The sequence below is a fragment of the Chryseobacterium pyrolae genome (assembly GCF_025153485.1).
GTDB classification, from domain to species: domain Bacteria; phylum Bacteroidota; class Bacteroidia; order Flavobacteriales; family Weeksellaceae; genus Chryseobacterium; species Chryseobacterium antibioticum.
This window is the reverse complement of the sequence record NZ_JANZQH010000005.1, coordinates 173015-230685: the sequence shown is the minus strand read 5'-3', so window position 1 is coordinate 230685 and position 57671 is coordinate 173015. Positions and strand designations below refer to the sequence as shown.

Below are 57671 nucleotides of genomic sequence, written 5' to 3'. Positions count from 1 at the left end.
AGCTCCCAATGGTAAAATGGACCGTCTTGATATTCTTCCCAAGATCAAAAACAGCGAAATGTTTGTAGATGACGTAAAGTATGCCATGAAAAAGATCAAAGGAAAATGGAAACCAGCCATGAAAGACAATACTCCGGTAGATTCCAAAATGATTGTCAAGGTTAATTTCAGTACCCATGGATATGATGAAGATTAGAATACTGTTTTTATTACTGGCAATATTTTCTTCTCAGATCATCTATGCGCAAATGACTGTTTTAGAGGATTATCCTAAAGATCAATACTTTTATGAAGGAGGAGCCGTTGATTTTTATAAAGAAATGCATGAATATCTTATTAATAATAAGCTTAAAGAATGTGGTGAAAAAGAAATTTATCAGCCAAGAATTATTATTACTAAAGAGGCAGGAGTTAAACTGGTAAAGGATAATGATACAGCGAATATTGCAAAGAATAAATGTGCTTATAATCTGTCAAAAGAAGTGATTAAAAATCTTAAGCACTGGAACCCTGCAGAAGTCAAAGGCAATAAGATGGGGGCGGTCACGGAATTTGTGTTTTATCCAAAAGACCTTATGAGCAACTATAAACAAGGCTATAATGCAGATGCTTTCATTCAGTCTGCACAATATCCTGATGGATTAAAAAAATTCAAGTCTGATTTTCACGACAACTTTATGTCGCTTTTCGCAGATTATCATATCAATGGGGAAATTAATTTAGAAATTTATGTAAGCGGAGAAGGGCATATTACCAACCCAAGAATTTATCCGGAAGTGGACAATAAAAATTTTAACATCAGTTTTTTAAGAACACTCTCAAGATTGAAAAAAACCTGGAAACCAGCTTTTTACTCAAATATTCCGATTAAACAGAAGCTTGTATTCCCTATGAAATTTTCAGTAGAATTCGGTGAAAGATAGCCCTGCCATTCTGTCACAATATTTTGTATCTTTGCAGACTAATCTGTTTAGGGGTAAAAATTCATGAATTGAACTTTTGGATCTTGAATCCTGAACATCAAATTGATTACAGTGCAGGAAAAATATATAGACGAAACAAAACAGGGAGAAGCTTTTGCCATCGCTGAAAAGCCCGAGAATTCTAAAAAACTTTTTTTAGAAAGCTATGGCTGTCAGATGAACTTCTCTGATTCTGAAATTGTTGCATCTATTCTTAATGAGCAGGGGTACAATACCACGCTGAAAGTAGAAGAAGCAGACCTTATTCTTTTAAATACCTGTTCTATCCGTGAAAAAGCGGAGCAGACCGTAAGAATGCGTCTTGCCCAGTTCAAAAATCTGAAGAAAGAAAAACCAAACATGACGGTTGGCGTTTTGGGATGCATGGCTGAACGTTTAAAAACCAAATTCCTGGAAGAAGAACAGTTGGTAGATCTAGTGGTAGGTCCCGATGCTTACAGGGATCTTCCTAATCTTTTGAAGGAAACGGAAGACGGAAGAGATGCCATCAATGTGATCCTTTCAAAAGAAGAAACCTATGCAGATATTAATCCGGTTCGTTTAGGCGGAAACGGCGTTACAGCCTTTGTAACCATTACGAGAGGCTGCGATAATATGTGTACATTCTGTGTGGTTCCGTTCACCAGAGGACGGGAAAGAAGCCGTGATCCGCATTCCATCATTCAGGAATGTAAAAACCTTTTAGATAACGGGTACAAAGAAATTACCCTTTTAGGTCAAAATGTAGACTCTTACTTATGGTATGGAGGAGGTCCTAAAAAAGATTTTGCCAAAGCATCCGAAATGCAGAAAGCAACAGCTGTTGATTTTTCTCAATTGCTTGATTTAGTGGCTAAAGCAGTTCCTGAAATGAGAGTGAGATTCTCCACTTCCAACCCTCAGGATATGAGTCTGGATGTATTCAGAATGATTGCGAAGCACGACAATATCTGCAATTATGTTCACCTTCCTGTACAGAGCGGAAGCAACAATATGCTTCTGGCAATGAACAGACAGCATACCCGTGAAGAATATTTAGATTTAATTAAAAAAGCAAAGGAAATTGTTCCTGATATTGCTTTTTCCCAGGATATGATTATCGGTTTCTGTAATGAAACAGAAGAAGATCATCAGGATACCCTGAGTCTGATGAAAGAAGTGGAATACGACTACGGTTATATGTTCGCTTATTCAGAAAGACCGGGAACACCGGCACATAAAAAAATGGAGGATAACATCCCTTTTGAAGTGAAACAGAGACGTTTGAATGAAGTGATTGAACTTCAGCGCGAACTGTCCAGAAAAAGGATGGAGACTTATGTAGGAAGAACGCATCAGATTCTGATCGAAGGAACTTCCAGAAAGAACAAAGACCAGTGGAAAGGAAGAAACTCACAGAATGCGGTTTGTGTATTCGATGTGTTGGAAGGCCAGAAAATTGGTGACATTGTGAACGTATTTGTCTATGACAATACACAGGGCACACTTTTAGGGAGAACAGCCGAATAATTGAAGATCTTGATCAAAGCGGTTTATCTTTTTACGTTATTTTCTTGTATTCTGATGTCATGTCAGACAGAAAAAAGCATGAGTAAATATCCCGCAACAGTAGGAGACATAGAATTTGATGAAAAGCTGGATGATCCAGCGTTTAAAAAATGTAATCCTGAAAAACTGTTTACCCTTCAGTATTACCAGGGATCAAAAGAGTTTGACTATAAAGGCGAGAAAATAGCCATTATAGAAAAACTGGAAAAAGAAAAAATATCTTCCGAAAGTAAAACGAACGGGTATATTACCGTAAGATTTTTAGTAAATTGTGAAGGAAAAACAGGATGGTTCAGAGTTCAGCAAATGAATGCAGATCTCAGGGAAACAATTATAAATAAAGAATTAGGAGAAAGGTTGCTGCGGTTTACAAAATCGCTGGACGGCTGGATCCCCAAAGAGATAAAAGGTTTTAAAATAGGCTATTATCAGTATTTAACCTATAAAATTGAGAATGGAAAAGTTTCAGAGGTATTACCTTAGCTTTTTGCTGCTTATCGTTTATACCAATACTATTGCACAGGTCAACTGTAATGCAGTAGAGGGTGAGAACTGCAAAAAAGCCTGTGAGTTATACAACTGGGCTTCAGACAGACAGGGCAGCCGGGAATCTCAGGAAGCTTTTGATAAAGCCATCGGATTGTGTCCCGATTTCTCCAATTCCTATATGGAAAAAGCCGTTCCATATCTTAAAAACGGAGATTTTGTAACCTGGAAGATTCTCATCGACAAAGCTGTTGCTGTAGATCCTAAAATGAATTTAGGGTACAGAGGCTGGTGCAAATTCCAGTTTCTGCGTGATTACAGTGGAGCTATTCAGGATTTAGAAGCATTAAAACAATATTATCCCGATGATCTTGGGAGATCCTTAAACGGAGATTATAACCTGGAGGTGGTGAGAGCAATGTCTTACAGTGCCTTGGGGCAAAAAGAAAAAGCTGCAGGGATCATTGAAAAACTTCTGGCATCAAAAGGGTATTTCAAAGGAATGTACGATCACTACCAGCTGGGAGTGACCTATTTTGAGCTTGGCAGATATGACAAAGCTTTAGAGAATTTTGAAAAACAGAGCAAGGAAAACAACTTTGCAGAAAATATATATTTTAAAAGTAAAGTTTCTAAGATCAGAAACAAAGATTATTTAGATTTAAAAAAGGGAGCATTAGCGGCCTATGATGAAGGAAAGACCATGAAGGATGTCTACACTCATCACTTTAACAAAGTCTACAGAAAACAGATCGAGGAACTGTAGATTATTATTAAATCAATAATCAAAAATTTACTTATGAGCAACGAGTTACAAAATATAAAAAACCGCTTTGGCATCATTGGAAACTTTCCTGTCCTGAACAGGGCTTTGGAAAAGGCAATCCAGGTGGCGCCCACAGATATTTCCGTTCTGGTCATTGGGGAAAGTGGAGTAGGGAAAGAATTTATCCCGAAAATCATTCATTCAGAATCAAAAAGAAAACATCAGCCTTATATCGTGGTCAACTGCGGAGCGATTCCGGAGGGAACCATAGACTCTGAATTATTCGGACACGAGAAAGGCGCATTTACAGGAGCTACCGCTACCAGAAAAGGATACTTTGAAGTAGCAGACGGTGGAACCATCTTCCTTGATGAGGTTGGAGAACTTCCTTTACAGACGCAGGTCCGGCTTTTAAGAGTGCTGGAAAGTGGCGAATTTATGAAAGTAGGTTCCTCACAGGTTCAGAAAACCAATGTAAGAATTGTAGCCGCAACCAACGTCAATATGATGAAGGCTATTCATGATGGAAGATTCCGTGAAGATTTATTTTACCGATTAAATACGGTTCAGATTGATATGCCTCCTTTAAGAGAAAGAAAAGGAGATATTCACTTGCTGTTCAGGAAGTTTTCCATAGATTTTGCGGAGAAATACAGAATGCCGGAATTGGAACTGGAGCCAAGCGCTGTTCACTATATTGAAAACTATGCCTTTCCGGGAAATATTCGTCAGTTAAGAAATCTGGTAGAGCAGATGACTGTAGTGGAAAGAAACCGCGAAATAACAGTCGAGAAACTCGCTGAATATATTCCGATGGAAACCCACCTTCCGATGGTGGTCAACAATCAGAATACTCAGAAACAGAATGATTTTGGAAGCGAAAGAGAAATTATGTATAAAATTCTCTTTGACATGAGAAGTGATATTAATGACTTAAAATCACTAACTTCAGAACTGATCAAGAACAAGGGAACGGCCGATTTGAGCAACCAGGAGAAAAATCTGATCAACAGGATCTATTCTGCGGAACAGGCTCAGCCGGTAGCCCAGAATTCACTGCTGTATTTCGAGGATAAATCTCCGGTAGCCCAAAATGCACCGACGATTATGTCAAATGCTGATGACAGCTACGAAGATATTGAAGATATAGAAATAGAAGAAAACAGACCAGAATCTCTGTCGCTTCAGAACAATGAAAAAGATTTGATTATCAAAGCATTAGATAAGCATAAAGGACGCAGGAACAGAGCTGCAGACGAGCTTGGAATATCACAAAGAACTTTATACAGAAAAATAAAACAATATAACTTAGAAGACTAATAACGGGAATGAAAAATTTAGAAGTGCTTAATGTAAAAGAATATGATTTTAATATTGGGAAATACCTATCCCAGGGAACTGAACTGTTCAAAAAAGATATCGGTGGGTTCATTGTAGCCACTCTGCTTCTTTTTGTGATAAGCTTTATCCCTTTTTGTGGTATTCTTGGACTGGGGAACTTCTATAAGATCTGCAAAAAAGTAGATGAAGGTCAGCAGGTTTCGGCAGGAGATATTTTCGACTTTACAGATTTCGTAGTGTATCTGAAATTGTTTCTGCTTATTTTAGCAATATGTATCGTTGTCATGATTCCGATACAGCTTACGTTAGTTCCGTTTCTGCTTGCTGCTGACGTTGAAGGCGGGCAGGTATCTGATACCGGCGCAGCCTTACTGGCGGGTGGAATGGGATTGTGGATAATGCTGATCATGATCGTTTTCATGATTCTTTCTATATCTATGTATTTTGTACAGCCTTTGATCTCGCTGTACAGAATAACAAGCGTAAGAGAAGCGTACAGGCTTTCGTGGAAAATTGCCAGAAAAAACTTTTTTATGATCTTTTTATTCTCAATTGTAGTAGGCATCATATCCCAGCTTGGAATGATCGTATGCGGAATAGGAATCCTGTTTACAATACCTTTGGGAATTTGCATGAAATATGCTGCTTATAAAGATGTATTAGAGTCGTTAAATAAAAAAACGGTATGAGTAAATTAAAAATAATAGTTGGGTTTGTAATGCTTTCGCTGTTTCATCAGTGTTACTCTTTTACAGGATCTTCCTTGACGGATGAGAAGACCGTTCAGATCAATGAATTTCCAAATAATGCAGCACTGGTCAATCCAACTCTTTCCCAACAGTTTTCTACGGATATCCAAAACAGATTTCTGCAGAGAACAACCTTAAAAGGAACAAAATCAAATCCTGATATTTTGATAGAAGGTGAAATCTCCGACTACGGCTATTCACCAACTACGATCAGCTCCAATACAACTACAAACCCTTCGGGTGGAGTAGTACAGCAGGCACAGAGTAAGCTGACGATTTCCGTAAAAGTACATTATGAAAACAAAGTACATCCGGATTCCAGTTTTGACAGAACCTATACGGATGAAGCGGTTTTTAACAGTAACCTGACCCAAAGTGAGATCGAAGCTTCCCAGGTGAAGCTTGTGACAGACAGAATTATTAACAAGATATTTAACGATATTGTAGCCAATTGGTAAGATGAATCCCAGAGTTTTAGAATTATTAAAGAACCCCCAAAATATTCAGTCAGAAGATCTTGGTCTTTTGAAAGAAGAAATCCATACTTTTCCTTATGTTCAGAACATCAGGGCACTTCACTTGTTTGGGGTACACCTTTATGATAAAGAAAACTATCAGAAAGAACTTTCTACAACGGCGGCTTATACCACCGACAAAAAGCTTCTTTATCAGCTGATCAACGGGAAGATTCAGCGAGAACCAAAGCCCGAAATGATAGAAGACAAAAAAGCTTCTAAAACGGCTGAAAAAGAGGTGAAATATTCCTACAAAGACAAAGCTTTCCCGATCAAAAGAGACCAGCCTTCCGAAAAGGTGCAGGACAAATATGAAGCGGTGGCAAGCATAATGCCGCCAGTTCAGGAAATCAAGCACATCCATGTCAACGGAGAAAGAAACAGGATCCTCTTTGAAGGAGAAGAAAACTTCCTTGAAGAAACCCATTCTGAAATAATAGATCTTGAATCTACACTGGAATCAGGGGTAATCGTGACTCAAAAAACGGAACCTGCCACAGAAGATCTTCACGAAGAAACTGTACAGGCAGCAGAAACAGAAAAAAGCGAAGAACAGGAAGAGTTAGAAGTTGGAGCAGAATTTACTCCGGAATTAATTGTTGACGAGAATACAATTGAAAGCCAGACAGAAGAACAGGAAATCGATAAAGATGAAGATGTAAGTTTCCATGAAGTAGAAGAAATCATCATCCCTGAAACAGAAGCGACTGAAGCTACAGAGCAGGATAAAACGGCTGAAGAAATAATTGCTGTTGAAGCAGAACAGGATTCCATAATCGTTGCAGAAGACGAAAATGCAGGCGAGCCGGATGCTGAAATAAGTTTCCACGGAATGGATGAATTCCTGCCGGATGTTAAAATCCAGGGAAATAGTGATGATGAAGCCGTAGCTCCTGAAGTTTCTAAACCGAGTGTTAATAAGCATGAGGAAGAAATGAGACGCCTGATCGAAGAAGTCGAGAAGAAAATGAAAGAAGCTCAGTCAGCTCCCCAGGTTGAAAATGAGGAGCCTGAAATTGTTGACCACGAGATCAGTTTTGCAGAGACTCAGAATTTCCATTTCTGGTCCACTGAAAAAGAGGAAAATAAAGCCGAAGAATCTGCGCCAGAGCCAATAGAAGATAGTATAGTTCAGCCAGAGCCACAGGAAGAGCCTGTAGAGATAAATGAAATAGAACAGCCAAAGGAAATCGTCCCACAAGAAGTTTCTGCCTGGAAACCCATGAGTCTGGACGCAAATCTACCGGATTCTATGATCAGTAAAGAACAGACAGTTCCGGCGGCTAAGATTGAAGTTCCGAAACAGGAAGAAATTAAAGCTGTGGAAGATGTACGTGAGGAAATGGCTGTGCAAGCCGTTGAAGAGCCTCAAAAAGATCTTGAAACCACTTCAGAAGACAATATACTGCCTGTGGAAGAAACGTCAGAAATTGCAGAAGAAAAAGAGGAAGAGGTTAAAAGCTCTGAAAATGGGATCGAAGCAAAAATACCGAAAGAAGAAGTACCAGTCATGAATGTATCTTTCTTCGGGACAGATATTTCAAGTCTATCGGTAGAAAGAGCTGAAAAAGAAAAAAAGAAAGACGAGCCCGTTCAGGAAGTTAAAGCTCAAAATAATACAAAAACAACGGATAACAGTAACGTTCCGGGATTTATCAATACATGGCAGAGTTGGCTTAAAATAGACCGACCTGTAGAGGAAGAAGTCATTGCTGAGAAAAAAGTAAAAGAAGCACCAATCCCGCCGATTCAGGAGAAAGTGATTGAAGCTTTCATTGAGAATAGTCCTAAAATCAGTCAGTTAAGAGATGAGAGCACCTATGTTGTCAGAGAAAAAAATGATGATATTTCCCATTTAATGACGGAAACACTTGCCAATCTCTACTTCGAACAGAAATTATATACTAAAGCTATTAAAGCATTTGAAATTCTAATCAAGAAAACCCCTGAGAAAAAGGAATATTTCCAATCCAAAATTCAGGAAATAAAAGACTTCAGAAGCAAAAACTAAATAGAATAAAAGATAGTAGAAAGGCTGAACACAGAAGTGTTCAGCCTTTAATTTTTTATATATTGTCAGGGGTATTTTTGCTGCCTCGTAGTTTTCGCCAGGCTTTTCGGCCATAAACAATGACCAGAATAATCAGAATCACCGCCAATGCTGCCGCAATAACCGGTGCAGCCATGGCCAGTATAGTCATAATGCCTGCTCCTGCCGTTTCAGTTGTACCTACCACAGAATTTCCTAAACCTCCCGTGGTAGCAGTAGAGGCCGCCCTGATTCCCGCAAAGCCGGAGCTGATCGTGGCTGCCGTTCCCCCGCCCGCAATTAAGGCAAGCGCCCACTGCGGAAAAGTTCCCAGATCTGCAAACTGACTGGCAAATAAAACAGAACCCGCCACCGTAGCCAAAGGTACCGAGATCGTATCCAGCAGATGATCCACAAAAGGAATATAATACGTTAAAATTTCAGCGACAGTGGCAATGCCCGTTGTAATAAGCGCTGGAAGCCCGGCAAGCCAGTCAAAGTGCTCATTCATCGGGATCCAGTGACAATAAGAAGCCAGGCTTACCGCAAACATGGGCAGAAAAACTCTGAAGCCTGTCGCTGCAGCCAAACCGATGCCGATAAAGGCACTCAGTACATAAGAGAAATAGGGAATATGGTCCAACATTTTAATTTTCAGATTTATTGTTTCCTCTAAAATTACAAAAACTATGCAAGATTTGATGAAAATTTATGATCTGTAAAATCATAAAAGATTTATTTCCCTCAGATTTCTCTGATTACACAGATATTTGTTCTGCATGAAATAAAAAAGATGAGCTGTAAAGAAGATATTAAAGTCAAAAGAAATAATTTCACAAAGAATTAAAGATTCTTCTCTGTAAAAATCTGTGCAATCAGTGGAAATAAAGTTTCACCATTTCATTGGTAAACTGTTAAACTGTTGCATTATTAAGCCTTCTTCTGCATCTGGCAGAGCTTGATAAACTGCTCTTCCACCTCCTGAAACTTAGCCGGTATTTCAGAAGAAACCCAGAACATCATGGCTAATGTTTTTTCTCCGAAAGCTTCTTTGTACAAATTCTTGTTCAGTCGGTAACACTCCCTTAGAAGTCTTTTCACCCTGTTTCTGTGGACAGCCTTTTTGAAATATCTTTTAGAAACGGAAACACCAAACTTGTGATTTTCAACCGGAAAATTAGGTTTGTCTTTCAGAATGATGATTCTTAGATTTTCGCAGCTCCTCCATTTACCTTTATCAAAAAGTAAGGCGATCTCAGTATTTTTCTTGAGTTTTTCTTCTCTGGAGTATTTGAAGTTTTGCATTAATCTTGTTTCACTAAATAATTAATCACTTCAGCTGCTGCATACAATCCGAAAATTGCAGGAATATAGCTTACCGTGCCGTAGAAAGACCTTTTGTAATTAGCTCCATCAGTCAGTTTCAGGCTTTCCTCCTGTTGAAGTTCATTGGAGAAAACACATCTGAAGCCTTTGTTGATATTTTCTTTTTTAAGTCTTTTTCTGATTTGTCTGGCCAGGAAACAGTTTTGCGTTTTGCTGATGTCTCGTACCATTACCTTACTGGGATCTGTTTTTCCACCGGCTCCCATAGAGCTGATGAGTTTTATTTTCTTTCTTTTGGCTGCTTTAATTAGAAATAGTTTTGGAGTAATGCTGTCGATGCAGTCCAAAATATAATTAAACTTATCCGACTCAAGAACTTCCTCCATTCTTTCCGGATTAAGGAATTCATTGATCTTAGTCAGATTAAGTTCGGGGTTGATGTCCAGAAGTCTTTCTGCAACCACTTCCACCTTGTGCTTTCCTACCGTAGAATGCAGGGCTGGAAGCTGTCTGTTAATATTCGTGATATCCACCGTGTCACCGTCTACAATTGTCATGTTTCCCACACCCGATCTGGCTAGAAATTCTGCGGCAAAAGAACCTACTCCTCCCAAACCTATCACCAGGACATTTGCCTTATTAAGCTTTTCTAATCCCTCTTCTTTGATCAGGAGTTCCGTTCTCTCCAGCCAGTACTTATCCATTCTTTATCGTGTCTAAATTTTCTAAAATGTGTTCATTCAGTTTTTCCAAAGAAATACCCTTTAACTCCGAAACTTTTGAATATAATTCTTCAATATTAAAACATTCATTATCAGTTTCTAAAAAGATTTTATCAAGGGGTGTATTCCTTACAATATCCTGCAAAGATAAATGATACAAAACAGCTTTTCCAAAACTCAAATAAAAATTATTTTTCAGGAGGTCTTCAGCAATGCGTTGCTTTTTGTTAAAACCATGAATGATAACCGCCTGTTCAGCTTTCTTTGTTAAAGAAATAACCTCATAAAATTTTCTGACACAATGAATGATTAAAGGTTTTCTGATCTCATTGGAAATAAGAATTTGTCTCAAAAAAACTTGCTCCTGGATCTTTTGCGGGGTGAGTACCATGGAATCCAAGCCACATTCTCCAATGGCCACACAGTTTTCCGAAATGTTTGATTCCAGCCAGCTGAACTGTTCTTCCATAGAATCTACAGCGATATCTTTGGGGTGTATACCTATAGAATAAGCTGATTCCGGTGGAACCGTCCCGAAGTCTATATTGTAGATCCCGTCCCGAGTATTCTTCTTATGATGGTGAAAATCAAAAAAATCCATTCACAAAAGTACGATTATCTAGAAAATTAATTTAAAATTATTAAACGAACGTTTACAATTGTGTTAAAAATTTCTTAACTTTACTCAAAGTACACTTCATGAGAAAAAAATTTACAGAAAAACAAATCCATATACTGGATATTGCTGAGGAGCTTATTGCCAAAAAAGGGTATGAAGGAACCTCGGTAAGAGATATCTGTTCCAAAGCCAACATCAATGTGGCGATGATTTCCTATTACTTTGGTTCCAAAGAAAAAATGATGTCTTATCTTTATCAGTACAGAGTGCTGAAAACAAGAGAGAATTTTTCAGAATTTGCGGATACCATAAAGGATGGTAAACCTGAAATGCAGCTGAGAGAGATCATCAAATACATTGTTTCCCAATTGTTCAAATACAACTATTTCCACGGGTTTGTTACCCAGGAGCTCAGGCATACCGAAAACTTAAAAGATGAGCTGCTTGATTTCTACCAGCTGTTTGTTAAGAAACTGGACGATGTGATCAAAAAGGGGGTGGCTTCGGGAGTATTTACTTTCACACCGAAACCTGAAGATATCCTTACCATGATTATAGGGTCCACATTATTCGTCATCAGGAATAAAAACTTTTATGAGCTGTATGTGCCGAGTAAAAACGAAGAAGCTTACACCAAAGAAGCGGAGAAAAAAGTGAGAATGAATCTTTTAGTCAGTGTTTTTGCTATTTTGGGATACGCTGCAGACTAAATTTACGTTAAATATTCATAAAAAAAAATCTATTGACAAAAAAGTTATATTTTTGCAAATTAGTAAATCGGCCGTATAATCCGAAAACTGTTGAATTTTTTATATGAAAAAATATATTTTAGGTCTTTTTGCTGTGGCAGTTGTTTCCTCATGCGTAAGCCAGCAGGAAAGAGCAATGAAGAGTGCTGACAAGAATTTTATCTTAAAGGCAGCGAATGATAATTTTACCAAAAAGAAGTGGAAAAATGCATTGGCTCTATATGACAGGCTTACTAACCTTGTAGCAGGAACAGATGATTTCCCAAACGTAGGTTTTAATACTGCTTATGCTAACTATTATGACAAAAGTTATAAACTGGCAGGACATCAGTTTAAAAACTTTGCGGTGAACTTTCCTAAGGATCCAAGAGCAGAAGAAGCGGCTTATATGTCGGCATTATGTTACTATGAAGGTTCTATGGACTATAATTTAGACCAGTCTACCACAGAAACTGCGATTAATGAGCTTCAGGACTTCCTGACCAATTATCCAAACTCTGAAAGATCTAAAAATATCGGTCAGCTTGTTGACGAGCTATCTTATAAACTGGAATTTAAAGCATACGAAAATGCCAGACAGTATTTCAAGATGGGTGAGTACAAAGCCGCTAACGTTGCTTTTGAAAACGTATTGGAAGATTTTCCAAGTACCAAACTCCGTCCGAAAATTTATGATTTTATCATGAAGTCCCGTTACGAATTGGCTGTAAAGTCAATTTATGACCTTAAAGACGAGCGTATAGAAAGTGCTCTTGCTTATACCAAACTGGTAGAAAAAGAACTTCCGAATACAGAATATGCAAAAACAGCAGCAGATCTGAAAGGAAAACTGGAAAAAGAAAAGCAAGACTTTGTGGTTGTTAAAAAACAAACAGAAGCAAGAATTGCAGCTTTAACGGCAAAACAGAAAAAAGAGGCAGAAAGACTGGCTGAAAAAAATAAAACGGAGCAGCAAATCAACGATCAGATCAGCAATGAAAAGAAAGCAATGCAGATCCAGAGGGATAGTGCGGCACTTAATACCCCTCCACCAGCTGCCACTTTCAAAATCCAAAGATAATTCGTAAATTTGCCGTCTTATTAATAAAATAATTTTCTCAAAATGAGTGTAAAAGATACAAAAGCAGAAGTAAATACTATTACTTACGATAAAGACAAGATTGAAGATAAAGTAGGTTCAATCTATGAAGCTATTGTTATCATGGGAAAGAGAGCAGAGCAGATCAATGCGGAGATCCGTACGGAACTTCACAATAAATTGGACGAATTTGCTGTGCACAATTCTACATTGGAAGAGGTTTTCGAAAACAGAGAGCAGATAGAAATCTCTAAACATTACGAAAAACTTCCTAAGCCTACTTCTATTGCTATCGAAGAATGGCTGAATGAAGATATCTATTTCAGAAAGACAGAAGACAGAAAATAATTATTTTTGTTTTTAATCATATGAAGGTCATAAGGGGATTTAATTCTTTTATGACCTTTGTCTGTTTATATCCGGCTTTGTGCTAAAAAATAAGTAATTTAGTATTTCAAAAAATTAAAACTAAATGAGTGTTTCCGGTAAAAAGATACTTATCGCTGTTTCTGGCGGAATTGCGGCCTATAAAATTCATTTCCTCATCAGGGATTTTGTGAAAAAAGGAGCCGAAATTCAGGTGATTATGACTCCAGATGCAGAACAGTTTGTAACAAAACTAAGTCTTTCAACCCTTTCAAAAAAACCTGTCTACTCAGATTTTTACAGTGATAACGGTACCTGGAACAGCCATGTAGAGATGGCTCTGTGGGCAGACGTAATGATCGTAGCTCCATGCACAGCCAATACATTAGCTAAAATGATTCATGGCATGTGTGATAATCTTGTCATTGCTACCTATATGTCTGCTAAATGCCCTGTATTTATTGCCCCGGCAATGGATCTGGATATGTATGCACATCCTTCCACCAAACAAAACCTTGAAATGGCGGAAGATTACGGACACTTTATCATCCCCGCTGAAATAGGAGAATTGGCCAGTGGATTGGTAGGACAGGGAAGAATGGCAGAACCTGAGACTATCGTTAAAACTGTTGAGAATTTCTTTACTTCCGGCAGCCACATCAAAAGCCTGGAAGGGAAAACGGTTCTGATCACAGCCGGACCTACCTATGAAGCCCTTGATCCCGTTAGGTTTATCGGGAATCATTCCTCTGGTAAAATGGGCTTTTCCCTTGCTGAAGAAGCGTCGATGAGAGGCGCCAGAGTTATTTTAATCTCCGGACCCAGCGCTCAGACCACCGATGATAAAAATATAGAACTTCATAAAGTAACTTCTGCCAGAGAAATGCTGAATAAAGTTTTTGAATTCTATGACCATATCGATATCGGTATTGCCAGTGCCGCAGTAGCAGATTATGCCCCAAAAGAGGTGGCTAAAGAAAAAATTAAGAAGAATGACGAAAATTTAACCATCGAATTGGTTAAAAATCCCGATATTCTCAAAACAATGGGCGAAAAGAAAACCCATCAGTTTCTTGTAGGTTTTGCCCTGGAAACTCAGAATGAAGAAGAAAATGCCAAAGGAAAACTGGAAAAGAAAAACCTTGATATGATTGTCCTAAACTCCCTCCGCGACGAAGGAGCGGGCTTTAAAAACGATACCAATAAAATCAAAATATTCACCAAAACAGAAAAAAAGGAATTTGACCTTAAATCCAAAGATAAAGTGGCCGTAGATATTCTGGATTTTGTTGAGGCTCAACTTTTAAAATAATTTTAATAAATTTCCGTTCTCAATTTTTAATAGATAATGAAAAAAATCATAAGCCTATTCTTGCTGCTATTTATATATAATCTGAGTTTTTCCCAGGAACTGCTTGCAACGGTACAGATCAACTCCCAGCAGCTGGGAGGAAGTAACCAGCAAGCCTACAAAGCCCTGGAAAAAAGCCTTAGAGACTTTATCAATAATACCAGCTGGACCGGAAAAAAACTCCAGAATTTCGAAAAGATCAAATGTAATTTCGCGGTCGTTATTGCAGAAAAAGATGGAAACAGATACAAAGGAAGCATTGTAATTCAGGCTGTACGTCCCGTTTACAATACCAACTACGAATCACCACTCATCAACCTTCAGGACCAAAGGTTTGCCTTTGAATATATTGAAAATGAAAATCTTGTATTTAACGAAAGACAGTTTTCAGGAAAAAACCTGATCGATGTCGTAAGTTTTTACGTGTACGTGATTTTAGGCTATGACGCAGACAGCTTCCAGTCTATGGGAGGCGCACAGTGGTTCTCCAAAGCTCAGCAGATAGCTCAGAATTCGCAGAACAGGAACTATGAAGGGTGGAATATCATCAATGAACCCCGAAGCCGTACGATACTGATCAATGAGATCATCAATCCGAACTGGAGCCAATTGCGTTCTACAATGTATACCTACCACAGAGCAGGCCTGGATAATTTATTCAATCAGGATCAAACTGCCGCAAAAAAAGTGATTTTTGATGCCCTTATGCAGTTGAAAATGTACGAAAACTCCTTTCAGCAGTCTTATTACTTCAATCTGTTTCTTGACAATAAAAGTGATGAGATCTTCAATGTTTTCAATTCCGGAAACAATGGAGGACTTATTATGAATGACCTGAAGCAGCTGATGATGACCCTGACGCCCAAATATTCAGAGAACAAATGGAGCAAGTGGAAATAAAATCCGCCAGTTTTAGCCATTGAATACCGAATACTAAATTCTATATTTGCATTACTTAAAGTAATCAGCTATTATCCATGCTTTCGAGAATTTACATTAAAAACTTTGCCCTGATTGATACTCTTGAAGTATCATTGAATAACGGTCTGCAGGTAATTACCGGCGAGACCGGAGCTGGGAAATCTATTATTTTAGGTGCCTTAAGGCTTATTCTTGGTGAAAGAGCAGAAGTAAAATCTATTGCCAAATCGGAAGAGAAAAGTATTGTAGAAACTGAATTCGACCTAAATAACCAGTTCAAAAAATTCTTTATTGAAAATGATCTGGATTATGAACACCAGACCATCATCAGACGGGAAATCCTTCCTTCAGGAAAATCCAGAGCGTTCATCAATGATGTACCTGTAACCCTTGATGTCCTTAAAGAATTGACATCTCAACTTATTGATATTCATTCCCAGTTTGAAACCTCAAACCTTTTTACCTCAGAATATCAGTTTAAAATTATAGATGGACTTTCTGAAAATAAAAAGACGATTGAAGACTATCAGAATGAATTTTCAGACTTTCAGAGCTTAAAAATACAGCTTAAAAAACTTCAGACTCAGCTTTCCGAAAACAGAAAAGAAAGTGACTACAAAGAATTTCTGCTGAACGAACTCGAGGAGCTTAAATTGGATGATGTAGATTATGAAGACCTTCAGAATCAGTTGTCTGTTCAGGAGAATGCCGAAATGATCTCTGAAAATATTGTACAGATCCTGTCCAGATTTCACCAGGAGGAAGTGGGGATTCTGTCTTTCTTTAACGAAGCCAAACATAAACTGTCACGAATTGCCGAAGTTTCAAACAGTTTCTCAGAACTTGACGAAAGATTGGAAACCTCTTTTGTGGAACTGAAAGATATTATTTCCGAACTTGAAAATGAGTCCGAAAGAATAGAGATCAACCCAGCTAATCTGGCGATCCTTGTCGAGCTTAATAATAAAATCAACGCCCTCTTTTTAAAGCATAATATTTCTGATATCAATGAGTTGAGAGAACTCAGAGATCAGCTCGCAGGTGAACAGAAAGGAGCTTCAGAACTGGAAGATCATATTGCTGAGATCCAGGAAAATATCTCCAAAAAAGAGAAAACACTTCAGGCTCTTGCCGAAAAACTTTCGAAAAACAGAAAAAAATCTGTACCTGTTTTCATTAAAAAAGCAGAAACTCTTCTTAAAAAATTAGGACTTGAAAAATCCAGAGTGGATATTGAACTTCAGGATACACCAGAGTTTAATGCATTTGGAAAAGAAAATATACAGTTGCTCTTTCAGGCCAACTCAGGCTTTCCTTTAAAGCCGATCCAGACCGCTATCTCCGGGGGTGAAAGATCCCGAGTAATGCTTGCGGTGAAAAAGATCATTGCCGAAAGTGATGAGCTTCCAACACTTATCCTGGATGAAATTGATACCGGAGTTTCCGGAAAAGTAGCCGAAGAAATCGGAAACCTGATGAGAGAAATGTCTGCGGATATGCAGCTCATCGTTATTTCGCACCTGGCCCAAGTTGCTGCCAAAGGAAATGACAATTACAAAGTCGTAAAACGTGATATCTCCGGCAAAACACAATCTACCATCATTCCTCTGAACGAAGAAGAAAAACTAAACGAGATCGCTCAGCTCCTTTCCGGAAGCAAAATTACCGAGGCCGCACTGGCACAGGCGAAAGAATTAATTGGCTAAAAAGCTGTAACATATTTTACATTATATTTACTAATATAAAAAACTAAAATATGTTTCTAAAGTTCCTCAGACTGGAAATCAAAAGCTTTTTCCGTGGTACCTCTGTAGGCGTGAATCTGGCCATGAAGATCCTTCGTTTTATAGGAATCCTTTATTTTATGGCCTGCCTGGCTGGAGGTGCTTTTGCTGCATTCTTCTACGTGCGGGACGAAATGCATCAGGATCCTTTAAAAGCGATTTCAAAACTTTTAGTTGTTGCCTGGGCGGTAGACCTGATTTTAAAGTATATCTGGCAGGAAATGTCAACCCAAAACATTAAGCCATTCCTGACCCTGAATATTCCCAAGAATACGCTGGTCAATTATATGCTCGTGAAAACCTTTCTTTCCGCATTGAGCTGGCTGAATTCCCTATTCTTTATCACCTTTTCCGTCATTGCAATGTTCAACGGATATAGTGTTTTCGGCATTCTGGCTTGGTTTATCGGGGTTTCTTTTTTGTTTTACCTGAATAATTTCATCAATATTCTCTTCAATGATAAAGAAATTGTCGCCATTATTGTAGGCTGTCTCTTTGCAGCGGTTGCTGGTCTCGGTTATTACCATATCGTACCTGTACTTTCTTACTCAGAGAGTTTTATATACAGCTTCTACCAAAATCCTTACTTTATTCTTATTCCAATGGTGTTGTTTTTTGGTTTATGGATCATATGTTTTAAATATGTCCGTAAAGAATTCTATCTCGATCAGGGTCTGGAAGCTAAAAAACAGTTCGGAAGAACAGAAAATATTGCATTCTTAAACAAGTATGGAGTCATTGGAACATTCATCAACAATGATATTAAAATGCTGAGACGGAATAAAGTAACCAAAGGAATTCTGATCGGAAGTTTTTTATTTCTTTTTTACGGAATGCTGATGTATACTTCTGTGATCTATAAAACACCTGCCATGATGATGTTTATGGGGCTGTTTGTAACGGGAGGGTTTCAGTTTCTTTTCGGGCAGCGGGTTCCTGCTTTCGACAGTTCGTACTATCCGTTGATGATGACCTTGAATGTACCTTACAAAGAATATCTCAAAGCAAAATGGTGGCTGATCAATATCGTGACAGCCGCTTCAATGATTATTGCGCTGTTTTATGCGTATTTTGGATGGGAACTCTATATCACATTTTTTGCAGCAGGACTTTATAATATGGGCGTGAATTCCCAGCTTACTCTTTGGTCCGGAGCTTTTAACAAAACCCAGATTGATCTTAATTCAAAAGAGAAAAGGATAGGGCAAAAAAACAGTTTTAACCTGAAGTCGATGCTCCTTCTGATTCCGAAAATGCTGCTTCCGATGGGTGTTTTTGCTGTGTCAAAATACTTCTTTGGAATGACAGCGGGGGTCGTAAGCATAGCTATTTTAGGGCTCGTGGGATTTTTATTCAGAGAAAAAATATTCGATATCATTGTCAAACAATATAAACGCGAAAAGTACAGTACACTGGAAGCATTTAAAAACAAAGACTAAACTATGATTACTATCAATAACTTATCCAAGACCTATGGAACGGCTACAGTTCTTAATATAGAGCATCTCGAAATTCCTAATGGGGAAACATTTGGGCTGGTAGGAAATAATGGAGCGGGAAAAACGACGCTTTTTAGCCTTATGCTGGATCTGATTCAGCCTACGACAGGCTTTGTAAGCATCGAGGATATCAAAGTCAATGAATCTGAAGCCTGGAAAAATAAAGTCTCTGCTTTTGTGGATGATACTTTCCTGATCGGATACCTTACTCCTGAAGAATATTTTTACTTCATTGGGGAGCTAAGAGGCCAGAATAAAGCTTCCATAGATGAATTTTTAAAACCGTTTCATGATTTTTTTAACGGAGAGATCCTGAATTCAGGAAAATACGTCCGTGATCTGTCCAAAGGAAACCAGAAAAAAGTAGGAATTATAGGAGCAGTTATCGGAAATCCGGAGATTGTGATCCTTGATGAACCTTTTGCCAACCTGGACCCTTCTACCCAGATCAAGCTTAAAAACCTGATCAAAGAACTTTCAAAGCAGGACGGAGTTACTTTTCTGATTTCAAGCCACGACCTTTCGCATACAACCGAAGTCTGTAACAGGATTGTTGTGGTCAACAAAGGACAGCTTGTAAAAGACATCAAGACCAATCCGGAAACATTGCAGGATCTGGAGCAGTATTTTGCAGATCAGGTTTCTGCCTCTTCAGTAATTTAATTTAGATAAAAAATAATGAGTATAGAATCACAAAACGTCACGGACTATCCTAACAGCAATACTATTTTTATGGTGTGGAATCTGAATGACAGCCCACAGCTAAAAGATGTTTTCCGGCAGCTTTGTGCTTTGATTCTCAACCTTAATAATTCGGTCTTCAACAGGTTTCCGGACAGCAGGGCAAGCTGTGTCATGGGAATAGGTTGTGAAGGCTGGAAAAAATTAGAACTTCCAACTCCGTTCCCTAAAGAATTGGTCAATTTTGAGGAAATTAGAGGATTAAAGCACACCGCTGTTTCCACACCCGGCGATCTTCATTTTCACCTGAGAGCCGATAATAAAAGCCTTATTTTTGATATGGCGATAGAAATTTCAAAACTTTTGAATCCCGTTGCCGAAAGTATTCTTGAAATCCACGGATTTAAATACTGGGATGCCCGGTCAATTCTCGGTTTTGTAGATGGTACAGAAAACCCGCATGGGGAAGACCGCGATTACTTTGCGAAAATTGGAGAAGAAGATTTACAGTATAAAGGCGGAAGTTACTTATTCGTCCAGAAATATCTTCATAATATGGATGCCTGGAAAAGCCTTTCAACAGAAGAACAGGAAAAAGTGATCGGACGATCAAAAGAAAATGACATTGAAATGTCGGATACCGTAAAACCATCCAATTCCCATATCGCTTTAGCCAATATTGAAGGTGAAAACGGAGAAGAGCTTAAGATTGTAAGGGACAATATGCCTTTTGGAAGCCCATCGTCCAATGAATTCGGAACTTACTTTATTGCATATTCAAGTACATTCAGTACCACGAAGAAGATGCTGACGAATATGTTCGTTGGCGATCCGGTTGGGAATTACGATAGAATTTTAGATTTCAGCACAGCGGTGACCGGAACATTGTTTTTTGTTCCTACGAGGAATATGCTGGATGAATTTTCAGGATAATAAAAAGGCCGGAAATATATATCCCGGCCTTTCCATCAATTATTTTAAATAGGATCTTCCTCTATCGGAGTAGCACACATATCAATATGTACTATGCACATTCCCTGGCAGGGGTTATCTGTACGGGCTCTGCAGCATGCATAATAGCCGTTGTAGGGGATAAGATACGAGTAGCTAGTAGGGCATTGCGGAATAACTACGCCCCCGAATACTTCTTTCAGATTGGCTCTGTTGAATTTTTTCAGATTTTTCATTGGAAAATAGTTGAGTTAGAGTTTCATTTTACATCGGGTCTCCAGAACACATTCCTTCCGGGATAAAGCAGAATGTTCCTTTGCACGGATTTCCTAGAGGAGGCATGGTCAGGCAGCATGCATGATAACCGTTAAATTCCACATGAACAAGATTATTTGGGCAGGTGTGTCCTCCCATTACTTCTCTTAAATGGTCTCTGTTTAATTTTTTTAGATTTTTCATAGATTAGTTTTTGTATATCACTAATATAGGAAAAAATAAAATTGTAAAATATGTTTTGATAAAAAATTGTATGTCAGTATTTTACTAAAAATGAAAACCCCAGAATTGCTGAGGTTTTTAATGTTTTTATCTGAAAAAAAATGGAAGGAAGTTTGAAGGAGAAAATTATTTTGAGGCCTCTAAAATTAGCGGCGAATAGTAACTTCCAGCCTCCATCTTCGACCTTCCAGTCTATTATTTAAGGCTTCCCACCATATCTTCCGGCTTTACCCATTCGTCAAACTGTTCAGCGGTTAAAAAGCCAAGATTCACGGCTTCTTCTTTCAATGTTGTTCCGTTTTTGTGGGCTGTTTTTGCAATTTTTGCTGCATTTTCGTAGCCGATGTGGGTATTCAAAGCAGTAACAAGCATTAATGATTTGTCTACCAGTTCTTTAATTCTCTCGTGGTCCGGTTCAATGCCTTCCGCACAATGATCATTGAATGAAATACAGGCGTCAGCAATCAGTTGTGCAGACTGCAGAAAGTTGTAGGCCATAACCGGCTTGAAAACATTAAGCTCATAATTACCTTGCGTTCCTGCGAATGATATGGTGGTATCGTTTCCAAGAACCTGAGCGCAAACCATGGTCATTGCCTCGTTCTGCGTAGGGTTTACTTTCCCCGGCATAATAGAAGATCCCGGCTCGTTCTCCGGAATATGAATTTCACCGATTCCCGAACGCGGTCCGGAAGCCAGCAATCTGATATCCTGAGCTATTTTGAATAAAGAAACAGCCAGTTGTTTTAAAGCTCCATGAGATTCTACAATGGCATCATGAGCTGCCAAAGCTTCAAATTTATTTTCTGCGGTAACGAAAGGATGATTTGTAAATTTGGCGATATACTCAGCTACTTTTACATCATAACCATTCGGTGTATTCAGTCCCGTACCTACAGCCGTTCCTCCCAAAGCAAGCTCAGAAAGGTGTGGCAGGGTATTTTTTAAAGCTTTCAATCCATATTCAAGCTGAGCTTTATATCCGGAAAACTCCTGCCCAAGCGTAAGGGGAGTAGCATCCATAAGGTGGGTTCTCCCGATCTTTACAATATCTTTAAAAGCTTCCGCTTTGGCAGCAATGGTATTCTTTAATTTTTCAACCGCGGGAATCGTTACTTCAACCACTTTTTTATAAGCAGCAATGTGCATGGCCGTTGGATACGTGTCATTGGAAGACTGGGATTTATTCACATCATCATTCGGATGAATTTCAGATTTCTCACCCAAAATTCCGCCATTGTTAACATGAGCCCTGTTTGAAACCACTTCATTGATATTCATATTGGATTGTGTTCCCGAGCCCGTCTGCCAGATCACCAAAGGAAACTGATCGTTGAGTTTTCCTTCCAGGATCTCCTCACATACCTTAGCAATCATATCTCTTTTTTCTGCAGGAAGAACTCCCAAATCTGTATTGGTGTAAGCCGCTGCTTTCTTTAAATAAGCAAAAGCTTCAATGATTTCGTGGGGCATAGAACCCTCCGGTCCGATCTTGAAATTATTTCTTGAACGCTCAGTCTGTGCTCCCCAAAACTTATCTGCAGGTACCTGAACCTCTCCCATAGTATCCTTTTCGATTCTGTAATTCATATTATTTATTTGATTTTTCTTTTATTAAAATCACATCTTTTATATCATCCATATTCATTAACACATCATAGCTTATAAAACATATTGGGCCAACTGATTTTAAACTTAGTCTCATGTTGTTTTGTGAGACATCGGAGAGTGTTATGGCTCCTTTAGAAAAGATGCAATTTTCGTAACGTTGTGAAGAAAATTTAGCTTCTTTAATATGGATAACAAATTCATTTTTTTCATTGGTTGTTATATCGGATTTTAGAATTGTAAATCTCTCATTTTGAAAATTAATGAATGAAAAAGTAAAAGAATTGGGTGTTTTTTCCAAAATCTCAAACTTAATAGGATGTCCTTCAGCTTTCCCAGCCCAGATTCCTGAAAGCGGGATTATACTTTCCTGTTTTTCCTGAGCAAAACTGCTATTGTACATAATAAAACAGAAAACTAGGATCAAAATATTTTTCATTGAATTTGGATATGTAATTTTTAAAACCTTTTACTATTAAAATAACTTTCTATAAAGTTAATTATAAATGAAAACCCGTGCAATTTATAATCATTATAAATATCAATATGGATGACTGATTTTACTCATGCTTTTTTGAGGATGCCGTATTTTTGCACAAACAAAAATTGAATGGATTTTAGATATCAGGATCCGTATCCGATCCAGAAAGATGATACGGTGTATAAAAAATTGACATCAGACTATGTAAAGGTTGAAAAATTAGGAGACAGGGAAATTTTAACCATTGATCCAAAGGGATTGGAGCTTTTGGCTGAAGAAGCTATGGCTGATGTTTCTTTCATGCTTCGTTCTTCACACCTGGCAAGTCTTAAAAAAATCATCGATGATCCGGAAGCTACAGATAATGACAGATTCGTAGCGTATAACCTGTTGCAGAATGCCGCCGTTGCCGTTGAGGGAGCACTTCCTTCATGTCAGGATACAGGGACGGCCATTGTAATGGGTAAAAAAGGAGAAAGTGTTTACACCGGAGTGGATGATGGAGAATACCTGAGTAAAGGAATTTACAATACGTACCAGAAAAGAAACCTTAGATATTCACAGGTAGTTCCTTTGACCATGTTTGAAGAGAAGAATTCAGGATCAAACCTTCCGGCACAGATCGATATCTATGCTAAAAAAGGAGATTACTACGAGTTTTTGTTTTTAACGAAAGGAGGAGGATCTGCTAACAAAACATTCCTGTATCAAAAGACCAAATCGTTACTGAACGAAAAGTCTCTTGAAGCATTTGTTAAAGAAAGAATCTCAGATCTTGGAACCGCTGCATGCCCTCCATATCACCTGGCGCTTGTCATTGGAGGAACTTCTGCAGAAGCGAATCTGGCTGCTGTGAAAAAAGCATCTGCAAAATACTATGACAATCTTCCTACTGAAGGAAATGAAGGGGGACAGGCTTTCAGAGATCTTGAATGGGAGGCTAAAGTTCAGAAAATCTGCCAGGAAAGTGCTATTGGAGCTCAGTTTGGAGGAAAATATCTTACCCATGATGTAAGAGTGATCAGACTTCCGCGTCACGCTGCTTCTTGTCCCGTAGGAATGGGAGTTTCATGTTCTGCAGACAGAAATATTAAAGGAAAAATCACCAAAGACGGTATTTTCCTAGAGCAGCTGGAAGAAAATCCGAAAAGATTTTTACCGGATACCCCTCCACACTTAGAAGAAGCTGTTGAAATCAATTTGAATAAGCCGATGCCTGAAATATTGGCTGAGCTATCAAAATATCCGATCAAAACAAGATTAAAATTAAACGGAACATTGATCGTTGCAAGAGATATTGCTCATGCAAAAATCAAAGAAATCCTGGATAGCGGACAACCGATGCCTGAATATTTCAAAAATCATCCCATTTATTACGCTGGACCTGCAAAAACTCCGGAAGGAATGGCTTCAGGAAGCTTCGGACCTACAACTGCCGGAAGAATGGACGTCTATGTTGACGAATTCCAGAGCCATGGCGGAAGTATGATTATGCTTGCAAAAGGTAACAGAACTAAAGAAGTAACAGATGCATGCAGTAAATACGGAGGATTCTATCTGGGATCCATTGGGGGGCCTGCGGCTATCCTTGCCAAAGACAATATTGTATCCGTAGATATCGTAGATTTCCCTGAACTGGGGATGGAAGCGGTAAGAAAGATCGAAGTAAAAGACTTTCCGGCCTTCATCATTACGGATGATAAAGGCAACGATTTCTTTGCAAATCTAGCCCACTAATTAGTTTAAAATTAAAATAAATTAGAAAATAGGACTTGTATCTTTTGTGTACAACGCAAAAAAGTCCTATTTTTGCCTAAAATCTTTAAGAGAATGATAACGATTTTATCAGCATTTTGGCCGTTCTACCAGTTTCTTTGGACTGTATTCTTTATAATCATGTTCTTAGTAGGGTTCTGGTGTATCTTCATGTTCTTCGGTTTGGTAATCCCAATGTGGTTAACTGAAGGTCTGAAAGAGTATTTCGGAAAAGTAAAACCTTTCGACCCTGAGGACATCAGAAGAAAACAGGTTAATGAGCAGGAAGGTGTAGAAGTAATCTACAGCAATCCTAAAGGAAACGGACCGTTCCTACACGATCACGGACATCATCATTAATTTGATTGTCATTGCTTTTTCACCTTAATTCTGAAAAAGTAATATCAAAGCAAAACAACATATATAAACCGCTTAATTTTTTTAAGCGGTTTTTTTATTATCCATTTCTTAGCTTTTCAGGGGAGATTCCGAATTTTTTCTTGAATGCCCGTGTAAAATTCTGTACATATTCATAGCCGCATTCAATGGCAATTTCTTTGATCATAATCCCTTTGTCAATAATCATTTTCTTCGCTTTCAGCATTCTCAGCTCCGAAATATAATCAGCTACAGTCATCTGGTACTGTGCCTTAAACTCTTTCCTGATCTTATTCTGATTAATGCCGGTAAGCTTTCCTATGTCTTCCGCACGGATATTTTTATGATAATTTTCATCAATAAATTTTTTAATAATAAAAGAAGTTCCCGGCTCTGCCTGTGTTGTATTCTTTTCATTAAACTGTTCAAAGATCAGGATCAGAAGCTTAATGATCTTGGCCTCCACAAACAATCTCTGCATCATCCCTTTTTTTGAATAACTGATAAGCTCATTTAAGATCATATGCATTTCCACGGTCATGTAGGGTGGCGTTTTCTGATGAAGAAATATATAATTGTTCGTCATCATGTTCTCCAGAATATCTGCATTTTCTGTGCTCGATTCCGGATTGATGAGGTTAAAAATATACTGGTAATTGATCTGGATTTGGAAATATTTTATCGTTTCCTGGTTTTCTGTCCAGAGTTCTGTGGTACTTTCCTGAGAAGAGTAATGAAGAATGTATTGATTTTTCCTGAACAGAAAACTGGTCTCACGGTCATTCGCCTCCAGTTTAATATTGGGGCTTAGCAGAAAAAGAAGACTGAAACTCTCCTTGCTTTCAATCATATGTAATCTTGAAAACTTTTCGGGCTGTTGCTCTTCCTGCATGACGATCTTGATATTTTCGGAACTGAACAGTAATTCGCTACTGGAGAGATTCTTCATACGAAATGATTTTATGGGTAGAGTACAATTTGAGACAAAAGCCTTACATAGGATAACAAAAAGTTTGGAAATGATAACTCAGGGTTAAGAATGAAAGGTAATTTTGCGCAAAATTAAATTAAATTTAGAATAATTAAAAATAATATTAGATATGTTTCAAAATTTACATTTTGCGATCCGAAAAATAGGAGCCGGTTTAGCATTGCTTACCATCGCAGGAAGTTATCTATACTCCCAGCAATGGGAGGATGTAGGAGGTGCACAGGGAGTTTCGGCAGCGGGTAGCAGTTATAATAATGTAGTAGTAGATCAAACCGGAAATTATTATCTTTCTTATTCCGAAGATGTTACCAAAGTCAAAAAGAATGGAACTCCACCCGGCTGTACCAATACAGATCCGGGAAGCAACGCAGGAGATACGGGGTGTGTTACTTTTACTTACCAGGGACAGAAGGTAATCTATTCTACGGTAAGAGGAGGTGATGGCAATATCTGGTTACAGCAGAACCTTGGAAGCTCTCAGGTAGCGTCTGCAATGGGTGACGCTGAATCATACGGAGACCTTTTCCAATGGGGAAGATGGGACGATGGTCATCAGCTGAGAAATTCGGCTACAGCAGCGCCTACATCACCCAACACACCGGATGGGTTGGCTGGATCCAATGCCTTTATCATCGGGTCGCCTTCTTGGTGGGGCGTTTTTGCAGCTATTGATAAATGGACAGCTTCCAATGCTGCCAACGTATCAAACAATGCAGGAGCAGATCCGTGCATGGCAGTAGGAGCAGGATGGAAGATGCCTTCTCAGGCAGAGTGGGCAGTCATTGTGGATTCAGAAAATATTGCCAATCCGGGAACAGGATACAATAGTCATTTAAAACTGCCGGCATCAGGGTATAGAAGCTCTTCAAACGGAGCGCTTACTTTTGTAGGGCAAAGAGGGTATTTCTGGAGCTCAGATACTTCAAATTCAGGAGGAAAATACTTATATATAGGTTCTACCATGGCCAATCCTTCTTCAGGAGCAATGCGAGGACAGGGGTCGGCAGTACGATGTATTAAGACAGGTCCTGCGTTAGGAACATCAGATATCATCCGAAAGACTGAAACGATAGGATTTTATCCGAATCCTACGAATGGAATCTTAAATATTAAAGCAGATTCATTGATTGAGAATGTGAATGTTATCAATATGGCAGGACAGAGACTGAACAATATCCAGTTTTCCAACAACCAGATCAATCTGAACGGACTTCCGAATGGAATTTATATTGTAGAATTAAAGGTAAAGAACGGACAGGTTTTTTCTAAGAAAATTATTAAAAACTAGATCCTCATACGTTTGATTGATCAGCAAGAGGCTTTTTTAGGAAAATCCTTTGTTGTGAAAGCCCGGAATTAATTTGTTTTAAACATAGTTCATTACAATTATTTTTATCGTAAAGGCTCATGAAATTTTTCATGAGCCTTTTTTCAGAGCTTTTTTTTCACCGGGAAATAAAGTAAAAAAATGAAAATTAATACTATATTCGATAAAAATAAAGAAATGAAAAAGTTTTATTCTCTTGTTTATCTGCTCATTGCGGTGTTCGCTTTTGGACAGATCAACTATATAATTGCTCCAAATCCATTCAATGAAACGGATGCAATTACCCTCACCGTTCCCGGAGATCAGATCGATGAATCTGCCTGGGGTGTTTCCAATAATTCCATTTACATTTGGTCATGGTCTTTTGATACCAATTATCAAAACAGCCAGGATTGTCCTACCAACGGAAGCTGGAACAATTCCAATGAACTGAATAAGCTCAGTTATAATTCCGGGACCGATACCTATTCTTTAACCATAACTCCTACTGCTTTTTTCGGAAGAACAGGAATAGGCAGGTTCGGGTTTCTGTTAAAAGATAAAACAGGCTCCCATCAAACCTCACCGGATATTTTTGTCAATGTTGGTATTTTAAACTTAAGCTTAACCAATCCTGTAGCCAATAGCCTGACCACGGTTCCGGCAGGAAACTCTATAAATATTACGGCAACAACCAACGTTAATGCCACATTTCAGTTAAAGGCAAACGGAACAGTGGTGAATTCTACCTCTACTCCTTCACAGTCTTATAATTACAGTTATACGGTAACTCAGGACGCCAACATGGAGCTGATTGCAACAGACACTAATTCAAACTCAAAAAATGCTGCTTTCATCCTACAGACTCCCAGAACAGTAATTTCGGAAGCAATTCCCAACTGGATCAGACAGGGAATTAATTACCTTCCTACAGATCAGACAAAAGTGGGTCTCGCCCTGTATGCCCCTCATAAAAATTTTGTCCATGTCATCGGAAGCTTCAATAACTGGGCAGTGAATGACACGTATTTAATGAAAAGGGACACCACAAATCCGGATCTTTACTGGATCGAATTAAATGGTCTGACTCCACAACAATTATATACTTTCCAGTACAGAACCAATGATCTGAAAAAAGTAGCAGACCCTTATTCGCCACAGATTTTATCTTCCTATGATGATCAGTGGATCTCAAGTTCTACCTATCCGAACCTGCCAACGTTTCCTGCAGGACAGGACTTCGAAGTTTCAGTATTTAAAACCGGACAGGCTCCTTATAACTGGCAGATGACCAATTTTCAAAGACCAGCTAAAGAAAACCTGGTGGTGTATGAATTATTACTGAGGGATTTTACGCAGGAAAAAAACTGGCAGTCACTGATCAACAAGATCTCTTATTTAAAAAATTTGAATATCAATGCCATCGAGCTGCTTCCCATTATGGAATTTGAAGGAAACCTTTCGTGGGGCTACAATACTTCTTTCCATTACGCATTAGACAAAGCTTACGGAACTCCTGAAAAATTCAAAGAATTTGTCGATCTGTGTCATCAGAACGGGATTGCTGTTATTTTAGACATTGCCTTTAACCATGCAACGGGACGTTCTCCTCTGGCGAGACTCTGGAATATTGATGCCGATGGTGACGGTTATGGTGAAATAGCGGCTAATAATCCTTATTTCAACCAGGTTCCCAAGCATTCCTATAATGTGTTTAATGATTTCAACCATACAAGTCCTTCAACTCAATATTACGTTGAAAGAAGCCTTCAGCAATGGCTGACTGAATATCATATCGATGGATTCCGTTGGGATCTTACTAAAGGATTTACCCAAAACTGCTCTGAAAATGATGAAGTCTGTACCAATGCTTACCAGCAGGACAGGGTAGACATTATGAAACAGTATGCTGACAAACAATGGGCTATCGATCCGAACTCCTATATGATTTTCGAACATTTGGGAACAGATGCAGAAGAACAGCAGTGGGCGAACTACAGAATAGCGGAAGGAAAAGGAGTAATGCTGTGGAATAAGCAGACCGATCCATATAATCAGAATACGATGGGCTATAAGGATAACAGCAATTATGACAGAATGAACCACAGTCTTCACGGGTTTACCAATATGAGCGCAGTGGGATACGGGGAAAGTCATGATGAAGAAAGATTAATGTTTAAGAACCTTGCCTATGGAGCTGTTAACGGAAGTTACAATGTGACCAATTTGAACACTGCCTTAGAAAGAATGAAAACATTCGGGGCTACATTTTTTACCATTCCCGGACCGAAAATGATCTGGCAGTTTGGAGAATTAGGCTACGAATTCAGTATCAACCGTTGTGCAAACGGAACGATCAGCAGCGGATGCAGAACCGATGAAAAACCTGTTGCCTTTACATTAGGCTATGATACCAATGCAAACAGAAAAGCGGTATATGATACCTGGGCTAAAATTATCAATATCAGAAATAGCCATCAGGTTTTCAAATCTAAAACATACACGATAGAATCCAACAACCTTACCAATGATCCTGAAGGACTGATCACAAGGATTTATGTGTATGATAATGCAATAAGTGGAATGAAAAACGTTGTGGTGCTGGCTAATTATACCACTTCCGCACAAAATGTTGTTCCCTATTTCCCTTATGCAGGGCAATGGCAGAACCTGATGGATAATACGATCTCGAATTTTGCTTCTACCACAGCTCCTATTATGCTACAGCCCGGAGAGTTCAGAATTTTTGGAAATTATGCAGGTGCCTTATCAACATCTGATGTGAATGCAGCTAATAAACTATCACTTCAGATTGCAGATAATCCGGTAAAGAATGGATTGGTAAAATTGATCTATCATAAAGCAAAGAATGGGGAAATCGCCATCTTTGATATGGACGGTAAAAAACTGGATTCATTTAAGTTAAATCAGGAAAACGGAACCTATGAATTGAAAGTAGGATATCCGCCAGGCACTTATCTGGTTCATCTACGTTCCGAAACAGGCACGGCAATTCAGAAGATGATGATTAAATAAATTGAAAAAAGAGGGATGATGAAAAGACATTATCCCTCTTTTTTATGTATAGTACAGAATATATAAATCTACTTTTTGTTAATTAAAAATATTAGTCTACTTTTGCAGCAGATTATCGAGAAAGGTGGAGGGATTTGGCCCTATGAAACCTTAGCAACCTGCACGTCTCTAAAAAGTGTAAAGGTGCTAATTCCAGCCCGTTGTGGGGAAGATGAACAAAGTCAATATTCTGGCAGCAATTCCATTTCTTGAAGTCTTTTATATCTGCGGATGAGCTCCGTGGAAGCATGTTATTATTAATTTACAAGAACAAAAGATGAAAAAATTAAGCCTGTCTGTTATACTCTTGGGATCTGTTTTGGTCAATGCGCAGGAACAGGAAAAAGGAACTCAGATTGAGGATGTAGTGATCGTAGGAAACCGGAATGCCAAAAGAACAAAACTGGAAACCCCGGTTCCGGTAGATATTATCAACATAGAAAAGCTGCAGAGATCTGCTCCGCAGACTACGGTTCAGGATCTTCTGAATTATGTGATCCCGTCATTTAATACAGTGAGGCAGTCCGCTTCTGACGGGACGGAACATATTGATCCCGTAACCTTAAGAGGAATGGGTCCTGATCAGGTTCTGGTCCTGATCAACGGAAAAAGAAGACACACCACTTCATTGGTCAATTATCAGAATACGGTCGGAAACGGATCTGTCGGAACAGACCTGAGTACAATCCCAGTAATTGCTATTGACAGGATAGAAGTTCTGAGAGATGGTGCAGCAGCACAATATGGTTCAGATGCCATTGCAGGAGTTGTGAATATTATTCTTAAAAAAGATATCGGAGCATCGGCATCGGCATCTTACGGAATTAGCGGCCGCAATGATGGAGAAACGTATCAGGCCGGAATCAACTACGGATCCTCTTTGGGAAAAAAAGACAGCTATGTCAATCTTTCCCTACAGTTGAGCCATAGAGGAAAAACCACGAGAACCCAAAATCATGACCTTGATATTTTCGGGGATAATTTTGCTTATGAATTTGCCGATGATCCTGACGCGGCCAGAGCAGCCGATGATCAAAAGATAAGAGAACTGGGACTCACCCGTGATGATTTTAATTTTCAGATCGGAGATGCTCAAATCAGACAGGCCCAACTGTTTTTTAATTCCGAATATCCTTTGAGTGAAAACTTCAGGCTGTATTCCTTCGGTGGTTTCAGCATGAAAGAAGGAAAAGGTTTTGGTTTCAGAAGGCTGCCAAGTGAAACATCCAATGTAGTTTCCTCCATTTATCCCAACGGATTTCAGGCTTCTCTGGGATCCCAGGTTTATGATTTTTCCTATGCTTTAGGAGCTAAATACAATGTCAATAACTGGCTGATTGATTTAAGCAATACTTTTGGAAGTAATACATTCAATTACAATGTAAACAATACCAATAATGCTTCTTTGGGGGCGAAATCTCCGACAAGTTTTTACGCAGGAGCACACAGTTTCCTTCAGAATACGGTCAATCTTGACGTTTCTAAAAATATCAATCAGTTCAATGTAGCATTTGGAGGAGAGTTCCGTTTTGAACAGTATGAGATCAAGCCCGGAGATGAAGCTTCTTACACCCGTTATGATATCAACGGAAATCCGGCTGGCCCAGACTCTAAGGTTGACGGAAACGGAGGTTCACAGTCATTTATCGGTTTTTCACCGGATAATGCTTTGAAAAAAGCCAGGCATTCAGCGGCAGTATATGCAGATGTTTCTTATGATCTTGCTAAAAAATTAAATATAGATCTGGCTGGGAGATTTGAAAACTATTCAGACTTTGGAAATACCCTGAACGGAAAACTGGCCGTGAGATATGAATTTGTAAAAAACTATGCTATACGGGCGGCTGTCGGAACAGGTTTCAGGGCTCCCTCCCTTCAGCAGCAGTATTTTAATAATTCCTATGCGGATATTTCCACTTCAGGATCGGGAATTGTGACAAAAGGAATTTTTAGGAATGACAGTGATGCCGCCAGAGCGCTGGGATTTGATAAATTAAAGCAGGAAACATCAGTAAATGCAAGTGCCGGATTTGCTCTAAAGCCTGCCAACAGGCTGCTTGTTACTATTGATGGCTATTGGATCAGAGTGAAAGACAGAATTGTGATCACTAGCAATATTACAGATCCAAGACTGGCTGAGTATAATGTAGAAAGCGGAAGGTTTTTTGCCAATGCAATTGATACCGAAACAAAAGGTGTTGATGTGGTGGTTACCTATGACTGGAAATTGGGTGCTGGAAATTTAAATATCAATCTGGCAGGAAATTATACAGAAACAAAGATCAAAGATTTTCATTTTCCTGAAAAATTAGTACCTGCCCAAAATGAATTCTTCGGGCCGGACCAGATCAATATCATCGAAACCCTGTCTCCAAAAACAAAAGCTTCCCTGGGACTGAATTATGCCATTGGAAAATTCAATTTCATGGCAAGAAATACGTATTTTGGTCAGGTCATAAGAGATGGGTATCCTTTTGGGAAAGTTCAGAGTTTTACCCCTAAAGTAGTAACGGATGTGAGCGTAGGATACGATATCACAAAAAGTATTAATCTGACGGTGGGCGCCAATAACGTATTTGATGTCTTTCCGGATCTTCAGATTTATGAAAATTCATATTATGGAGTATTTAAGTATGCTCCGGTTCAGATGGGAACACTGGGGAGCTATTTCTTTGGAAGACTTAATTTTAATTTTTAACTGCGAAATGAGTACTGCTACACACCAGATCGGCTGGAAAACCGCCGCTGCTATTGTCGTTTCCAATATGATCGGGACGGGGATATTCACCACTTTAGGCTTCCAGCTTTCTGATATTACGAATACCTACAGCATTTTTCTGTTGTGGATCATCGGTGGGATTCTCGCTTTGTTTGGAGCATTTTGTTATGCTGAGCTGGGATCTTATTTTAAAGGAAATGGGGGAGATTATATTTATCTCAAAGAAACCTATCATCCTGTTTTTGGCTATCTGGTCAGCTGGATCTCTCTGATTATTGGTTTTTCTGCGCCTGTTGCTCTGGCTGCGTTGGCTATGTCAAAATACCTTTCAGCATTTAATTACACCTTTGGAAACGGCTTTGCCATTGGATTTATTTTTTTGGTGGCAGCGGCCTTGTCATTCAGTCTTAAAACTTCGAGCAGATTCCATAATTTTTTCACCTTTATTAAAATCGCTTTTATCATTGTTTTGGTCATTCTTGGTGTAGTAATGCCTGGATCTGAGGCAGGGAACAGTCTGGAATTCGGAAGCAGCTGGCAAGACGAAATTATGCTCCCGGCATTTGCAACATCTCTGGTTTTTGTTACCTATTCCTATACCGGATGGAATTCTGCATCCTATATCGCAGGAGAAATAAAAGATGTTCAGAAGAACCTTCCCAGAGCTTTAATTGTGGGAACTGTTTTTGTAACGGTAAGTTATCTTCTGGTCAATTATATCATGCTTAAACATGCCCCCATAAGTCAGATGGCGGGAAAAGAAGATGTGATGGGAGAGGCTGCGGGTAACATGTTGGGCATCGGTTTTGGGAAAATCGTCAATATTTTCATTGCACTGCAGCTGATTGCAACCATTAGCGGATATCTGTGGGTAGGTTCAAGACTGACACAGGCTTTTGCGAAAGAAAATCATTTGTGGAGATCGCTCGCGGTCAATAATAAAAAAGGAATTCCGGTAAGAGCCATCTTTGTACACGCTGTGATTGCTTCGGTGATTATTCTGACAGGAAGCTTCAAAGAAATATTTGTCTATACCGCCTTTATCCTTCAGCTGTTTGCCAGTCTTTCCATTTCTACCGTTTTCTTTTTGAAAAAAGACCAGCGAAAGATATTTAAATCCAATGTATTCTACCTATTTCCGACTGTTTTTCTGCTTTTCAGTGTTTATATCCTCTATTTTACACTTATTCATAATCCTAAAGAGAGCATTATAGGGCTGGGAATTGTAGCCTTTGGACTGATTTTATATGTCATTGATAAAAAGTTTTTTACCAAACCTGCAGAATAATCATTCAGTGGAAAATCATCAATATTCATTAAAGCAATCATTCTGATTTTAAGTAAAATCCCAGGGTTGAAACGTACCTGATGATCTTCAAAATATCATAAACCTTAATGATTCAAAAAATTATGATGATTTGATCACGTAAACGAATTTTAATTTGAATTAATAATTCTTATCTTTGCACTCTCAAAAATTGCAGAATGTCTAAATCATTAATTCCAAAGCTAGAAGCGATTAAACAAAGATATAATGAGGTCGCAGACCTTATTATACAGCCTGATATCATTTCAGATCAAAAAAAATATTCTTCATTAAATAAAGAATACAGTGATTTGGGTAAGATTGTAAGAGTTTACGATCAGTATAAAGGCGCGCTAGACAATATCGCAGAATCTGAAGAAATCATTGCTGATGGTTCAGACAGAGATTTGGTAGATATGGCTAAGGAGGAAAAAGTAGAAGCCCAGGCTAAGCTTCCAGGTTTGGAAGAAGAGCTTAAAGTTTTATTGATTCCTAAAGATCCAACTGATGACAAAAACGTAATTGTAGAACTTCGTGCCGGAACAGGAGGTGATGAAGCTGCAATTTTTGTAGAAGATGTCTACAGGGCTTATGCCATGTATTTTAAAACCAAAGGATGGAAACACGAAATCACAGATTCTAGTGAGGCATCTAAAGGATATAAAGAATTAATTATCAGAATTGAAGGGGACGGCGTATATGGAATCATGAAATTTGAATCCGGCGTTCACCGCGTACAGCGTGTTCCTGAAACGGAATCGCAAGGCAGAGTGCATACTTCTGCAATTACTGTTGCTGTTTTACCGGAAGCTGAAGAAATAGATTTTGAATTAAATCCTGCAGATATTGAGATGCAAACTTCTCGTTCTGGAGGTGCTGGAGGGCAAAACGTAAACAAGGTTGAAACGAAAGTACAACTAACGCATAAACCTTCAGGAATGGTTGTAATTTGTCAACAAGCACGTTCCCAGTTGGCCAATAGAGAACTAGCGATGGAAATGCTTCGTACTAAATTATATGATATTGAAGTTCAAAAATCTGTTGGTGATATTGCAGCACAACGTAAATCAATGGTTTCTACCGGAGACCGTTCTGCAAAGATTAAAACCTACAACTATCCACAGGGAAGGGTGACAGATCACAGGATCAACAAATCGATGTATAATCTGGATGCCTACATGAACGGAGATATTTCTGAAATGATAGACGCCGTGATCATGGCGGAGAATGCAGAGAAGATGAAGGGAGAAGAAGAAAATTATTAAAATAAATATAAATCAGGCTCTTGAATTTCAGGAGCTTTTTTTTGCTGTACCATTCAGCAGATTGAAAATAAAACTATACTATGAAAGGACCTGTGAGAATTTTATTTCTGCTGCTGCTGTTCTCTATTCAGAGCTTATCCGCACAAACTAAGGCATTGAACCCGGAACAAGTATTCGGAATGTATTTTGATGCTTTTGTAAAACAGGATGAGAATACGCTTCATAAACTTAATGCCTATCTTAGCCCATTCCTTGGAGCCGAAAATACCTACACAATAGATCTCAAAAGATCGAATAATGAGGAAGTTAATAACCTTACGAATGTCTTCCTTACCAATCTTTCAAAAGAGACTGCTGCTGTTTGTAAGACAGAAGCAGGAGCATATTTCGATGCACTTTTGAGTAATTTAAAAAAGACACGATACGTAGTAAAAGAGATAAAGGAAGTAAAGAATGAATATGCTGACAACAGCCTTGTGACAGAGCTTAATGTAGATCTGCATTTCTCTGTTCCAGCTAAAATTCCAGAGTTGAAACTTGAGGATGCGAAGACAATGAAGGCAGAAGAGCTGAAGAATTATTTAAAAAATAAAACAGAGGCTTTTACAAAATCAGAGAAAAAAGTTACTGTAAAACAGGTTTTTAAGCTTTATCAGATTAAAAAAGAAGGAAGGACCTATTACTGGAATGGAGGGCCACAGGAATTGGTGTGGAAACTGAATGAATTATATTTTAAAAACTTAAATCACTAGAAAGCCAAAATAAAATAGACATATGAAGAAGTTAAAGATCATTGTATTGCTGATGCTGGCGGTACTCAGTCAAAATCTGATAGCTCAAACTGAAGTGAAAAAGCCTTCTGAAGTGTTTGAAATGTACTTCGGAACTTTCGTTAAAAATGACGATGCCGTACTGGCTAAGCTGAACGATTATTTGAAGCCTACCGTGGAAGGAGAGAATGCTTATCAGGTAGATTTTAAAGTAGTTTCTCAGGATATGATGAAAGAAAGTACAGACAATTTTTTATCTGCTTTTTCCAAAACCACGGCAGATGCCTGCAGAAAAGAAGCTGAACAGTACTTTAGTGCCATGATGGAGAATTTTAAAAATGGAAAACTTACCGTTAAAGATGTGAAGGTTGTCCAGAACGAATATATAGAAGATCAGAAAATTGCTGAGATCAATTATTCAGTAAGTTTTAAAGTTCCTTCAAAATTTTCAGATATTCCTTCAGGAGATATTAAAAATGTAAAACCCGAAGACCTTAAGAAATACCTGGTTCAGAGTGTACAGGACTTTAAAAATGCTGATAAGACAGTAGTAACGGAGCAGAAATTTAAATTGTATCAGCTTAATGAAGGTGGGAAAATATATTACTGGAATGGGAGTCCTGATGAAATCGTTTCGGGATTGACTGATTTTTACTTTGAAAGTTTCGGATCCAAATAACATCCCTGAAAAATATATTATTCATGAAAAGCTCTGGTTTCAGGGCTTTTTTTATTTCACATACTTTACGTATTTTTGAGAAAACCCTTGATTATGAATTTAAAACCTATCTTATTAACCGCTGGAGTCCTGTTTTCAGCAACTTTTTATTCTCAAAAAATGAATTATCCTAAAGCAGTAAAAGGAAGTCAGACAGATACTTATTTTGGTACTGCTGTTTCTGACCCGTTCAGAGAACTTGAAAATGATTCTGAAGCTACAAAGAAATGGGTAGATGATGAAGTAGCTTATAGCCAGAATTATCTTTCAAAAATACCCTTCAGAAATAAAATCAAGGACCAATTGAGAGACATCTGGAATTACGAAAAAATTTCAGCACCTTCCAAAGAGGGAGATTATACTTACTATTCTAAAAATGATGGCCTTCAGGCACAGTCTGCCATATACAGAACAAACAATAAGACCAAGGCAACAGAAATATTTTTAGACCCGAATAAATTTTCAGATAAAGGAACTACGTCGCTTTCCAATTTATCATTCAACAAAAAAGGAAACCTTGCCGCATATTCTATTTCCGAAGGCGGAAGTGACTGGAATAAGATCATTATCATCGATGCAATCACCAAAAAGCAGATCGACGAAACGCTGGTGGATGTAAAGTTCAGCGGAATTTCATGGCAGGGTGATGAAGGATTCTACTATTCAAGCTACGATAAGCCGAAAGAGGGAACCGTGCTTTCCGGAATGACCGATAAACATAAAGTGTATTTCCACAAGTTAGGAACAAAGCAATCTGAAGATAAACTCATCTTCGGAGGTGATAAAACGCCCAGAAGATATCTTGGTGCTGGAGTTTCCGAAGACCAGAGATTCCTGATCATTTCTGCAGCCAATGCAACGAATGGAAATGAATTGTATATCAAGGATTTAAAAAAAGGAGGTGATTTTGTACAGATCAACAAAGGATTTGATGTTAATGCCAGTATTGTAGATACCCAAGGCGACGATCTGTTTATCTTCACCGATAAAGATGCTCCCAATATGCGTCTGGTAAAAACAAGCATTGCCAATCCTTCCCCGGAAACCTGGAAAGATGTTATCCCGCAGACGGAAAATGTTTTGGGGATATCTACAGGAGGCGGATATTTCTTTGCTACTTATATGGTTGATGCTATTGATCAGGTAAAACAGTTTGATAAGACTGGAAAACTGGTCAGAGAAATTACCCTTCCGGGAAAAGGAAATATTGGAGGTTTTGGAGGTAAGGAAGAGGAAAAAGAACTTTATTTCACTTTCAGCAACTATATTACACCCGGAACTACCTATAAATTTAATGCAGATTCAGGGAAATCCGAAGTGTATCAGAAGCCTAAAGTGAAGTTTAATCCTGAGGATTATGTTTCCGAGCAGGTATTCTATACTTCAAAAGACGGGACCAAGATTCCTATGATGATCAATTATAAAAAAGGAACAAAACTTGACGGTAAAAACCCAACAATCCTGTATTCCTACGGAGGATTCAACATCAGCCTTCAGCCCTCATTCTCAGTCGTGAACGCAATATGGATGGAAAACGGAGGAATCTACGCAGTACCAAATATCCGTGGTGGAGGTGAATATGGAAAAAAATGGCACGATGCAGGCACGAAAACACAAAAGAAAAATGTTTTTGAAGACTTCATTGCAGCAGGAGAATATCTGCAAAGCAAAGGCTATACTTCCAAAGACTATATGGCGTTATCCGGAAGATCAAACGGAGGGCTTCTTGTAGGTGCTACGATGACCATGCGCCCTGATCTTGCCAAAGTGGCTTTCCCGGGTGTTGGAGTTCTGGATATGCTGAGATACAATAAGTTCACGGCGGGAGCAGGTTGGTCCTACGACTACGGAACGGCAGAAGACAGTAAAGAGATGTTTGAATACCTTAAATCTTATTCTCCGGTACATAATGTGAAAAAAGGAACATGCTATCCTTCCACAATGATCATTACCAGCGATCATGATGACAGGGTGGTTCCTGCACATTCTTTCAAATTTGGGGCAGAACTTCAGGAAAAACAAGGGTGCAAGAATCCTATTTTGCTAAGAATTGAGAAAAATGCTGGCCACGGAGCAGGAAGAGCAACGGATCAGGTGATCAGCGAAAATGCGGATCTTATATCATTTGCTTTATATGAGATGGGAATTAATAAATAGCTTATTAATGTAAGAAAATAAAAAAAATGGCTGATTTCATTGAAATTAGCCATTTTTTTTGATGGTACTATGCATTAAATTATTACTTTTGTTCTGGATATTTAAAATTTATTAATTCTATTCATGTAGATCATTATGAAAAAAAGAATTTTACTAGTTTGTGCTTTGACGGCGGGTGTTGCCAGTTTCAACGCACAGAGATGGGAGCCTGCTTCGCAGAGAACATCCCAGATTAGAAAAGAGGTAGATGTAAAATACTCTTACAGAGTAGATCTTGCTTCACTTAGAAGTATTTTAAAAGATGCTGTAGAAACAGGGAAAGGCGCAAAAGCTGTTATTGTTTCTCTTCCAACAGCAGAAGGAAAAATTGAAAAGTTTGCAGTATACAGTAATCCAGTAATGGAAAAGTCTATGGCAGACCAATATCAGTTAGGTTCATACGTAGGTGTAGGGGTTGAAGATCCTTCCAAATATGTAAGATTCAGTACGTCACCTACAGAAATGCAGTCGATGATCATCAAGGACGGAGTATTCCAGTTCATTGAGCCAATCACTACAGACAAGCAGACTTACGGAGTGTTCTATAAAACAAAGAGAACAAACAGCGAGCAGGGATTCGAATGTGGTACAAACGAAACCAACATCAAAGATATCCAGCTTTTAAGAGAGAACGGTAAAAAAAAACTTTCTAATGTAGGAATCACGAATAGGCCTGCAAGTACAAAGTATAGAACTTATAGATTGGCAATGTCTACTACAAGTGAATATACTGCTTATTTCGGAGGGGTTGCCGGAGCTGTTACGCAGATAAACAATACAATGACCAGAGTCAATGGAGTTTTCGAAAAAGACTTTGGTATTAAGTTACTTCTTCAGAATTATCCGAATATTATTTATACGAATGCTGCTACTGATCCTTATTCAGATTCAGATGCCGGAGTAGATGATGCATTATGGAATGGAGAGCTTATGAATGTTCTTCACAATAACGTTGGGGAAGCTAATTTTGACATTGGACACTTATTTGGTGCCACTGGAGGAGGAGGTAATGCCGGATGTATCGGATGTATCTGTAGTGATGATATGACATTAGATCAAGGTTCACCAGTTGCTTACAAAGGCTCTGGATTTACTTCTCCAGCTAATGGAGTTCCATCAGGAGATTCATTTGATATCGATTATGTAGCTCACGAATTAGGACACCAGTTAGGTGGAAACCATACTTTCTCAAATAACACCGAAGGTTCTGGCGTGAATGTAGAGCCAGGAGGAGGTACAACAATTATGGGATATGCAGGAATTACATATGACAATGTACAGATGAGTTCCGATGCTTACTTCCATTATGCTTCAGTAAATCAGATTCTTAATAATCTTGATGCTAAAACAACGTGTGGTGTTTCTCAAACGATTACAACAAATACCGCTCCTGTTATTTCTCCTCTTACAGCATACAGTATTCCTAAAGGAACTGCCTATTATTTAGAGGCTACAGCAACAGATACTGATCCTGTTAAATACTCATGGGAACAGTATGACAGCGTAGACGAAGATGCTACTATTTCAGGAGACAGCGGATGGGGATATAATTCTCAGGGTGCTGTAGCAAGATCATTCTTTGGAACAGCTAGTGGAAGAAGATATTTCCCAAGCTTACCTTTGGTAATGAGCGGAAAACTTACTAATAAAGCAACTTGGGAATCGGTTTCTTACGTTCCAAGACAATTGCATTATGCCGTTACCGTAAGAGATGAGAATGCACAGAGACCTATGCTTTCTTCTTCAGAAACAACAGTTACTGTAGGAAATGACGGACCATTTAAATTTGATGGTCTTACAGCTTCTTCAGTTTTATATAATAATGCTTCAAACACTATTAAGTGGGCTGTAGCTAATACAACAGCTGCTCCTTATAATGTTGCGAATGTAAAAATTGAGTATACTACAGATCTTGTAAACGGAGCAACGTGGACTGAATTGGTAGCCTCTACTCCTAATACAGGAAGCTATACAGTACAGATGCCGGGAAGTTTAACCGGTGCTGTTAAATTGAGAGTATCTGCTATCAATAATGTATTCTATGCAGTATCACCTGCAGTAACTATCGGAGCTGCGCCTACTTCTACTACAGCTGCACCTACAGGATTATCTACTACATCTGCAGATGTTCTTAAGAATTCAGCGATCGTATCTTGGAACAGTGTACCGGGAGCGGCTACTTACTCTGTAAATTACAGAAAATTAGGAGTTTCAACATGGACAAATGCATCAAGCACAACGAATTCATTATTATTGAGCACTCTTGAAGACGAAGCAACTTATGAAGTACAAGTAGCAGCTGTTGTCAACAGCGTACCTGGAAGCTTCTCTTCAAACTATGTTTTCAAAACAAAACCATTGGCAACAGGAGTAAATTACTGTATCTTAAATACAGGATATAATTCTGTAGGAAACATTGCAAGAGTACAACTTTCTAACATTAATCATATTGATACTACCATTAGATCATACAAAGATTTAAGTGAAGACCCTGCAAAAATAATCAACCTTATCAGAGGAAACTCTTATCCGATAAGTATTTTTGGTATTTACAATCAGGCTGCTCCTATGACTTATAACGTATGGATCGATTACAACAGAAATGGGGTATATGAAGCAAGTGAAAAAGTATATACAAGTGCTGCTACAGCTCCTGCTGCAAATGGTATAGGAAGCGTTACAGGTAACTTCAGTGTTCCTGCAACAGCTCTTGTTGGAAATAAGGTAGTGGGCATGAGAGTCGCATCTAACTATTCTGCAGCATTAAGCAGTGCATGTGGTACTTTACCAAGTGGAGCAGGAAGTGTAATGGACTTCTCAGTGAGAATCTTCGGATCTGCACTTGCGGTAGATGAAACTAAAGAAACTAAAACTGAAGTTGAAATCTATCCAAATCCAGCTGATACTTTCGTAGGGGTAAGAAACCTTAAAGGAAAAGCAGACTATAAAATCTATAGCGCAGACGGAAGATTAGTTCAGAGCGGTAATGTTGATAATCAGATTATTAATGTAGCTGGTTTAACTAAAGGAATGTATATCATCACCATTAAAGATGATAAGAACACGTACAATACTAAACTTATCAAAAAATAAGCATACAGTATATTAATAACTAAGACCGGGCATATGTCCGGTCTTTTTTTTGTCCGTTACCGAGTTTTTTCAATCCTTTGAAAATGATTTACGGAAATACTTATATATGGCTGTATCTGTTTTAGATATTTTATTGTAAATAAGCATTTTATATGTGCGATATTTAATTTAAATTTTTATTTTTGTAAAAATGCTTAATGTTTTTTAATAATCAGTATAAATTATGAAAAGGAAAATTTTACTAGTTTGTGCGCTTGCTGCCGGTTTGGTTTCTGCGAATGCACAAAGGTGGGAGCCTGCATCCCAGAAAACTTCTCAAATCAGGAAAGAAGTTGAGGTTCAATACTCTTACAGAGTGGATCTGGCATCACTTAGAAATCTTTTAAAAGATGCTGTAGAAACAGGTAAAGATGCAAAGCCTGTCATTATCTCACTTCCAACAGCGGAAGGAAAAATTGAAAAATTTGCAGTGTTCAGCAACCCTGTTGTAGAAAAGTCTATGGCAGACAGATACGAGTTGGGCTCATATGTAGGAGTGGGAGTTGATGACCCTTCTAAATACTTGAGATTCAGTACGGCTCCGACTGAAATCCAGTCTATGATTATCAAAAACGGAGTATTCCAGTTCATAGAGCCTATTACTACAGACAAACAGACTTACGGAGTATTCTATAAAACGAAAAGAACCGCAAGCGATAACGGATTTGAATGTACTACAGAAGAGAAAAATACGAAAGACATCAAATCATTAGAAACTAATGGGAGAAATAGCCTTTCTAATGTAGGAATTACCAACAGACCTTCTATTACAAAATACAGAACATACAGATTGGCACTTTCCACTACGGGAGAATATACCAAGAAATTTGATCCGGCAGGAGGAATTGTGAATACCGTAATTCAGATGAATGCTACCATGACGCGTGTGAATGGTGTTTTCGAAAAAGAATTCGGTATCAAAGCAATTATTCAGGATATCCCGGCAATCATATACACAGATCCTACTTCAGATCCTTATACTGGAAACCTGAATCTGAATCTGCAGCAGACCCTGACCTCCGTGGTCGGCAATGCCAATTACGACATGGGACACGTATTCAATGCAGCAGGTGGAAACGGGAATGCCGGCTCCATCGGATCAACATGTAAAGATCCTACAAGTTCTACCAACTTGGCAAAAGGATCTGCATTTACCCAAAATACAAACCCGGTAGGAGATCTCTTTGATATTGATTATGTAGCCCACGAAATGGGGCACCAGCTTGGTGGAAACCACACATTCTCTCATTCAACAGAAAATTCAGGAGTAAATATTGAACCGGGTGGAGGAACTACCATCATGGCATATGCCGGGATTACAGGAGATAATGTACAGATGAATTCTGATGCCTATTTCCATTACTCTTCCATCAATCAGATATTAATCAGTCTTGATGCTAAAGCAACCTGTGGAACATCTGAGAATATCACGACCAATACGGCACCTGCAATTTCACCACTTACTGCAAGAAATATTCCAAAAGGAACAGCATACTACCTGGATGCCTCTGCAACTGATGCGCAAGGAGATCCTTTTACCTACACATGGGAACAGTACGACAGTGTTGGGGCTAATGCTACTATTTCAGGAGACAGCGGTTGGGGATATAATACCGAAGGAAGTATAGCAAGATCATATTTCGGAACAGTAGGAGGAAGAAGATATTTCCCGAGCTTTGCCGCAGTAATGGAGGGAAAACTTACAGATAAAGCCAATTGGGAAACAGTAACTTATGTTCCCAGAACTTTAAAGTATGCTGTTACACTAAGAGATGGCAATGTAACGAGACCAATGGTTTCTTCTGCTGAAACAACAGTAACAGTTGGAAACGACGGACCTTTTAAATTTAATGGTCTTACGGCTGCTTCAGTTCTATATAATAACGCATCGAACACAATACAATGGGACGTAGCTAATACTACGGGTGCTCCTTATAACGTGGCCAATGTGAAAATAGATTATACTACCGATAACGGAGCTACTTGGACAGATTTAGCGGCTTCTGTACCGAATACAGGAAGCTATACAGGTCAAATGCCAGCCAGCTTAACGGGAGCTGTTAAATTAAGAATTTCAGCAATTGGAAATGTATTCTATGCTGTATCTCCTGCTGTTACTGTAGGGACGGCACCTACCTCTACTTCAGCAGCGCCAACAGGAGTTTCTACAATAGATGCTGAAGTTTTCAAAACAACAGCAAGAGTATCTTGGAACAGCGTACCGGGTGCAGCTACTTATTCTGTAAATTATAAAAAAGCAGGGACTACCAACTGGTCCAATACAACAAGCACAGTAAATTCTGTAGTTCTTACTGGTTTAGAAGACGAATCAAACTTTGAAGTGCAGGTAGCAGCTGTAGTAAACAGCGTACCGGGAGCTTTTTCTTCAAATTATACTTTTAAAACAAAAGGATTAAAAACAGGAATAGATTACTGTTTACTGAATACAGGAATCAATCAGTTAGGAACTATTGCACGTGTGCAACTTTCTAATATTAACTATTTAGACGGAACCTTCAGATCTTACAAAGATGTAAGTGAAAATGCAGCACAGGTCATCAACCTGACAAAAGGAGTTCAATATACAGTTTCTGTACTTGCAGGAAGCTCTTCCAATTATGCTCAGAATCCATTTACTGTTAATGCGTGGATCGATTATAACAGAAACGGTGTTTTTGAAGCATCTGAAAAAGTAATGACTTCTGCCTCTGCAGCTGGAACAAGAACAGAAACAGCGACATTCACTGTTCCCGCAACAGCTTACAGCGGAGATAAATTGCTAAGAATGAGAGTAGCTGGAAACTTCAATTTAGCATTGAACAGTGCTTGTGGAAATACTAACCAGGCAGGAAGCGTGATGGATCTTTCAGTGAAAATCACAAGCGGATTAGCCGTAAATGATGTAAACGGGACAAAAACATCTGAAATTTCTATCTATCCAAACCCGGCAGATACTTTCGTGGAAGTGAAGAATCTGAAAGGAAAAGCTGATTACAGCATTTTCAGTGCAGACGGAAGATTAGTTCAGCAAGGTCAGACAGATGGCAATAACAGAATTAATGTTGCATCACTGATTAAAGGAATGTATGTGATCACCCTTAAAGATGACAAAAACACATACAATACTAAACTTATCAAAAAATAATAAGTAAGTATATCAATAACTGAGACCGGGCATTTGTCCGGTCTTTTTTATGCATTAAAATTCAGAAAAACCGGATGTTAACATAAGTTTCATGTTTCGTTCAAAAAAATTAACTTTACGCAGACAAAAATTATTGGAATGCGAAAGACAATTTCTGTGAAAAATCCCGATTTCAGCGTAGAGCCTCAGGAAAGAGAGATCTATAATTTTGAAAAAGACGGATTAGAATTAAAATCATCTTATACCCAAAAAGATGTTAAAAATGAATCTTTAACACAGACTTCTCCAGGAATTGCTCCCTATCTCAGAGGCCCGTATTCCACCATGTACGTACAAAAACCATGGACTGTAAGACAATACGCAGGCTTCTCTACAGCAGAAGAATCCAATGCCTTTTACAGAAGAAACCTTGCCGCAGGACAAAAAGGACTATCCGTCGCTTTTGACCTTGCCACACACAGGGGATATGACTCTGATCACTCAAGAGTGGTAGGTGATGTTGGTAAAGCCGGCGTAGCCATCGACTCTGTTGAAGACATGAAAATCCTCTTCAATGAGATTCCATTAGACCAGATCTCTGTATCTATGACCATGAACGGTGCAGTACTTCCAATTTTGTCTTTCTATATTGTGGCTGCCGAAGAGCAGGGCGTAAGTCAGGAACTCCTTTCAGGAACTATTCAGAATGATATTCTGAAAGAATTTATGGTAAGGAACACCTATATTTATCCGCCGGCGCCTTCCATGAAAATTATTGCAGATATTTTTGAATATACTGCTCAGAATATTCCAAAATTCAACTCTATTTCCATCTCAGGATACCATATGCAGGAAGCAGGCGCCACTCCGGTGCTTGAAATGGCTTACACCCTTGCCGATGGTCTTGAATATGTTAGAACAGGGATTAAAGCAGGAATGAATGTAGATGATTTTGCCCCGAGACTTTCATTTTTTTGGGCGATCGGGATGAATCACTTTATGGAAATTGCAAAAATGCGCGCTGCAAGATACATCTGGGCCACTCTTTTAAAGCAGTTCAATCCGCAGAATCCAAAATCTCTGGCATTAAGAACCCACTCTCAAACCTCAGGATGGTCCCTTACAGAGCAGGAGCCGTTTAATAATATTACAAGAACGGCTATTGAAGCCCTTTCCTCAGCTTTAGGCGGAACCCAGTCTTTGCACACCAATGCCCTGGATGAAGCGATTGCCCTTCCAACAGATTATTCAGCGAAAATTGCAAGAAATACTCAGATTATCCTTCAGCAGGAAAGTGGAATCTGTGATGTCGTGGATCCTATGGGTGGAAGCAATCTTGTAGAAAGCCTTACCCAGCAGATGATTGAAGAAGCGATGAAATATATCGATGAGGTAGAGCAGGAAGGAGGAATGACAAAAGCTATTGAAGCCGGAATTCCAAAAATGAGGATTGAAGAAGCGGCCGCTAAAAAGCAGGCTAAAATTGACAGTGGTGAAGAATTCATCATCGGAGTAAACTCATTCAGAACAGCCTTAAAACAGGACGGAATAGAAATCCTGGACATCGATAACACAGAAGTCCGCAGAAAGCAGATCGAAAGACTTGAAAGAATAAAAGCAGAAAGAAATCCTGAAGCGGTTACCCAGATTCTGGACGAAATCCGTGAAAGTGCAAAGACAGGAAAAGGAAACCTTCTGGCTCTTTGTATAGAAGCTGCAAAAAGAAGAGTGACGCTTGGTGAAATGAGCGATGCCATGGAAGAAACTTTCGGCCGATATAAAGCCAATATTAGAACAATCTCTGGAGTATATGCTATGAACGCCGGGAAAAACGAATATTTTGAAAAAGCCCTTCATCTAACCCAAAAATTTGAAGAAGCAGAAGGCCGTCGCCCAAGAATTATGGTGGCGAAAATGGGTCAGGACGGGCACGACAGAGGAGCCAAAGTAGTAGCTACCGCATTTGCAGATATGGGATTCGATGTCGATGTGGCACCATTGTTCCAGACCCCGGAAGAAGTAGCTAAACAGGCCGTAGAAAACGATATCCACATCCTTGGAGTTTCTTCTCTTGCCGCTGGGCATAAGACCCTGGTTCCACAGGTTGTGGAAGAACTGAAGAAATTAGGGGCTGATGATGTAACGATTGTAGTAGGAGGCGTTATTCCGCAGCAGGATTATGAATTCCTGTATGCTAACGGAGCAGACTTTATTTTCGGTCCGGGAACCAACCTTCCGAAATGTGCCGTGGAAATCTTACAGAAATTCTTAGAAAATTAAAATCATTGTGCGGATTGATGGAAAAGTACTAATTTCAGTATTTCAACCATAAACCATACCGTGAGATGAATTTTAAAAATATAACCAAGCCTGCAGCCAATAAGATCATTATTGTTGCAGGCTTAATTTTTATCGCTGTGTTTTGTTTTGCGGCAGATTCTAAAAACAAGCCGGTTCAGAAATCTCCGGTCCCTGCAGATATCAATCGGGTTAAAAGTCACCTCACAGCCCTTACCCAAACCTCCGAATTCAGAAATCATAAAAATATTGACCAACTGAATGCCGTAGCAGACTACATTAAGCAGAACTTCAGTAAATATGGAGACAGTACAACCTTTCAGGAATATAATATTGAAGGTAAAATCTATAAAAATGTAATCACTTCTTTCGGGACAGAAAACAAAAAAAGGATCATCATCGGTGCTCATTATGACGTTTGCGGAGAGCAGCAGGGAGCAGACGATAATGCTACCGGAGTGACAGCCCTTCTGGAACTGGCCAGAATGCTCAAAGACCAAAAGCTAAACTACCGGATCGATCTTGTGGCCTACACCCTGGAAGAACCTCCTTATTTCAGGACCGAAAATATGGGGAGCCACATTCATGCTCAATATTTAAAAGATCACAACATCGATGTATATGGGATGGCAAGTGTAGAAATGATAGGATATTTCAAAGATGAAAAAAATTCACAAAGCTATCCATTAGGGATTTTGTCTTGGGTTTATGGCAACAAAGGAGATTTTATAACCCTTGTTAAAAAGTTCGGAGCCGGAAATTTTGTAAATCATTTCAGTAGCAATTTTAAGGAAGCCAATCAGATAAAAACAGAAACCTTTACCGCCCCGACATCTGTAAAAGGAACCGATTTTTCAGATCATCTTAATTATTGGAAATTCGGCTACTCCGCCCTGATGATCACTGATACATCATTCTTCAGAAACAAAAATTACCATGAAACCACAGATACTTTAGAAACACTTGATCTTGCAAGAATGACCAACGTGATAGATGGTATCTTTCTGAGCCTGATCCACATGAAATAAAAAAAAGTTTTGATATTCAGAAAAAATACTATATTTGCAGCTGAAAATCAAGTTTAACCCATTAAAAAACAACGAAGCAATGTTCAAAACGAATCAAAATTCTTCAGCTGGAGTACCCCTTATGGTGGTAAGGCTTCGTGGTTTGGTATACTCTTAGAATAATAGTACAACGAAATATCAAAACCCGAAGTCGTAAAGATTTCGGGTTTTTTATTGCGCAATATGTAAACTCCAGTTTCCCCGAAATTTTTTAGTGTCATTAAGAACAAAATGAAAAGATCTTTTACGATCCCACTTCATACTGTTCATTATCGTAAAATCAATCAACTGAAATTTTAGTTGAATAAGAAAAGATGTAAAACAAATCCAAAGTCTTGGATCTTGTATCTGGCATCTTGTGTCTTATCATTAATGGAAAATAATAATCTTCTGTTTCACCGCCTTAGAAGCGCTAGAAGCAGAAAAAGAACAGGTATAAAAGATGTAGAAAAACAGATAAGAAAAAAGTATAATCGTAGTAAAGACCTTTGGGAAATCAAAAGGAATATTCCTTGGATTCCACTGGAAAATCCCTATCAAAGAGGATTTGTAAGATTCTTTGTGCTAAATGATGATGTGAAAAGATCCAAAGACGCAGATTTCTTTGAAGGAATTCTGAAGAAGATCAACACCTATATGTATTCTGAAAGCCGATTGTTTCTGAAAAAGAGAAGAAAATTCGGACGAAGGATTTATGTGGAAAAAGCACAGAAACTCAACCGGATTTCCTTCTATGCATGGACAGACCCAAAATTTGGATTGACCCCCAGAGAAAGGCAGTATTTTCTTAGAAAAGAAGAATACAATCCATTCAGGAAAAGGAATGAAACCTACTACGAATTCATTGAACCCTGGAGATTCACCTTACGGATAAAACCCAATATGATTACGCACTATAAACCTGTAGATGCAGAGCTTGAAAAAGAATATGCTCAGCTTGAATCATATCTGGGACAGTATAAAATTAAGGGAATCATCCAAAAGAAAATCTATGGTAAATCAAATCCATGGAAAAAGGAATATGAAACTGAACTTATCAAAAGCAGAAAATATGCTGCCTGCATCATGTCTGCAACAGAAATTGCAGACTATTTTGAGGACTTATAAGTCCAAAATGATTTAAAACAAAAACAATGGGAAATTTAAAACTAAAAGGAAAGGATATATTAAAACTCGGCTATCCAAATAATCAAAGCGTCAATGTGGCTTTGGAGGTCATGAAAAGAAATTTTGCAACGAAGAATATTCATCATGTAAAATCTATTTTAAAAGACATCCTCCTCAATCCGGAGAACTTTGAAAAAGACCTGACTTTCGGACAGATCGCAGAATCGTTGCTTTCATCCAGAAAAACAGAAAAAAGGATGCTCAATAATCAGCGCGCTTCCTTCCAGATCTTTGGAAACAATATCTCTGAGGAAGCAAAAAACCAGCTGTATACCGCTTTAAAAATGCCAATCTCAACGCAGGGCGCTTTAATGCCCGATGCACACAGCGGCTATGGACTGCCGATTGGCGGTGTTCTGGCTGTAGAAAATGCAGTAATCCCCTACGGAGTGGGAATGGATATCGGCTGCAGAATGAGCCTCAGTATTTTGGATATACCGGTTTCATATCTAGACGGCGCGAGAGATAAATATGAAAAAGCTCTTGCCGAACACACCAAATTCGGGATGTACGAAACCCATAAATCTCATATTGATCACGAGATCTTTGAAAGAGATACCTTCGATATGATTCCGATTTTAAGAAGATTAAAAGGAAAAGCCATTAAGCAGATGGGGTCATCCGGAGGTGGAAATCACTTCGTGGAATTCGGAGAAGTAGAGATTACGGAAGAAGAGGAACAGATCGGGTTGCCAAAAGGAAAATATTTGGGCATTCTGTCCCATAGTGGCTCAAGAGGCTTAGGTGCTGAGATTGCACAATACTACTCAAGAGTAGCAGCAGATCAGTGCCCGTTGCCAAAAGAAGCCCAGCAGTTTGCCTGGCTGGATCTGAATACCCATCTCGGTCTGGAATACTGGACTGCAATGAATCTTGCCGGAGACTATGCTTCCGCCTGTCATGATGATATCCACAGAAGGCTTGTAAAAGCGGTGGGTGGAAGAGTAAAAGCCAGAATTGAAAATCACCACAATTTCGCATGGAAAGAAGTTCATAACGGAAAAGAAGTGATCGTTCACAGAAAAGGCGCTACTCCAGCCCATGAAAATGAACTGGGAATGATTCCCGGATCCATGACGGCAAAAGGTTTTATCGTCCGCGGAAAAGGAAATCCGGATGCCCTGAACTCAGCGTCGCATGGAGCGGGAAGAGCCCATTCAAGGGGAGAATGCAGAAGCCTTTTTACTCAGAATGATATCAAAAAAGAGCTGAAGTTGAAGAAAGTCACTTTGATGGGCGGTAATACGGAAGAAGCACCAATGGCTTATAAAGACATTCACGAAGTGATGAATGCCCAGAGCGAATTGGTAGACATCCTGGGAACATTTCAGCCTAGAATTGTGAGAATGGATAAATAACGTAGTTGTTGGTTTCTAGTTGTCAGCTGAAAGAATTATGCTTTCAATTACAAACCTACAGTTTTAACCTTATAGGTTTCAAAAGCCTATAAGGTTTTATAAATAATCATGTTGATACATATCGTTATCAGGATGATCAACAAAAAAATAAAAAAATGGGAGCACCTCATAACATAAAAAGATACGGAGAAGTCTGGCCGGAATTTAGAATCCGACACGGACTTGAAATTTTGAATAAATTAAAAGATAAAGTCATTATATCAGGGGGCTGGGCTTGGCATTTTATGTCAGAACCAGGGCATACAGAATACAAACATGCCCATGACCACAAGGATATTGATGTTTTTGTAAAAAAAGAAAACGCAGCAGAAGCAGTTAAGGTTCTTCAGCAGGAAGGGTTTCAGAAAGTTTGGACCCGATATGATCATCTGCAGAGTGAAGAAAATTTCCGCAGATATGAGAAAACAATAGAACCCGAAAACGGGAAACCTCATAGAGTTACTATAGATTTCTTTGAAAGAAATGATTTGGAAACGATTGAGATTAATGGCTTTACGGTTGTTAAACCTGAAACTTTACTGACTTTTTACAGAAACATTCACTCCAGTGATAAATGCTGGGCGGTGATGGCTGCTAAAGATTTACTCCAGAAAGGAATAGACCCCATCGGTCATCCAAAATTAAGTGAAATGCCTAACGTCAATTAAAATGGAAAAAAGATACAAACAACAATATTCTTCTTACTATACTGATTGCCTGGTGGTTTGCCCTGACTGTGGAAAGGACGCAGTTGTTAAAAATGAAAACAATTATAAAGAAGCCGTTCTTGAATGCAGACACTGTAATTTGAGAAAAACAGGATATGAAATGGTGATGTACAAAGCAATTGCTAAGCTTCATTGCCCTATCTGTGCACATTCTATCCGCGTTGAAAGATGTGTAAAAGAAAAGCTTCCGAATATATCAGTTCAGTGTGGAGAATGTGATGCCCGGTTCGATATAAAACCAAAATATGAAAAGTATTTCAGCAATTATTCTCAGAAAGCACAGGGGCTGAAGCAGGCTGAAGTTTTTGGCTGTCCCCTTTATTTCCAGGATGACTGCAAAGGAAATTTATTTTGGGCTAAAAACAGAGAGCACCTTTTAGAAATGGAGGCTTATGTTTCATCAGAATTAAGAACACTGCCATACAGAATGCGTATGGTAGAAAGACTGCCAGCCTTTATCAAAGAAGCAAAGAATAGAGAAGCAGTCTTAAAAATTTTACAAAAATGGAAAAACTCATACAAATAACCTCAGGAAGAGGACCTTTAGAATGCCAGTGGGTTACCGCTAAAGTATTGAAGGTTCTTCTTGAGGAAATCAAGAATAATAAAATAGAATACGAAATTATTCACCGTGAAAATGGTGATGAAAACCTGACCCTTAAATCCGTAACCCTGCTTTTAAAAGCAAAAGAACTGAATACATTCTTAAAAACATGGTTAGGAAGCATATGCTGGACCGGAAAAAGTACATTCAGGAAACTTCATAAAAGAAGCAATTGGTTTATCGGTGTCTTCGAACTGGAAGGATTGGAGAAAATCAATTTCAGTGAAAAAGATATTCAGTTCCAGACCACAAGAAGTCAGGGAAGCGGCGGCCAGAATGTGAACAAAGTCAATACCGCTGTTCGTGCCATTCACGGACCAACGGGAGAAAGTGTTTTTGCACAGGATTCCCGGTCTCAGCTGGAGAATAAAAAACTCGCCATCATACGGCTTAAAGAAAAAGTGGCCGGAATTTATATCAAGCAGCTTGAAAAAAGGATGCAGGACACCTGGAACAATCATTTGCAGGTACAGAGAGGAAATCCGGTCCGTACATTTTCCGGAACAGATTTTAAAAAGAATCATCAGGATAAATCATTCAAAAAACAAAGGAACGACCTGAAAAAAGAATTAAAAAACGAAAAAAATGACCTTAACTAAAAGTAAATATTATTTTGAAGCACTGGACAATTATCCATACAGCCTTCCGGACTGCCTGGAAGCACTGAACTATGCCTTGTCCTATGACCCTGAAGATGCAGACAGCCTTAGCCTGATGGGAAGAATATACAGCGAAATGCTGACGGATTATGAAAAAGCGAAAATCTATTTTGAAGAAGCGATACAGTGTGATGTCGCTAATCTCAATACGCCCTTACACTATATCAAATGTCTTTTGGATAATGAAGATTTGGAAGAAGCCGAAAAGCTCATTACCTATGCTTTAAAAATCAAAGGAATAGACAAAGCAAGGATATTGATCCAAAAATCGTTGTTGTTGGAGATGAGATTTGAATATAAAAAAGCTTTGGACCCCTTGAATGGAGCAAAAAAGTACATCTATGCTCAAAGTATGTTGGATTTTTTAAATGGAAAGGTGAAATTTATAAAAGCAAAACCGACTAAAAGGTTAAATAAAAAATATAAAAAGAAGAAAAGAAGACTGATTAAGTTTTTTTTTTTAATTTAACAATTTTTATTCTGTTTTTATGTGAATAAAATATAAATTCATCTTTTTAAAAACAAACTTATGAACAAAAAATTATTTTTATGGCCGGTATCGGTGGCTGTATTCTTTGCTTTCGGCAAAATGAATGCACAAAATTCAAATGAACTTATTCAGAAGTACTATCAGAAAAGTGGACAGTTAGCACAAAAAAACGGGACCACTAATAACACAGGCGTTATTATTTTGAATGAAGATCCTTCCAAAAGCCTGGGTGTGAATATCGTGAATGTTCAGCAGACGATTAACGGACTCAGGATCTATAATGCTTTGGGTAAAGTAATGATTAAAGAAGATAAAATCATCTCTGAAAAAAATGATTTTAAAAGAAATGTTTCTGTTGCCAGCCAGGGAAAGTCTAAAGACAGATTTTCAGAAGACCTCCTAAAACAAAAACTGAATCTTGATGAAATTTCCAAAGTGGATTACCTTCCCAATGTATATTTTGAAAAGAATGGTGTCTATGTTTTGGCAAAAGAACTGTTTGTTACCGATAAAAATTCTTCCGATGTATGGCATGTCATTGCTGATGCTTCTACAGGTGACGTTCTTGCAAAAGATAACTTAACGGTAGATTGTAATTTTACCCATGACAATCACTTTGATAATGAATCACAATCTCATGCAGAGCAGCATTTAGGATCTGAAGCAAAGGCTGAAGCTGGGGTTGGAGCATTGAATAAACCAATCAGCAGCCTGCTTGTTCCGACGAATGCTTCTTACAATGTTTTCGCACTTCCTGTAGAAGCACCCACATTCGGATCTCGCTCAATTGTCAGTAATCCGTGGGATATAACAGTTTCTCCGGAAGGATGGCATTCTGACGGAACGAATGCTTACACCAATACCAGAGGGAACAATGTGTATGCCTATTCTGATCAGACGAATGCCAATACTCCTGGTTACTCACCAAGTGGTGGAGCTTCATTAAACTTTGATTTTCCATTTGCAGAAGGAAGGTTTATAAACCCTTTAACCCACAGAGATGCGGCCATCACCAATTTATTCTATATGAATAATAAAATGCATGACATTTTCTACAAGTTTGGATTTACAGAATCTGCAAGAAACTACCAGACCAATAACTTCGCGAATGGAGGAATGGGAAATGATGCTGTAAATGCTGAAGCATTTGATGGAAGTGGTCTGAATAATGCGAATTTTAGTTCTGGATATGAAACTGTAATTTCGGGAATAACTTATCTCCAGGCTCCAAGAATGCAGATGTATCTTTGGGACAGAACCCAGACCGCAGCAGATCCTATTTCCAGATACCAGTATAATTCTCCGGCAACTGCTGTAAGCAGACCAAAAGTAATGACGGGCAGCGCAGCCTTTGGTCCTCTTTTATTTGATGGACAGACAGTGACCGGGGATCTTGCTGTTTCAGTACCGGCAGATGCCTGTACACAACCAGCGTTGGGAAGTCTTACCGGTAAAATAGCAGTAGTAACAAGTACAACCTGTGAATATAGCCTGAAAGTTTTGAATGCACAGAAAGCAGGAGCTGTAGGAGTTATTGTCTACAGACCGTCTACTGATACTCCGACCAATATGGGTGCAGGTGCTTCCGCTAGCCAGGTTACCATTCCTTCTATCAATATAGGAAAAACGGAAGGGCTATATATGGTAACAGAAGTGGGGAATGGAAATATGATCAATGCTACATTAGGAAATGATTTTAATGGCTTTAAACATTCAAGTTTGGATAACGGGATCATTGCCCATGAATACGGGCATGGTATTTCAAACAGATTAACAGGCCAGGGATACAGCTGTCTTTCTGCAGTCAATAGTGCAGAACAGATGGGAGAAGGATGGTCTGATTTCTTTGCATTAATGCTTACAACAAGACCGGGAGACACTTCAGCGTTAGCCAGAGGGATGTCAACCTATTCAGCAGATCAGCCGACAACAGGAGCAGGAATAAGACCTGCCAAATACTCTCCGGATTTTGGTGTAAACAGTTATACCTACGGAAATACAAATACCGTTTCCGGTTCCCATGCCATAGGATTTATATGGGCAACCATGCTTTGGGATCTGACATGGAAATACATAGAAAAATATGGATACAACAGTGATGTGCTGGCAAGTGCCACGTCTGGAAACGCAAAAGTTTTACAGCTTGTTGTCAATGGGCTTAAACTACAGGTATGCAGCCCTACATTTATCGATGGGAGAGATGCCATCCTTCAGGCAGATGCTGTAGGAAATGCAGGGCTTGATAAATGCATGATCTGGAAAGCTTTTGCCAAGAGAGGGTTAGGTGTTAATGCTTCTGCCGGAGTTAGAGCGACAGCTAATGATCAGGTTGAAAATTTTGAAGTTCCTCAGGAATGTAACACTGTTTTAGCGACTCAGGATGTAAAAGGAACAGAGAATAAATTTGTGATATTCCCTAATCCGACTTATGATGAATTCTTTGTAGGTAATTTAGAAGCGTCTTCTAAAGATGTGCAGATCAAAATGTTTGATATGTCTGGAAAATTAGTCTACTCAGATGCCAGAGATTCTCAATCCAAAAAAGGAATTTCCACAAAAGGCCTTCAAAAAGGAGTATATATGGTGCACATCAAGCAGGGTGAAAAAGCTCAGACTGAAAAACTGATTGTAAGATAAATCCTACCGTTTAATCAATATAAAAGGGCCTGCAAAGGTCCTTTTTTTGTAGCTTTAATATATGGAACTGTATTTTAAACTTAAAACACTTCAGCTAAAAGAAACTTTCTCAATCGCTTATGGAAATTATGACAAAAGGGAAGCGCTGATTGTAGAACTGTCTTATAGCAACAGTAAAGGGTATGGCGAATGTGTTGCCATAGATTATTATCAGATCAATCTCAAGGATTTTATCATCAGGTTAAAAGAAATTCAGCCGGTACTTGAAAAACAGGGTATCATGCATCCAACAGAATTTTTCCGTTTTCTTTCGGGGCTTGATCTGCATCCGTTTTTACTGTCTGCTTTAGATTGTGCCTATTGGGATCTGTTCGGAAAACTGGAAAGCAAAAGTTTTGTAGAATTGAATACGATTCCTTCTGAGAACTTAGTAGAAAGTTCTATTACCATTTCGGTAGCAGATGTTGAAGATCAGATCAGAAAAATAGAAAACAGCAAGTGGAACAGGTTCAAAGTAAAATGCAAAGGACTGAATAAAGATCATATTGAAAAACTGCTGAAGTTAGACCATACTATTGCCTTAGACTCCAATGCTAGCTTCACAGATCAGGACTGCCTCTGGCTTCAGGAAAATAAAGATATCAGTCGGTTTTCTTATCTGGAACAGCCAAGACCCGTTGGGAATTACAGCACGCTCAATAAAGCAAGTTTTGCAAACTGGATGGCAGATGAGGATTGTCAAAACCTCAGTTCTCTGGAAGAACTGCTACCTTACTATAAAAGTGTCAACATCAAACTGATGAAATGTGGAGGACTGACTCCAGCTTTAGAAATGATCAGGAAAGCAAAAGAATTAGGC

Annotated in this window: 49 protein-coding genes and 1 riboswitch (2 of these 50 running past the window's edge); of the genes, 40 read left to right on the top strand and 9 right to left on the bottom strand. The window is 38.7% G+C overall.

What is annotated here, in order from left to right; genetic code table 11:
• The 9 genes from NZD88_RS12550 to NZD88_RS12510 form a co-directional block, all read left to right on the top strand.
• A protein-coding gene (locus NZD88_RS12550; protein ID WP_259829569.1) for an energy transducer TonB crosses the window boundary here: on the top strand, positions 1-196 show its 3' end. It extends 215 nt beyond the left edge of the window; 196 of the gene's 411 nt are visible here — the last part of the coding sequence; the start codon falls outside the window, past its left edge; the stop codon is at positions 194-196.
• Complete coding sequence (locus NZD88_RS12545; RefSeq protein WP_259829567.1) at positions 183-923, top strand: hypothetical protein; 741 nt, start codon at positions 183-185, stop codon at positions 921-923. Before NZD88_RS12550 ends, NZD88_RS12545 begins: the two co-directional genes overlap by 14 nt.
• A gap of 111 nt (positions 924-1034) precedes the next feature.
• A complete protein-coding gene (gene miaB, locus NZD88_RS12540; protein WP_259829565.1) occupies positions 1035-2471 on the top strand; it encodes a tRNA (N6-isopentenyl adenosine(37)-C2)-methylthiotransferase MiaB in 1437 nt (478 codons plus the stop codon).
• 78 nt (positions 2472-2549) lie between these two features.
• Positions 2550-2993, top strand: coding sequence for a hypothetical protein (locus NZD88_RS12535; RefSeq protein ID WP_259829561.1), 444 nt, complete (start codon positions 2550-2552; stop codon positions 2991-2993).
• Positions 2965-3762 (top strand): tetratricopeptide repeat protein, encoded by a 798-nt coding sequence (locus tag NZD88_RS12530; protein ID WP_259829560.1) that lies wholly within the window; start codon positions 2965-2967, stop codon positions 3760-3762. The genes NZD88_RS12535 and NZD88_RS12530 overlap by 29 nt, the downstream gene beginning before the upstream one ends.
• A gap of 33 nt (positions 3763-3795) precedes the next feature.
• A complete protein-coding gene (locus tag NZD88_RS12525) occupies positions 3796-5082 on the top strand; it encodes a sigma-54 interaction domain-containing protein (RefSeq protein ID WP_259829559.1) in 1287 nt (428 codons plus the stop codon).
• Positions 5083-5090: 8 nt separating this feature from the next.
• Positions 5091-5792 carry a DUF4013 domain-containing protein gene (locus NZD88_RS12520; protein ID WP_259829557.1) on the top strand — a complete coding sequence of 234 codons (702 nt, stop codon included), beginning with the start codon at positions 5091-5093 and terminating at the stop codon, positions 5790-5792.
• A complete protein-coding gene (gene lptE / locus NZD88_RS12515; protein WP_083563887.1) occupies positions 5789-6310 on the top strand; it encodes an LPS assembly lipoprotein LptE in 522 nt (173 codons plus the stop codon). Before NZD88_RS12520 ends, lptE begins: the two co-directional genes overlap by 4 nt.
• Position 6311: 1 nt before the next feature.
• Positions 6312-8378, top strand: coding sequence for a hypothetical protein (locus NZD88_RS12510; RefSeq protein WP_259829555.1), 2067 nt, complete (start codon positions 6312-6314; stop codon positions 8376-8378).
• Between the two features lie 55 nt (positions 8379-8433).
• Here NZD88_RS12510 and NZD88_RS12505 read toward each other — a convergent pair whose 3' ends face one another.
• The 4 genes from NZD88_RS12505 to NZD88_RS12490 form a co-directional block, all read right to left on the bottom strand.
• Positions 8434-9042 (bottom strand): DUF4126 domain-containing protein, encoded by a 609-nt coding sequence (locus NZD88_RS12505; protein ID WP_259829554.1) that lies wholly within the window; start codon positions 9040-9042, stop codon positions 8434-8436.
• Between the two features lie 284 nt (positions 9043-9326).
• Positions 9327-9701 (bottom strand): ribonuclease P protein component, encoded by a 375-nt coding sequence (rnpA, locus tag NZD88_RS12500; RefSeq protein WP_259829553.1) that lies wholly within the window; start codon positions 9699-9701, stop codon positions 9327-9329.
• A complete protein-coding gene (locus tag NZD88_RS12495; RefSeq protein ID WP_259829552.1) occupies positions 9701-10426 on the bottom strand; it encodes a tRNA threonylcarbamoyladenosine dehydratase in 726 nt (241 codons plus the stop codon). Before NZD88_RS12495 ends, rnpA begins: the two co-directional genes overlap by 1 nt.
• The gene (locus NZD88_RS12490; RefSeq protein WP_259829551.1) at positions 10419-11045 is read right to left on the bottom strand and encodes a TatD family hydrolase; all 627 of its coding nucleotides are present in this window, start codon (positions 11043-11045) and stop codon (positions 10419-10421) included. The genes NZD88_RS12495 and NZD88_RS12490 overlap by 8 nt, the downstream gene beginning before the upstream one ends.
• Before the next feature lie 98 nt (positions 11046-11143).
• Here NZD88_RS12490 and NZD88_RS12485 point away from each other — a divergent pair, with 98 nt between their 5' ends.
• From NZD88_RS12485 to NZD88_RS12445, 9 genes are all read left to right on the top strand, one after another.
• On the top strand, positions 11144-11773 hold the full coding sequence (locus NZD88_RS12485; protein ID WP_073328854.1) for a TetR/AcrR family transcriptional regulator: 630 nt from the start codon (positions 11144-11146) through the stop codon (positions 11771-11773).
• Positions 11774-11876: 103 nt separating this feature from the next.
• Positions 11877-12872 carry an outer membrane protein assembly factor BamD gene (locus NZD88_RS12480; RefSeq protein WP_259829549.1) on the top strand — a complete coding sequence of 332 codons (996 nt, stop codon included), beginning with the start codon at positions 11877-11879 and terminating at the stop codon, positions 12870-12872.
• A 42-nt stretch (positions 12873-12914) separates the two neighbouring features.
• A complete protein-coding gene (locus NZD88_RS12475) occupies positions 12915-13238 on the top strand; it encodes a DNA-directed RNA polymerase subunit omega (protein WP_027372958.1) in 324 nt (107 codons plus the stop codon).
• A gap of 124 nt (positions 13239-13362) precedes the next feature.
• Positions 13363-14568: a bifunctional phosphopantothenoylcysteine decarboxylase/phosphopantothenate--cysteine ligase CoaBC gene (gene coaBC, locus NZD88_RS12470; protein WP_259829546.1), complete on the top strand. Its 1206-nt coding sequence runs from the start codon at positions 13363-13365 to the stop codon at positions 14566-14568.
• Between the two features lie 36 nt (positions 14569-14604).
• Positions 14605-15507, top strand: coding sequence for a type IX secretion system protein PorD (porD, locus tag NZD88_RS12465; protein WP_259829545.1), 903 nt, complete (start codon positions 14605-14607; stop codon positions 15505-15507).
• Positions 15508-15584: 77 nt separating this feature from the next.
• Entirely contained in the window at positions 15585-17234 is a 1650-nt protein-coding gene (locus NZD88_RS12460) for a DNA repair protein RecN (RefSeq protein ID WP_259829544.1), read from the top strand.
• A 50-nt stretch (positions 17235-17284) separates the two neighbouring features.
• The gene (locus NZD88_RS12455) at positions 17285-18751 is read left to right on the top strand and encodes a DUF5687 family protein (RefSeq protein ID WP_259829542.1); all 1467 of its coding nucleotides are present in this window, start codon (positions 17285-17287) and stop codon (positions 18749-18751) included.
• Positions 18752-18754: 3 nt separating this feature from the next.
• The gene (locus NZD88_RS12450; RefSeq protein WP_259829540.1) at positions 18755-19474 is read left to right on the top strand and encodes an ABC transporter ATP-binding protein; all 720 of its coding nucleotides are present in this window, start codon (positions 18755-18757) and stop codon (positions 19472-19474) included.
• Positions 19475-19489: 15 nt separating this feature from the next.
• A complete protein-coding gene (locus tag NZD88_RS12445) occupies positions 19490-20425 on the top strand; it encodes a Dyp-type peroxidase (protein WP_259829538.1) in 936 nt (311 codons plus the stop codon).
• 44 nt (positions 20426-20469) lie between these two features.
• On the opposite strand, the gene NZD88_RS12440 is transcribed toward NZD88_RS12445, so the two are convergent.
• From NZD88_RS12440 to NZD88_RS12425, 4 genes are all read right to left on the bottom strand, one after another.
• Positions 20470-20679, bottom strand: a complete 210-nt coding sequence (locus tag NZD88_RS12440; protein WP_259829536.1) for a bacteriocin-like protein — start codon at positions 20677-20679, stop codon at positions 20470-20472.
• A 28-nt stretch (positions 20680-20707) separates the two neighbouring features.
• The gene (locus NZD88_RS12435; RefSeq protein WP_259829534.1) at positions 20708-20902 is read right to left on the bottom strand and encodes a bacteriocin-like protein; all 195 of its coding nucleotides are present in this window, start codon (positions 20900-20902) and stop codon (positions 20708-20710) included.
• 234 nt (positions 20903-21136) lie between these two features.
• A complete protein-coding gene (gene fumC, locus NZD88_RS12430; RefSeq protein WP_259829532.1) occupies positions 21137-22531 on the bottom strand; it encodes a class II fumarate hydratase in 1395 nt (464 codons plus the stop codon).
• Position 22532: 1 nt separating this feature from the next.
• Complete coding sequence (locus NZD88_RS12425; RefSeq protein WP_259829529.1) at positions 22533-22988, bottom strand: hypothetical protein; 456 nt, start codon at positions 22986-22988, stop codon at positions 22533-22535.
• Between the two features lie 171 nt (positions 22989-23159).
• Here NZD88_RS12425 and NZD88_RS12420 point away from each other — a divergent pair, with 171 nt between their 5' ends.
• Both NZD88_RS12420 and NZD88_RS12415 read left to right on the top strand, forming a co-directional pair.
• The gene (locus NZD88_RS12420) at positions 23160-24767 is read left to right on the top strand and encodes a fumarate hydratase (protein WP_259829527.1); all 1608 of its coding nucleotides are present in this window, start codon (positions 23160-23162) and stop codon (positions 24765-24767) included.
• Positions 24768-24860: 93 nt separating this feature from the next.
• Positions 24861-25145, top strand: coding sequence for a hypothetical protein (locus NZD88_RS12415; protein ID WP_185194902.1), 285 nt, complete (start codon positions 24861-24863; stop codon positions 25143-25145).
• 97 nt (positions 25146-25242) lie between these two features.
• Here NZD88_RS12415 and NZD88_RS12410 read toward each other — a convergent pair whose 3' ends face one another.
• Positions 25243-26112, bottom strand: coding sequence for a helix-turn-helix transcriptional regulator (locus NZD88_RS12410; protein WP_259829525.1), 870 nt, complete (start codon positions 26110-26112; stop codon positions 25243-25245).
• A 151-nt stretch (positions 26113-26263) separates the two neighbouring features.
• Between NZD88_RS12410 and NZD88_RS12405 the strand changes: the two genes are divergently transcribed.
• The 20 genes from NZD88_RS12405 to NZD88_RS12310 all read left to right on the top strand — a co-directional run.
• Positions 26264-27442: a T9SS type A sorting domain-containing protein gene (locus NZD88_RS12405; protein WP_259829523.1), complete on the top strand. Its 1179-nt coding sequence runs from the start codon at positions 26264-26266 to the stop codon at positions 27440-27442.
• 216 nt (positions 27443-27658) lie between these two features.
• A complete protein-coding gene (locus NZD88_RS12400; RefSeq protein WP_259829522.1) occupies positions 27659-30496 on the top strand; it encodes an alpha-amylase family glycosyl hydrolase in 2838 nt (945 codons plus the stop codon).
• A 109-nt stretch (positions 30497-30605) separates the two neighbouring features.
• Positions 30606-30714, top strand: a riboswitch (SAM riboswitch).
• Positions 30715-30812: 98 nt separating this feature from the next.
• A complete protein-coding gene (locus tag NZD88_RS12395; RefSeq protein ID WP_259829521.1) occupies positions 30813-33233 on the top strand; it encodes a TonB-dependent receptor plug domain-containing protein in 2421 nt (806 codons plus the stop codon).
• A complete protein-coding gene (locus tag NZD88_RS12390) occupies positions 33154-34542 on the top strand; it encodes an APC family permease (RefSeq protein WP_259829520.1) in 1389 nt (462 codons plus the stop codon). The genes NZD88_RS12395 and NZD88_RS12390 overlap by 80 nt, the downstream gene beginning before the upstream one ends.
• Positions 34543-34739: 197 nt before the next feature.
• Entirely contained in the window at positions 34740-35825 is a 1086-nt protein-coding gene (prfA, locus tag NZD88_RS12385) for a peptide chain release factor 1 (protein WP_169236610.1), read from the top strand.
• An 80-nt stretch (positions 35826-35905) separates the two neighbouring features.
• Positions 35906-36577, top strand: coding sequence for a hypothetical protein (locus tag NZD88_RS12380; RefSeq protein ID WP_259829518.1), 672 nt, complete (start codon positions 35906-35908; stop codon positions 36575-36577).
• 22 nt (positions 36578-36599) lie between these two features.
• Positions 36600-37274, top strand: a complete 675-nt coding sequence (locus NZD88_RS12375) for a hypothetical protein (RefSeq protein ID WP_259829517.1) — start codon at positions 36600-36602, stop codon at positions 37272-37274.
• Positions 37275-37433: 159 nt separating this feature from the next.
• Complete coding sequence (locus tag NZD88_RS12370) at positions 37434-39470, top strand: prolyl oligopeptidase family serine peptidase (RefSeq protein ID WP_259829739.1); 2037 nt, start codon at positions 37434-37436, stop codon at positions 39468-39470.
• A 135-nt stretch (positions 39471-39605) separates the two neighbouring features.
• A complete protein-coding gene (locus NZD88_RS12365) occupies positions 39606-42602 on the top strand; it encodes a reprolysin-like metallopeptidase (RefSeq protein WP_259829516.1) in 2997 nt (998 codons plus the stop codon).
• A 223-nt stretch (positions 42603-42825) separates the two neighbouring features.
• Positions 42826-45786: a reprolysin-like metallopeptidase gene (locus NZD88_RS12360; RefSeq protein WP_259829515.1), complete on the top strand. Its 2961-nt coding sequence runs from the start codon at positions 42826-42828 to the stop codon at positions 45784-45786.
• Positions 45787-45924: 138 nt separating this feature from the next.
• The gene (scpA, locus tag NZD88_RS12355; RefSeq protein ID WP_259829514.1) at positions 45925-48045 is read left to right on the top strand and encodes a methylmalonyl-CoA mutase; all 2121 of its coding nucleotides are present in this window, start codon (positions 45925-45927) and stop codon (positions 48043-48045) included.
• 65 nt (positions 48046-48110) lie between these two features.
• Positions 48111-49091 carry a M28 family peptidase gene (locus NZD88_RS12350; protein ID WP_259829513.1) on the top strand — a complete coding sequence of 327 codons (981 nt, stop codon included), beginning with the start codon at positions 48111-48113 and terminating at the stop codon, positions 49089-49091.
• A gap of 411 nt (positions 49092-49502) precedes the next feature.
• Positions 49503-50237, top strand: a complete 735-nt coding sequence (locus tag NZD88_RS12345) for a hypothetical protein (RefSeq protein WP_259829511.1) — start codon at positions 49503-49505, stop codon at positions 50235-50237.
• A gap of 26 nt (positions 50238-50263) precedes the next feature.
• Entirely contained in the window at positions 50264-51655 is a 1392-nt protein-coding gene (locus NZD88_RS12340; RefSeq protein WP_259829509.1) for an RtcB family protein, read from the top strand.
• A 155-nt stretch (positions 51656-51810) separates the two neighbouring features.
• Positions 51811-52362, top strand: a complete 552-nt coding sequence (locus NZD88_RS12335) for a nucleotidyltransferase family protein (protein WP_259829508.1) — start codon at positions 51811-51813, stop codon at positions 52360-52362.
• A gap of 1 nt (position 52363) precedes the next feature.
• Complete coding sequence (locus NZD88_RS12330; RefSeq protein ID WP_259829506.1) at positions 52364-52948, top strand: hypothetical protein; 585 nt, start codon at positions 52364-52366, stop codon at positions 52946-52948.
• The gene (gene prfH, locus NZD88_RS12325; protein ID WP_259829505.1) at positions 52927-53625 is read left to right on the top strand and encodes a peptide chain release factor H; all 699 of its coding nucleotides are present in this window, start codon (positions 52927-52929) and stop codon (positions 53623-53625) included. Before NZD88_RS12330 ends, prfH begins: the two co-directional genes overlap by 22 nt.
• Positions 53612-54154, top strand: a complete 543-nt coding sequence (locus NZD88_RS12320) for a tetratricopeptide repeat protein (RefSeq protein WP_259829499.1) — start codon at positions 53612-53614, stop codon at positions 54152-54154. Before prfH ends, NZD88_RS12320 begins: the two co-directional genes overlap by 14 nt.
• Before the next feature lie 60 nt (positions 54155-54214).
• Positions 54215-56812, top strand: a complete 2598-nt coding sequence (locus NZD88_RS12315; RefSeq protein WP_259829497.1) for a T9SS-dependent M36 family metallopeptidase — start codon at positions 54215-54217, stop codon at positions 56810-56812.
• Between the two features lie 61 nt (positions 56813-56873).
• On the top strand, positions 56874-57671 hold the 5' portion of the coding sequence (locus tag NZD88_RS12310) for an enolase C-terminal domain-like protein (protein ID WP_259829495.1). It continues 195 nt past the right edge of the window; only the first 798 of its 993 coding nucleotides appear in the window; the start codon lies at positions 56874-56876; its stop codon lies off the right edge, out of view.

What these genes read in the sequence shown, in the direction of transcription:
- NZD88_RS12415 (WP_185194902.1), top strand. Translation starts at nt 24,861, where the DNA reads ATGATAACGATTTTATCAGCATTTTGGCCGTTCTACCAGTTTCTTTGG.
- prfH (WP_259829505.1), top strand. Translation starts at nt 52,927, where the DNA reads ATGGAAAAACTCATACAAATAACCTCAGGAAGAGGACCTTTAGAATGC.
- NZD88_RS12440 (WP_259829536.1), bottom strand. Translation starts at nt 20,679, where the DNA reads ATGAAAAATCTGAAAAAATTCAACAGAGCCAATCTGAAAGAAGTATTC.
- NZD88_RS12445 (WP_259829538.1), top strand. Translation starts at nt 19,490, where the DNA reads ATGAGTATAGAATCACAAAACGTCACGGACTATCCTAACAGCAATACT.
- NZD88_RS12370 (WP_259829739.1), top strand. Translation starts at nt 37,434, where the DNA reads ATGAATTATCCTAAAGCAGTAAAAGGAAGTCAGACAGATACTTATTTT.
- NZD88_RS12360 (WP_259829515.1), top strand. Translation starts at nt 42,826, where the DNA reads ATGAAAAGGAAAATTTTACTAGTTTGTGCGCTTGCTGCCGGTTTGGTT.
- NZD88_RS12405 (WP_259829523.1), top strand. Translation starts at nt 26,264, where the DNA reads ATGTTTCAAAATTTACATTTTGCGATCCGAAAAATAGGAGCCGGTTTA.
- NZD88_RS12480 (WP_259829549.1), top strand. Translation starts at nt 11,877, where the DNA reads ATGAAAAAATATATTTTAGGTCTTTTTGCTGTGGCAGTTGTTTCCTCA.
- NZD88_RS12350 (WP_259829513.1), top strand. Translation starts at nt 48,111, where the DNA reads ATGAATTTTAAAAATATAACCAAGCCTGCAGCCAATAAGATCATTATT.
- NZD88_RS12390 (WP_259829520.1), top strand. Translation starts at nt 33,154, where the DNA reads ATGGAGTATTTAAGTATGCTCCGGTTCAGATGGGAACACTGGGGAGCT.
- NZD88_RS12450 (WP_259829540.1), top strand. Translation starts at nt 18,755, where the DNA reads ATGATTACTATCAATAACTTATCCAAGACCTATGGAACGGCTACAGTT.
- NZD88_RS12380 (WP_259829518.1), top strand. Translation starts at nt 35,906, where the DNA reads ATGAAAGGACCTGTGAGAATTTTATTTCTGCTGCTGCTGTTCTCTATT.
- NZD88_RS12490 (WP_259829551.1), bottom strand. Translation starts at nt 11,045, where the DNA reads ATGGATTTTTTTGATTTTCACCATCATAAGAAGAATACTCGGGACGGG.
- NZD88_RS12410 (WP_259829525.1), bottom strand. Translation starts at nt 26,112, where the DNA reads ATGAAGAATCTCTCCAGTAGCGAATTACTGTTCAGTTCCGAAAATATC.
- NZD88_RS12510 (WP_259829555.1), top strand. Translation starts at nt 6,312, where the DNA reads ATGAATCCCAGAGTTTTAGAATTATTAAAGAACCCCCAAAATATTCAG.
- NZD88_RS12345 (WP_259829511.1), top strand. Translation starts at nt 49,503, where the DNA reads ATGGAAAATAATAATCTTCTGTTTCACCGCCTTAGAAGCGCTAGAAGC.
- NZD88_RS12505 (WP_259829554.1), bottom strand. Translation starts at nt 9,042, where the DNA reads ATGTTGGACCATATTCCCTATTTCTCTTATGTACTGAGTGCCTTTATC.
- NZD88_RS12400 (WP_259829522.1), top strand. Translation starts at nt 27,659, where the DNA reads ATGAAAAAGTTTTATTCTCTTGTTTATCTGCTCATTGCGGTGTTCGCT.
- NZD88_RS12485 (WP_073328854.1), top strand. Translation starts at nt 11,144, where the DNA reads ATGAGAAAAAAATTTACAGAAAAACAAATCCATATACTGGATATTGCT.
- NZD88_RS12365 (WP_259829516.1), top strand. Translation starts at nt 39,606, where the DNA reads ATGAAAAAAAGAATTTTACTAGTTTGTGCTTTGACGGCGGGTGTTGCC.
- NZD88_RS12525 (WP_259829559.1), top strand. Translation starts at nt 3,796, where the DNA reads ATGAGCAACGAGTTACAAAATATAAAAAACCGCTTTGGCATCATTGGA.
- NZD88_RS12535 (WP_259829561.1), top strand. Translation starts at nt 2,550, where the DNA reads ATGAGTAAATATCCCGCAACAGTAGGAGACATAGAATTTGATGAAAAG.
- fumC (WP_259829532.1), bottom strand. Translation starts at nt 22,531, where the DNA reads ATGAATTACAGAATCGAAAAGGATACTATGGGAGAGGTTCAGGTACCT.
- NZD88_RS12460 (WP_259829544.1), top strand. Translation starts at nt 15,585, where the DNA reads ATGCTTTCGAGAATTTACATTAAAAACTTTGCCCTGATTGATACTCTT.
- NZD88_RS12435 (WP_259829534.1), bottom strand. Translation starts at nt 20,902, where the DNA reads ATGAAAAATCTAAAAAAATTAAACAGAGACCATTTAAGAGAAGTAATG.
- NZD88_RS12340 (WP_259829509.1), top strand. Translation starts at nt 50,264, where the DNA reads ATGGGAAATTTAAAACTAAAAGGAAAGGATATATTAAAACTCGGCTAT.
- NZD88_RS12320 (WP_259829499.1), top strand. Translation starts at nt 53,612, where the DNA reads ATGACCTTAACTAAAAGTAAATATTATTTTGAAGCACTGGACAATTAT.
- NZD88_RS12530 (WP_259829560.1), top strand. Translation starts at nt 2,965, where the DNA reads ATGGAAAAGTTTCAGAGGTATTACCTTAGCTTTTTGCTGCTTATCGTT.
- prfA (WP_169236610.1), top strand. Translation starts at nt 34,740, where the DNA reads ATGTCTAAATCATTAATTCCAAAGCTAGAAGCGATTAAACAAAGATAT.
- NZD88_RS12420 (WP_259829527.1), top strand. Translation starts at nt 23,160, where the DNA reads ATGGATTTTAGATATCAGGATCCGTATCCGATCCAGAAAGATGATACG.
- NZD88_RS12495 (WP_259829552.1), bottom strand. Translation starts at nt 10,426, where the DNA reads ATGGATAAGTACTGGCTGGAGAGAACGGAACTCCTGATCAAAGAAGAG.
- NZD88_RS12520 (WP_259829557.1), top strand. Translation starts at nt 5,091, where the DNA reads ATGAAAAATTTAGAAGTGCTTAATGTAAAAGAATATGATTTTAATATT.
- porD (WP_259829545.1), top strand. Translation starts at nt 14,605, where the DNA reads ATGAAAAAAATCATAAGCCTATTCTTGCTGCTATTTATATATAATCTG.
- rnpA (WP_259829553.1), bottom strand. Translation starts at nt 9,701, where the DNA reads ATGCAAAACTTCAAATACTCCAGAGAAGAAAAACTCAAGAAAAATACT.
- NZD88_RS12475 (WP_027372958.1), top strand. Translation starts at nt 12,915, where the DNA reads ATGAGTGTAAAAGATACAAAAGCAGAAGTAAATACTATTACTTACGAT.
- lptE (WP_083563887.1), top strand. Translation starts at nt 5,789, where the DNA reads ATGAGTAAATTAAAAATAATAGTTGGGTTTGTAATGCTTTCGCTGTTT.
- scpA (WP_259829514.1), top strand. Translation starts at nt 45,925, where the DNA reads ATGCGAAAGACAATTTCTGTGAAAAATCCCGATTTCAGCGTAGAGCCT.
- coaBC (WP_259829546.1), top strand. Translation starts at nt 13,363, where the DNA reads ATGAGTGTTTCCGGTAAAAAGATACTTATCGCTGTTTCTGGCGGAATT.
- NZD88_RS12375 (WP_259829517.1), top strand. Translation starts at nt 36,600, where the DNA reads ATGAAGAAGTTAAAGATCATTGTATTGCTGATGCTGGCGGTACTCAGT.
- NZD88_RS12335 (WP_259829508.1), top strand. Translation starts at nt 51,811, where the DNA reads ATGGGAGCACCTCATAACATAAAAAGATACGGAGAAGTCTGGCCGGAA.
- NZD88_RS12425 (WP_259829529.1), bottom strand. Translation starts at nt 22,988, where the DNA reads ATGAAAAATATTTTGATCCTAGTTTTCTGTTTTATTATGTACAATAGC.
- NZD88_RS12395 (WP_259829521.1), top strand. Translation starts at nt 30,813, where the DNA reads ATGAAAAAATTAAGCCTGTCTGTTATACTCTTGGGATCTGTTTTGGTC.
- NZD88_RS12455 (WP_259829542.1), top strand. Translation starts at nt 17,285, where the DNA reads ATGTTTCTAAAGTTCCTCAGACTGGAAATCAAAAGCTTTTTCCGTGGT.
- NZD88_RS12330 (WP_259829506.1), top strand. Translation starts at nt 52,364, where the DNA reads ATGGAAAAAAGATACAAACAACAATATTCTTCTTACTATACTGATTGC.
- NZD88_RS12315 (WP_259829497.1), top strand. Translation starts at nt 54,215, where the DNA reads ATGAACAAAAAATTATTTTTATGGCCGGTATCGGTGGCTGTATTCTTT.
- NZD88_RS12545 (WP_259829567.1), top strand. Translation starts at nt 183, where the DNA reads ATGATGAAGATTAGAATACTGTTTTTATTACTGGCAATATTTTCTTCT.